This is a genomic window from Rhodococcus sp. 05-2254-6 (assembly GCF_002258565.1).
Lineage (GTDB): Bacteria > Actinomycetota > Actinomycetes > Mycobacteriales > Mycobacteriaceae > Rhodococcoides.
In genome coordinates, this window is sequence record NZ_NOZF01000142.1 from 1 (window position 1) to 55,623 (window position 55,623).

Genomic DNA, 55,623 nt, shown 5'->3' on the forward strand with positions numbered 1-55,623 from the left:
CCACTACCCAGAGGCCCGCTTTCGAGGTCCCGGTGGTATCGAGCAGCCAGCCTGTCATGTAGGGAGCCGCCAGTCCGGCCGATGCGCCGATGGTGTTCACCAGTGCGATGCCTGCTGCGGCTCCAGCCCCGGTAAGGAAGGTGGTCGGCAAATACCAGAAGATCGGCAACGCAGAGAAGATTCCTACCGCGGTAAGCGTAATGAACACCATCGTGAGGAACGGCGAGCTCATGTACATTGCGATCGGAACACTCACTGCAGCAAGGGCAGTCGGGGCAATGAGGTGCCACATGCGCTCTTTGAGGCGGTCGGATCGCCTGGACCACAGGATCATCGCAACGGCGGCGATGAAGAACGGCACCGCGACGATCATTCCGTTCTCGGCGATCGAGAAGGTGGTCTCGAACTGCTCGGCGAAGCCGGCGACGATCGTCGGCAAGAAGAAGCTGATCGCAAACAACCCGTAGCCGATACCGAAATACGTCACGCCTAGCAGCCACACCGTCGGGTTGCGCAGAGACTCGCGAACCGATCCGTGGCCGGACTCGGCCTTCTCGGAGTGTTCGGAGTTCATCCGCTTGTCGAGCCAGGTCCGCTCATCGGCAGTCAGCCACTTGGCTTCCCGAGGACGGTCGGTCAAGTAGAACCATGCTGCTATGCCCAGCAAAACCGTCGGAAGGCCTTCGACGAGGAACATCACCCGCCATCCCTCGAGGCCGAACAGACCGTCCCAGTACTGGATGATCGCTGCGGAAATCGGCGCACCGAATGCACTCGACAGAGGTAGCGCGACCATGAACATACCGACGAGTCGTACGCGTACCGCCCTGGGGAACCAGAACGTCAGGTAGAGCATGATCCCCGGGAAAAAGCCGGCTTCGGCAATACCGAGGGCAACGCGAGCGATGTTCAACCAGGTCGCGTTGGGAACGAATGCCATCAAAGCCGCAATAAGACCCCACGACACCAGGATTCGAGCAATCCAACGACGTGCACCGAACTTGTGCAGAGCCAGGTTGCTCGGTACTTCCAGAAGGATGTACCCGACGAAGAACAAGCCGCTGGCGAGTCCGTACATCGTCTCGGTCAGGCCGAGGTCCTCGCTCATCGTCAACTTTGCGAACGAGATGTTCGTCCGGTCGATGTAGTTCAGGAAATAGGCGAGCCCGAGAAACGGGATCAAGCGCAGTGCGACTTTGCGCATCACACGGTTGGCCATCTCGTTGTCCGGCGTCGCAGCGCCGGGTAAGTGGGTGCGTGACGTCATCTATCGCTCCAGTCTTCGATCCGAGTTCCACCATGTAAGGGGGGCTCACACACCTTGCTCCCCAAGTGACCTGTGTCACGACCGTTTACTGACGAAGCTCGAGCTGTCAGTTTCCTCTCTCTGTCGAATACGTCTCACAGGGGCCTGTGACGGCGAATTGGACGCGAGTACTGTCTGACCGTGACGAGGGACAGCGTGCAAGCGATTGTCGACCGATTCGCCGATGAACTCGGCCGATCGGTCGTCGTCAACGATCCAGAAGTACGAATGCTGTTCGCCAGCCGCCACTTCGGCGACGAGGATCCAGTCCGCATACGCGCCATGCTGAACCGCGACGCAGGCAGTGAGGCCATCGGGTTCCTGCTGTCCAGCGGAATAGGCCAGTGGACCAAGCCCGGCAGGATCGAGGGCTCCGAGAGTCTCGGATTACACGCTCGCGCAGGCGTTCCCGTCCGGTGGCGCGGCGAGACGCTCGGCATGATCCTGGTGATCGATGCAGAGAACACCATCACCGACGCCGATCTGACCCGAATCGCCGAAACAGCTGCCGAGATCGCACCACTTATGGTGGCCACCGATAGCGTCCCACTCGATTCAGGCCGAACGGAGACCCTTCCATCGGCGGTTCTCGGCTCGGATGAGTCAGCCCGAGAGAGCGCCCTGGCCACGTCGAATCTACCGACGGGACCGGTCCGCGTGGTCACGTTGGCCCTGCGTCACGGCAACGACAGCGACCTGACGGTGATCGCGCTCCGACACGCGCTCGCTGCCGGCCGCTCCCGCAGCCGCGGCGATGCCTTGCACACGGTCATCGGCGACGTCGGGCACTTGGTGTATCTCGCCACTGCCGCACGCGACCTCGACACCGTCGTCGCCGAAGCCCGAACAATGGTGCGCGACGCCGCAGACGTGGCCGGCCGCGGTGCGAGTGTGGAAGCAGGGATCGGGGCGCTGGTACCCGCAATGAACGAGGCCTGGCTGTCCGCACGGCAGGCGGGGCTCGCGGCCACCATCGCGCGCCGTTTCGGTGAGGACTCGGTCGTCAGCTGGGAACGTGCCGGGGTCCTAGGCGTGCTGGCCAGGGTCCCGACTCAGGATTTCGATATCACCGCTGTTCCTCGAGAGCTACGCCGCCTCGCGGAGGTGGACCCGTCGGGCCGACTCCTCGACACGTTGCGGGCCTTCCTCGACCACGCCGGATCGGGCCCTGGAGCCGCCGAGGCCCTGTTCATCCACCGAACCACGCTGTACTACCGACTCGACCGCATTCGCGACGCGGTCCACATCGACCTCGACGACGGCACCGTTCGTCTGCACCTGCACCTCGGATTACGCGTCGCCGATGCCATGAAAGCCGAGGGATTCGACCCGTTCCCGTCGCTCAAACAGCGTTGATCGACACGGCCGAATCACGGAGATGCGCCGGCACTCCCTGCGGATAGAGGACCACCTTGCAGGCCTCACCGGACAACATCCCGATGGCCGTCTCCACGTCTTCGAGTTCCATCCGGTGCGAGACCAGACGGGAAAGGTCGACGCTGCCCGACGCCACGAGGCCGGCAAGTTCCGTCCACGAATCCCAGATCCGACGTCCGAAACTGCCGCGCAGGGTCAGTCCCCGACTGATCAACTGCCGAGTTGCGTTCAGCTCGAGAGGCCGGTTGGTCAGTCCGACGCTGACGATGGTTCCCTCACGGCGGACAACTTCGAACCCTGCGGCCAACGCAGCAAGGGCTCCGGAACATTCGAGAACGAGGTCGACGCCTTGCGCCGCGCCGGTCCGTTCCCACACCTGCTCCGCCAGGTGCTCACCCGGTGCCACCAGTGATCCACCCAGTTCCACTGCCATCGCGGCTCGGTGTGAGTTCGGCTCCACCACAAGCACTTCGGCTCCCTTCGCGCGGGCAATTTGCAGCGCGGCAAGACCGATGGGCCCGGCACCACTGACCAGGACGTGCGCGCCGTCCAGGTTCAGTCCGCTCCGTTGCACAGCATGCATTGCGCTTCCTGCGGGTTCGAGCAGGGCCGCAGTCTCGAGTGTCAGCTCGTCCGGAAGACAGAAGCACGTCGACGCCGGGAGCACCACTCGCTCGGCGAATGCGCCATCGATCGTCAGTCCGAGAAGATCCATCCGCAGGCAGTTGTGAGCGTTGCCCCGCGCGCACTGGTAGCAGTCGAAGCACGCGACATGAGTCTCGACAGCCACACGATCCCCCACCCGCAAGGTGGAGACGTCAGGGGCAACCTCGATCACGGTGCCCGCGCATTCGTGCCCGGTGACCACCGGCAATCGCAAGCCGAGGTCCCGGACGGCCGGACCGTACTCGTACGTCTCACGGTCGGTACCGCACACCGACACTGCACCGACTTCGATGCGGACGTGGCCACGCTCGAGGTCTCGTTCGCGATAGTCGGTCACCAGGTCGAAGCCCGGTGCGGGTTCGGTCTTGAGCACTGCGCGCACGTCAGCCCCTCGTTCCTTGTCGATGTGCACTCAGTCTGTTGCGGCAGCCAGCTCCGATCATCGAGCCGAGAGAGGGGAAACGAGTCCCGCTTTCCTCCCGCTGTCGCAACGACTGCGTTCGACAACGAGAGGAATTCTTTGCAAGTCCTCTCGTCCTGCGACGGTGCCACGCAACGCGGCATCCGACGACTATGACAGGGCGTGGGGACGTGATCCGCCTCACGCGACACGACGAGAGGACAGACGTGACCGCACCGCACATCATCGGCTGGGCACACACCCGATTCGGGAAAAGTGAGAGCCCGGACGTCGAGTCGCTGATCGCCGAGGTGTCGGTCAGTGCTCTCGCCGACGCAGGACTCGACGCCGCAGATGTCGACATCATCACCGTCGGCGTGTTCAACAACGGCTTCTCCCGGCAGGGTTTCGAGGGAGCCCTCGTCGGTGCCGGTCAGCCCGATCTGGCTCTCGTTCCTGCTGTGCACGTAGAGAATGCATGCTCCACCGGTAGCGCAGCCCTGTACACCGGTCTCGACTATCTACAGGCAGGCCGCGGCCGCGTCGCACTGATCGTGGGTGCCGAGAAGATGACGGCCACCTCGAACGACGACATCAACGACATCCTGCTCTCCGGTTCGCATCGAGCAACCGAGGCGCACATGGGCAGCTTTGCTGGTGTATTCGCCTCTCTCGCTGACGAATACGCGGATCGCTACGGTGATCCGAGGGAGGCGATGTCCCGTATCGCAGCCAAGAACCACCACAACGGTGTGGACAACCTCTACGCGCATCTACGACGCGATCTCGGGTTCGACTTCTGCGCGACGCCGTCGGACAAGAACCCTGCCGTTGTCGGCAGGCTGCTGCGTACCGACTGTTCCCTGGTGTCCGACGGTGCCGCCGCCCTGGTCGTCGCGCTACCGGAAGTTGCAGCTACTGCACGTCGTTCGGTCCGAATCCTCGGTCGCCATCAAGCCAACGATCACCTCGCCCTTTCCCGACGCGATGACGTGCTCGCGTTCGACGGTGGTGCTCGCGCATTCCGCGGTGCCCTCGCCGCTGCTGGAGTCACTCTCGCGGACCTCGACCTGATCGAGACGCACGACTGCTTCACCATCGCGGAGCTCCTGCAATACGAGGCATTCGGACTCGCCGAGCCCGGTAAGGGCGGCGAGGTGTTGGCCGAGGGCCGAACCGAGGCGGACGGTCCACTCCCGGTCAATCGATCCGGAGGCCTCAAGGCGAAGGGGCATCCGCTCGGGGCTACGGGCGTGTCCCAACATGTCATGGCTGCAATGCAATTGACCGGTGAGGCCGGAGACATGCAGCTGCCGCACGCAGATCGGGCCGCGGTCTTCAACATGGGTGGCGCGGCCGTCGCGAACTATGCCACGGTTCTGGAGGGAGTCCGATGAGCACGCCGAGACGAGCTACGAACCTGGCGGAAATACTGAGGCAAACCGCTCGGCGTCTCCCTGGCGGTACCGCCGTCGTACACGGCACCACGAGGTGGACCTGGCAAGATCTGGATCGCCGTGTCGACGCGTTGGCCGCAGATCTGCAGCGCCGCGGCGTCCAGAAGGGCGATGTCGTCATGCTCGACAGCCCCAACCATCCCGAGCTCATCCAGGCGATGTTCGCAACCTGGCGAGTGGGCGGGGTTCTGGCACCGGTCAATTCCCGCCTACACAATGACGACGTCGTGGTCATTGCCGGAGTGTGCAGGCCCAGCGTGATGATCGCGCATGCATCGACCACCTCGCACGTCGATGCCGTCCAGACCGCGCATGGTCTGCCTGCAGGAGTCCTGTGGATCGACAGCGAGAACGCGGGCTCCGTCGCCGACATCGCATCGATCGCAACGCCCGCGGCCATGGCCACCTGGGCGGGAGATCCGGCCTGGTACTTCTTCACGTCCGGCACCAGTGGCACCCCGAAGGCTGCGATTCTGACGCACGATCAGCTCGGATTCGTCATCAACAATCACCTCGCGGATCTGATGCCGACCACCGACCGCCACGACGTCTCACTTGTTGTCGCGCCGCTGTCCCACGGTGCAGGCGTGCACATGTTGCCGCAGGTTGCGCGCGGGGCCGCGACGGTTCTCCCTTCGTCGGCCAGCCTGCTCCCCGAGGAAGTCTGGAGCCTGGTCGAATCCGAGCGGGTGACCAACATGTTCACCGTCCCGACAATTCTGAAGGTGCTCGTCGACGACGCAGCCGTGGATCGGCACGATCATTCTTCCCTTCAGCATGTGATCTACGCGGGTGCGCCGATGTACACCCCGGATCAGCAACGAGCGCGCGCGGTTCTCGGCGAGGTGCTGGTTCAGTACTACGGTCTCGCCGAGGTGACCGGCAACATCACCGTTCTCCCGAGTTCCGAGCACGGACGGCCGGTACCCGACGGGCTCGCCGCGTCCACGTGCGGTTACCCGCGTACCGGCATGCTGGTCAGCGTGCAGGACGAGACCGGTCACGAGGTTGCAGCCGGCGAGATCGGTGAACTGTGCGTCGCCGGACCCGCTGTCTTCGCCGGCTACCTCGACAACGACGACGCGAACGCAAAGGCGTTCCGGGACGGGTGGTTTCGGACCGGCGACCTCGGCGTCATGGATGCGGACGGATACGTCTACGTGACGGGCCGGTCGTCGGACATGTTCATCTCGGGCGGTTCCAACATCCACCCGCGCGACATCGAGGAGAAGATCCTCACTCACGACGCGATCGACGAGGTCGCGGTACTCGGTGTACCCGACCCGAAATGGGGAGAAGTCGGCGTTGCAGTGTGTGTTCGGACCGCCGGTAAAGAACTGACCGCCGAGGAGCTCACGGCCTGGCTCGGCGATCGCATGGCCCGCTACAAGCTGCCGCGCTACGTTCTGTTCCGCGACTCACTGCCGAAGTCCGGCTACGGCAAGATCGTCAAACGCACCATTCGCGACGAACTCGCCGAGCAGAAGTGGGGCCCGTACTCGGAGAAGCTGGAGACGGCGTCGTGACTACATCTATCGAATTGAAACCCCTTGTGCACCCAGGCCAAAAGGGGCAGCAGCGGCTCGAGTCCGTCGCGACAGGAACCGTCGTCGAGCGGTTGTCGTTGGCCCCCGGACGCCGACTGGTCGACGCGATCGACGAGGCGCTGACCCGCCTGGGTGCGGATTCAGGGCAAGTCGAACTGCTCGGCGGGCCTTTGTCTCGAGTTTCCTACTGCATTCCGGCACTGTGCACCGACGGATCTCGCGCAGCGTGGTACAGCGAAACCTTCGAGGCCGTAGCGCCTGCCACCATCGTCGGAGGGAGCGCCACGGTCGGCCACCGCGAGGGTGAACGGTTCATGCATTGCCACGCAGCATGGTTCGATGCGGACGGCGCGTTGCGCGGCGGTCATCTGTGGCCGGACACCGTCGTCGGTGCCACGCCCGTGGATGCGATTCTGCACGCCTTCGATTCGGTCGCTCTCACCAGTGGCGTGGACGACGAAACCGCGATGCCGGTGTTCACGCCGGCACCGGTAGCTCTGTCTCTCAGCAGTTCTCGCCGTGCGGTCATGACTCGCGTCCGGCCAGGAGTCGAAATCCACGACGCCATCAGGCGCGTCATGATCGACGCAGGAATGCAGACCGCATCGGTTCGCGGCAGCCTCGGTAGCCTCGTCGGCGCCACCCTGATTCGCGGCGACGGCAAGGCTGTCGCCGACGGTCCGGCAACCGAAGTGACCATCGCGGGCCACGCCAAGCTCGAAGGTGACCAGCTCTCCCGGGCACACGTGTCGGTCTGCGCCATCGACCGCCACGGCACCGTGCACACCGGCGAACTCGCCGAGCACGGCAATCTCGTCGCGGTGACATTCGAGCTTTTGGTAGAGGAGATCTCAGGATGACCGGCCGTCTGACAGGCAAGGTTGCGCTGGTGTTCGGTGCCGGTTCCAGTGGAGCGGCGTTGAGCAACGGCCGTGCTGCTGCGTTGGCGTTCGCCCGCGAGGGCGCGACGGTTGCTGCCATCGACCGCAATCACACCGAAGCGCAGTTGACCGCAGCGGAGATCACCGCCGCGGGAGGCACCGCAGTGGCGTTGGTTGCCGATGTCACCGACGAGCAGCAGGTCCAGTCCGTTGTAGCTCAAGCCATCGATGCGTTGGGTCCACCGAACGTGTTGCACAACAACGTCGGAGCTGCGGGCGTCGGGGACATCACCGAGCTCGATCTCGAACAGTGGAACAGGTCGGTGGCCGTCAACATGACCGGAGTCTTCCTCACCTGCAAGCACGTCCTGCCTGCAATGCTCGCGCACGGCGGGGGCTCGATCGTCAACGTCTCCTCTACCGCGAGCATCCGCTACACCGGCTTCAACTACCCGAGTTACAGCGCGACGAAGGGCGCGGTCAATCAGCTGACCGTCGCACTGGCCCTGCAATATGCCGCCCAAGGTGTCAGAGTCAACGCTATTCTTCCCGGTCTGATCGATACTCCCCTGGTGACAAGCCAATTGGTGGACCCGAGCGCTGCAGCCGAGGCCATGGCGGCGCGACACGCCAGCAGTCCGACCGGACAGATGGGCTCACCGTGGGACGTCGCGAATGCTGCAGTGTTCCTGGCTTCCGACGAATCGGCGTACATCAACGGCGTCTGCTTGCCTGTCGACGGCGGATTGGCGGTGCGGGCGCTGTGACCACTACGAAGACAGGTCTCGTGGTGTCTCTCGGATCGAAGCAACCTGTTCTCGCACAGTCGGCTTGGATTGCACCGAACGCATCCGTCGTCGGCGCGGTGACTCTCGAGGACGACACGAGTGTTTGGTACGGAGCCTCGCTGCGTGCAGACGCCGAACCCATCACCATCGGCGTGGGAACCAACATTCAGGACAACTGCATCGTGCACACCGACCCTGGGATGCCGGTTCTCGTTGGCAGAAGCGTGTCCGTCGGTCATGGTGCGATCCTGCACGGCTGCACTGTCGAGGACGGCGTGCTCGTCGGAATGGGTGCGGTGATCATGAGCGGTGCCGTTATCGGTGCCGGGTCGTTGATCGCCGCGGGGGCGGTGGTCACCGAGCACACCGTGATCCCGGCAGGTTCGTTGGTTGCGGGCGTTCCCGGCAAAATCCGGCGCATGCTCGACGCGAATACTGTGGAAGCCAACGGCAGCAACGCCCATCATTACGTAGAACTCGCTCGCGAACATCGAGCAGCTATCGAGGATCTCGCATGAATGCCCCCGCCCAAGCCCCGGCCAACACCGACATTGCGGCTCTGGTCGATGCACTGCCTGCCGACATCGTGGTTGTCGACCCGGATATCGTCGCCGGATACGCCCGCGACCAGTCCCAGTTCACCGACAGCAGGGTCCCGGCAGCGGTACTCATGCCCCGCACCACCGCAGATGTCGTGGCCTGCATGACGGCGGCAAGCAAGTTTTCGATCACAGTTGTCCCGCGCGGAGCAGGGAGCGGACTGAGCGGCGGAGCCAACGCCTCCACGGGTTCCGTTGTGCTGAGCCTGCATCGGATGACCCGGATCCGTGAACTGGATACCGTGAACCGACTCGCTGTAGTCGAACCGGGGGTCATCACCTCCGACCTGCGTACCAGGGCGTCGGAGGCCGGCCTTTTCTATCCGCCGGATCCAGGCAGCGTCACCTTCAGCACCATGGGCGGTAACGTCGCGACCAACGCCGGCGGAATGTGCTGCGTGAAGTACGGCGTCACTGGAGATTTCGTGCTCGGCCTCGAAGTGGTGCTGGCCGATGGGCGGGTCCTACGAACTGGCCGACGCACCGTGAAAGGCGTTGCAGGATATGACCTGACGCATCTGCTCGTCGGCTCGGAAGGCACACTGGCCATCATCACCGAGATCGCCGTTCAGTTGTTGCCCGCGCCTCGTGCCCCACATACTCTTGTCGCCTCCTTCCCCACTCTCGAAGGAGCAGGTTCGGCCGTATCGACAATCGCGTCCACAGGCATCACTCCGTCGATGCTCGAAATCCTCGATCGCACCACCGTGAAGGCTGTCGACGATCTGACCAAGATGGGTATCGGCGACAACACCGCCGCACTGTTGCTGATTCAGAGTGACGACGCTGACGCCGCGGCCGTGATGACTGCACTGGAGTCCATCTGCACCGAGTTCGGGGCCGAAGATGTCGTCATCGGCTCCGATCCTGCCGAGGCCGCGATGCTGCTCGAAGCCCGCCGCCTTGCCCTGCCTGCGCTCGAACGTCTTGGGGACTGGCTACTCGACGATGTCGCCGTGCCCCGCTCGGCCATCACCGATCTGATCACCTCGGTGGAGGGAATTGCTGCGGAACACGATCTGACAATCGGCGTCTTCGGGCATGCGGGTGACGGCAACCTGCACCCCACCATCATCTACGACGCCTCCGACCCAGACAGCAAGGCTGCAGCAGTGTCCGCGTTCGATGCGATCACCCGCCGCGCCCTCGCACTCGGCGGAACCATCACCGGTGAGCACGGCGTGGGCAGGCTGAAGGCCACGTGGCTGACTGTCGAGCATGACGAAGTGTCGATGTCGGTGCAGCGCGCGTTGAAGAAGACGCTCGACCCGCTCGGAATCCTCAACCCCGGCGCGGTTCTCGCAGCCACCTAGTTGTACGGCTTACGCGCAGTTTCCGGGTCGCCGTAGGTGATGGCACGTTCGCGTCGGGTACCGGTGGCCAGGGTTGCGGCCCAGTTGATCAGTGTCCCGACGCGATTGCGGTTGCCGGCCAGGAATGCGATGTGGATGACTCCCCACGACACCCAGCCCACGAAGCCCGACATCTTCAGCGGCCCGGCCTGCACCAGTGCGTGACCGCGGGCGATGTAGGCCGCGGTGCCGAGATCTCGGTACTTGAAATCCATACGCGCAGAGCCGGACAGGTCTGCTGCGATGGCCGCGCCCGCCGCGCGTCCGCCCTGCATCGCAACTTCGGCGACTCCCGCGAGCTTGTTCAGCGACATGATGTCTCCGACGACGAAGACGTTGCGGTGTCCCGGGATCGAGAGATCCGGCTGCACGGCGATGCGTCCGGAGCGATCCTGTTCGACGCCCATCGCGTCGGCGAGTCGTTTCACGAACGGAACGGCTTCGACGCCTGCGGTCCACAGCACGGTGTGGGTGTCGTAGCGAGTGACGGTCTTGGGTTCGGCCTTGGCCGTGACCTCGACGTCGGTGGCCGTGACGTCGGTGACGTGAACTCCGAGATGGGTTTCCACGCCTACCGCGTCGAGGGTGCGTTGCGCTTTCTTCGTCAGGGAATCGGGGAACGATTCGAGGACGCGGTCACCGCCGTGGAAGAGCAGCACCCGCGCTTCCGACGGGTGAATGGTGTCGAACTCCTTCGCCAACGCCCGAGTCGCGAGTTCCCTTATCTGACCGGCCAATTCGACTCCGGTCGGGCCTCCCCCCGCCACGGCGAACGTGAGCCATGGTCGGCGTTCCTCCACGGTGGGCAGAGACTCCGCCATCTCGAAGGCGGAGATCAGCTTTCGCCTGATCGCGAGGGCATCGTCGAGGGTCTTCATCCCCGGTGCCCACTGCACGTATTCGTCGTGGCCGTGATACGCCTGCTGCATTCCGACGGCAACGACGAGGTAGTCGTAGGGCAGCTCGAAGGTCGAGCCGTCGAACCGACTGGCCGTCACCACTCCACCGTCACCCACCGCGGTCACCGAGGTCGCTTCACCCAGCGCCACATACACGTTCTTCTGCTTACGCAGTAGGTGCCGCAGCGGACTGGCGATCGAACCCTCGGACACCAGACCGGTGGCGCATTGATAGAGCAGTGGCTGGAAGACGTGAGAGGTGCCGCGCTCGAGCACGGTGACATCGACGTCCTCGTTACGCAGACGGCGCGCCGCGTGCAGCCCGCCGAATCCTCCGCCGATGACCAATACCCGTGGACGTGCCATGTGAATATTCTCCCTCGGACCGACCGCAGAGAAGGACTCTCCGAGTGGCCAGCCTACTCGAGGACCGCACCCCTGATCAGGAGCGCGGCCCTCGGTGTCGATCCGGGTCAGCCGAGCAGCGCCCGCATGGTGTCGATTTCCTGCTGCTGCGTGGCCACGATCGTGCGAGCCATTTCCTGTGCGTCGGGGTTCGAGCCGTCCGCGATCTCGGTGTTCGCCATCTCGATCGCGCCTTCGTGATGCTCGATCATCATCGTCAGCCACTGGCGGTCGAACTCGGCACCGGTGGCCGCACTCAACGCGTCCATGTCCTCCTGGGCCATCATGCCCATGCCCGAGCTGTGGTCCATTCCGCCCATCTCACCCATGTCGGACGAGGGCGCGGGCTGACCCCATTCGGCAAGCCAGGCGGTCATTCGGTCCATTTCCGGTTGCTGTGCGGCCTCGATCGCCGACGCCAACGCCACGACGTCCGGATTGTCGGTGCGGCCCTGGACCATTGCCGCCATTTCGACCGCCTGCGCATGATGCGGGTACATCATCTGCGCGAACATCACGTCCGCTTCGTTGAATTCTGCCGACGCATCGGACTGGGTCGATGACGCCGACGACGAGTTCGACGAGCCCATCGAATGGCCGTCCATCGACGAGTCGGAGGTGTCGCTGCTGCAGCCTGCGACGAGAAATGCGCTCACGGTGGCAGCAGCCAGCGAAGCGACGAGTGTTGTACGCATGTGAAACTCCTTGAACGAGTGCGAAATACAGGGATGAGTCAATCCGCCGGTGGTCGTACGTTCACCGGGCTCCCTGTCACACTCGCAAGGTCACCGATCTGTCCAGCTCCCAGAGGGTCCACGGCGGAGCACGCTCCGAGATGGAGTCGGTGCGCCCACCGATGCCGTCCGCCGATATCAGCGAGTAGCCGAGGTCGACGCTCGTCGACGGAACCGACAGCGCAGCCCACGACACCGTGGTTCCCGCGCACGGATGCATCATCTGGTGCGCCGCCGGGCAGTCGTGTTCACCGACCGCCACCTGCACGGGCCCCTCATGGTGCATCGCCGACGCCATGGCTGCATGATCGGTGTTCGCCGACGCGGTCGGCGTCGCCGAGTGCATCAGCAGCACCCCGAAGATCGTCAGTGCGATCAGCAATCCGGTCGCCGAGGCGAAGCCCGGGCGACGGCGTCGGATCACTGGATGCATGTCTCCGACGATAGCAAGACATACCCCCTAGGGGTAGCAGGCAGGGACTTCCGCCCCGCACCGAAGGACTTCCGCCTCTGTCGGCGACGAGCCGATCCGAGCCATGCTCGGTGGGTATCTGCACACGTAAGTCAATGGACGGGAATTCGTCATGAATGCATCGAGTCGGGTAGTCGTCGGAGTCGACGGATCTGCCACATCGCTCGACGCGGTCCGCTGGGCAACGCGCGAGGCCGTTCGACGCCACGCTCCGCTCGAGTTGGTCACGTCGTCTCTGTTCGCGCCGGGAACCTACGGGGATGCCATCAGTCTCCGGATCGGTGCATTCTCGGACCCGGACGTCGAGGCCAAGCGTGTGCTGACCGCTGCGGTCGATGTTGCGCACAAGACTGCGGCCGGCAATTCGCTCATTCTCGACACGCGCCTCGAACACGGCTCTGCTGCAAGGAACCTGACGCACTTCGACGTCGCTCCCGCCATGATCGTCGTGGGCTCGAGGGGGCTCGGTGAGTTCACCGGCGGCTTGATCGGGTCGGTCAGTACCGCAGTGGTCACGCATGCGAAATGCCCTGTTGCGGTGGTCAAATCGAACATCGTCAGCGATGGTCCGGTCGTCGTCGGGGTGGATTGCACCGCCAACAGTCAGCCTGCGATCGGATTCGCTCTGAAGGAAGCGTCACTGCGCGGTGTCGACCTCGTCGCCGTACACGCCTGGAGCGACCTCGAACTCGGCAGCGTGTTGACGCGCGACGACGAGGGTCCGTGGATCGATTCCGAACTCGCCGAGAAGACGTCGTTGGCGGAGAGCCTGGCCGGCTGGTCGGAGGACTACCCGGACGTCACCATCCATCGAGTGGTGGTTCAGGACAGGCCTGTTCGTGAGCTGGTCCGAGCGTCGGAGGCAGCGCAGTTGATCGTCGTGGGTAGCCGCGGTCGGGGTGGATTCGCGTCGATGCTTCTCGGTTCCACCTCGCGTGCGGTGTTGCATTCGGTGGATGTTCCCGTCGTCGTCGTTCCCACCGATCGATGAGCGTGGAGTCGATCGAGTCTTCCTACAACTCGGACGAATTGGACGCGGACCTGCGCTATTGGGCTGCGGCGAACTATCTGACGGTGGCGCAGATCTATCTGCAGGACAACGTATTGCTGCGTCGTCCTCTGGAGGTGGCGCACATCAAACCGAGGCTGCTCGGGCACTGGGGCACCAGTCCCGGACTCTCGATGATCTACACCCTCCTCAATCGGGTGATTCGTCGAACCCATTCGGATTGGCTGTACGTCACCGGTCCCGGCCACGGCGGTCCGGCGTTGGTGGCGAACACCTACCTCGAGGGAACCTACAGCGAGATCTACCCGAACATCTCGCTCGACAACGAGGGCGTTCGACGGCTGTGCCGTCAGTTCTCCACTCCTGGGGGCATTCCGAGCCATGTCAGCGTCCAGACTCCGGGCAGCATTCACGAGGGCGGCGAGCTGGGTTACGCCCTCGTCCACGCCGCCGGTGCCGCGTTCGACAATCCGGATCTGATCGTTGCCTGTGTCGTCGGGGACGGTGAGGCCGAAACCGGTCCTCTGTCCGGTTCGTGGAAGATCCCGGCCTTTCTGAACCCGATTCGCGACGGCGCCGTCTTGCCCATCCTGCATCTGAACGACGGAAAGATTTCCGGACCGACGGTTCTCGGACGCAGCACCGATCAATCGGTAGCCGACTATCTGAGCGGCCAGGGGTGGGCACCCCTGTTCGTCGAAGGCGACGACCCACGAGAGGTGTTCCCGGCGCTCCACGCAGCCCTCACGCGAGCTCACGACGCGATCGAGACAATCCAGCACGCCGCCCGCAACGGAGAACCACAGCACGACATCGAGTGGCCCGCCATCGTTCTGCGCACCCCCAAGGGCTGGACCGGGCCGCACGAGGTGGACGGCAAGCTCATCGAGGGCACCCACTGGGCGCACCAGGTACCGCTGTCGGGAGTCCGCGAGAACCCGTCGCATCTGGCGCAGCTCGAGAAGTGGCTGCTGTCCTACGAGCCCCGATCGCTGTTCGACGACGACGGCGCTCCCGTCGACTCGATTCGCGAGCTCGCTCCGTCGGGCACCGAACGTCTCGGTGCCACTCCGTATGCGAACGGAGGACTACTTCTGCAGCCCTTGGTCATTCGCGATCTGGAGAACTATGCGCTCACCGTGGAGTCCCCGGGGCGCACGTCGCACGAGACGACCACCGTGCTCGGGGAGATGATGCGTGATATCTATCTCGACAACGCACAACCCCACGGCGGCGGCAACTTTCGCCTGTTCTGTCCCGACGAGACCGCGAGCAACCGGCTCCAGGCGGTGTTCGAGGTGACCGATCGATGCTGGCAGTTGCCGACCACCGAGTTCGACGACGATCTCGGTCCCGACGGTCGCGTGATGGAGGTGCTCAGCGAGCATCTGTGCGAGGGCTGGCTGGAGGCGTATCTGCTGTCGGGTCGACACGGCCTGTTCGCCAGCTACGAGGCCTTCGCCATGGTGAGCGTGTCGATGCTGATCCAGCACACCAAGTGGCTTCAGCACGCGGCAACACTCGCGTGGCGGGCACCCGTCGCCTCGCTCAACGTGCTGCTCACCAGCACGTGTTGGCGCAACGACCACAACGGATTCAGCCATCAGGGCCCCGGACTGATCGACGCGGTCATTCCTCTGGCATCGGATGTGGTGCGCGTGTGGCTGCCACCGGATTCCAATACGCTGCTCGCGGTTGCCGATCATTGTTTCCGCAGTCGAGGTCACGTCAACGTTCTGGTGGTGGACAAGCAGAGTCACCCGCAGTATCTGACGCTTCCCGAGGCGCGGGCGCATGCAGCGGCAGGTGCGTCCCGCTGGGACTGGGCCGGCACCGAATCGGTCGACGCCGAGGAAGATCCCGAGATCGTTCTGGCGTGTGCAGGCGACGTCCCGACCGAGGAAACCCTCGCTGCCGCAGAGTTGTTGCGGACGTGGACTCCCGAGCTCAGGGTTCGGGTGGTCAACGTCATCGATCTGATGGCGCTGCTCCCCGTCGGCGATCATCCCCACGGATTCTCCGACGAGCAGTTCGCGGACCTGTTCACCACCTCGGTCGATGTGGTCTTCGCGTTCCACGGCTATCCCCGTGCGGTGCACCAACTGGTGCACGGCCGACCGGACGCCCAGCGGTTCCACGTGCGCGGATTCATCGAGCAGGGCACCACGACAACACCGTTCGACATGGTGGTGCTCAACAAGATCAGTCGCTACCATCTCGCCCTCGCGGCACTCGACCGGACAACAACCACGCCGACCGGTGCCGAGGCACTACGGCAACACTGCCAGGACCAACTGGCACGACACGACGCCTACATCCGAGAGCATTTCGAGGACCTCCCCGAGATCCGGCAGTGGCGGTGGTCGTGACTGCCGGACCCGTCGAGCTACCCGCGGGCGATGATCAACGGGCAGTCGACGCGGTGGGCCAGTGAACGAACCGTGGATCCGAGAAGTCTGTCGCTGAAACCGTTGCGTCCGCTCGAACCGACGACCACGGCCTGGGCGCGCGGTGACACCTCGAGGATCTTCTCGACCACGTTGCCGCGCAGCACTTTCTGCTGGACCACGACGTCCGGATACTGTTCGCTCCAGCCGGACAGGCTCTCCGCCAACACGGTTCGGCCGTTCGACACGATCGCATCGGATCTGTCGGTCGCGGACGCGTCGGGCGAGGAGATCGGTTCGTCCGTGGACACATGCACTGCAACCAATTCCGTTCCTCGGAGCGAGGCTTCGTCGAATGCCAACCGAACGGCGTTCTGGTTGTGCGGCGACCCGTCGACGCCGAGGACAACAGGGCCTCCCGACGAATGCAGCTCCACACTTTTCGGCACGATGACCACCGGGCAGTGCGCTTGAACGGCCACCGCGGTGCTCACCGAGCCGAGCAGTTCAGCGAAATAATCGCCGTTGCCGCGCGAGCCCACCACCATCATCGAGGCACTGGAGGACTGCTCCAGCATGGCCTGAATCGTCGGGCCCACAATCGATTCGCTCACGATCTCGAGACCGTCGGGGTCCTTCACCGACCGTCGCGCAACCAGCGAAGCCCAGGCCAGGACCGACTCGGCGGCTTTGTGCTCCTCGGAGCCGATGTGAGACGGCAGCGCGACGAAGCTGGTGTACAGGACCTTGACTTGATAGGCGGACACCAGCTTCACCGGTACCCCACGCAACTCGGCCGCATGAGCGGCCCACCCGACTGCGTCGAGCGACGAGCCGGAGCCGTCGACACCGACGACGATCGGAGACTGCCTCGAGGTACTCATGCGTGCGGGACGACGAGGACGGGGCAATGGGCATGCCGCAGTACGGCGGTCAGTGTTCGTCCCGGCACTCTGTCTCGCTCGTGGCCGACCACCATCAGCTGGGCCGTCTCGGAGACCGCCACGAGTTCCGATCCCGAGTCGGCCTCGGCGTACACCGACGCCACGCGAACGTCTGGGTAGTCCGCGCCGAAGGGTTCGAGCCGAACGTCCATTGCCGATTCGGGGTGTAGCCCGTCACCGGGTCCACTGAGGGCGGACGCGAGAATGGAGGAGACGGCCTGGGTGTGCACCGCCAACACGCTGGCCGACCTGATCGATGCCTCGTGAAACGCCTGAGCGACAACAACATCGGCTTGTGAAATGTCGGCATCACCCAGCGCCGCGACGACCGGTCCGCGGCGTTCGGCGTCGAAGTGCCGGACGATCGCCACGGGGTTGGGCGATGCTTCGACCACGGCTCCGACCATCGATCCGAGTACCCAGGCGGTCACTGCACTGCCGGTCGTGGTCCCCAGTACGAGCAGAGACGCAGATCCCGCTTCGGTCGACATCACCGATTCGGGCCGCCCGTGTGCAACGACCGATTCCACGGCAATCGCCGGATCGATCGATGCGGCCACATGCGCTGCGCGACTCAATGCCGCGCGGGCATAGTCGCCGTCGACATCCGGAGCGCCGTAGACGTTTTCGGGCTCGTCGTGGCCGGCGATCACGTGGATCAAACGAAGCGACGTCCCCCGCCCACGTGCCTCCTGCACGGCGAATCGGACCGCATCGAGCGCGGTCTCCGATCCGTCGATACCGACCACGACGGGTCCGGCGGTGTGTGCACTGTTCATCGGGTTCCTCTCGGTGGTGCGACGATAGGTTCTGCACCTTCACCGAGAACGCTACGAGCGCACACCCACCCGACGCAGCGGCCGGAGGTCACCGAAACAGGTGACGAACGACTGCACCCGTCAGGGCAGCGGTACCGACCAGGTCACATCGGTGCCGCGTCCGGAGGAGCCGGGACCGATGTTCATCGACCCACCGCATTCGACAGCACGGGCACCGAGGTTGGACAGTCCGCTGGCGGTGGTGTCCTCTGGCATCCCGATCCCGTTGTCGGACACGACGATCTGCAACTCGTCGCCCACCGACAAGGTTACGGTCACAGTGTCGCCCTGCGCGTGATGGACGACGTTGCTGACCGTCTCACGAACGACGGCAACGGCATGATCGGCGAGCTTGGTGTCCACAACCGACAGAGGCCCGAACATCCGCACGACGGCACGGATATCGACGTTCTCGGTGAGTTCGAGTACCGCCGCATTGATGCGTTGACGCAATCGCGTGGCCGAGTGGGACGTGCTCTGCAAGTCGAAGATCGTCGTCCGGATGTCCTGCACCGTGTCCTGCAGGTCGTCGATCGTCCTGGACAGTCGCACCCGAATTTCCTCGGACTCGGTGCGCTGCAGAGTGCTCTGTAAAGCCAATCCGGCGGCGAAGATTCGCTGAATCACGTGATCGTGCAGGTCGCGGGCTATTCGGTCCCGGTCCGACAACACCTCGAGTTCGTGCATCCGGCGGCTGGAATTGGCGATCTGCATCACCAATGCAGCTTGATTGGCGAAGTTCGAGACCAGCTCGAGTTGGGAATCGTCGAACGGCCCCCGCCCCTCTGTGCGGAGCACCACCAGGACGCCGCTCACGCCCTCGGCGACGCGGAAGGGTGAAATCAGTGCGGGCCCGAAAGCCGAGCCCAATTCCTTGGCACCGTACTCGAGTCGTTCCTTGCGCAACGGTGTTCGACGTCGAAATGCCGATCCCGAGCTCGAACCCTCGATCGGAATGACTGCTCCGATCATGCGATCGGATCCGAGCCCCTCGCTGACCGTGACGACCAGTTCGGTGACATCCTCGAACGGCTGGTCACCGTCCTCGGGAACCGCGATGAACGCCGCATCGGAACCGGTCAGGTGCAATGCTTTCCGCGCCACCATCTGCAGCACTTCGTCGATGTCCGTCCCGGCGAGCAGCTCGGTGCCGATGTCCCGAGTTGCTTCCATCCAGGCCTGGCGTACCCGTGAGTCCTCGTACAGTCGCGAGTTCTCGATGGCGATGCCGGCCGCGGACGCCAGCGCCTTCGTGACGACCTCGTCGTCCTCGGTGAACTGCTTGCCGTCCTTCTTCTCGGTGAGATAGAGGTTGCCGAATATCTCGTCACGAACCCGAATCGGGACGCCGAGAAAAGTTTTCATCGGCGGGTGGTTCGGCGGAAATCCCACCGACTCCGGGTGCGCCGAGAGATCCTCGAGGCGCAGCACTTTCGGCTGGTCGATCAACAGTCCGAGCACCCCGCGCCCGGTGGGGAGCGGGCCGATGGCCACTCGTGTGTCCTCGTCCATGCCGTGATTGATGAACGCACTCAACCCGTGACCGTCGCCGCGGACGCCGAGTGCGCCGTACCGAGCATCGACGAGGTCGACGGCCGATTCCACGATCGAGCGCAGTGTCACTTCCAGATCGAGGCCGGAGGTGATGACGAGCATGGCGTCGAGCAGCCCGTCGGCCTGGACTCTGGCGTCGGCGATTCGGCCTATCCGGTCCTGAACCTCGGCCAACAGTTCACCGAGTCGCAACTGCGGCAACGAGGACGTGGTCTCCGCGCGGTGGTCATCCATCCCGCGACCCCGGTTGTCCGGCCGACGGAGCGGTATCGGCGAGCTTCGACGCGTACACCGCAGCCTGGGTACGCCGCTCCATCCCGAGCTTGGCCAGCAACCGAGAGACGTAGTTCTTCACCGTCTTCTCGGCCAGGAACATCCTGGCTGCGATCTGCCGGTTGGTGAGGCCTTCTCCCAACAGATCCAGCAGCGTGCGCTCCTGGCTGGTGAGGTGGTCGATAGGTCCTGGGGTCGCCGTTCCGGCTCGCAGTTTGTCCATCAGCGCCGCCGCTGCTCGATTGTCCAGCAGCGACCGACCGGACCCGACGTCCTTGATCGCGCGGGTGAGCTCCATGCCGGTGATGTCCTTGACGACGTAGCCGCTCGCGCCCGCGAGGATGGCGTCGAGCATGGCCTGATCCTCGGTGAACGAGGTCAGCATCATGGTCTTGAGGAGCGGCAGGCGATCGAGGAGTTCGCGGCACAGTTCGATGCCGTTGCCGTCGGGCAGGCGCACGTCGAGCACGGCAACGTCCGGCTGCAGGGCCGGGATTCGGGCCAGCGCCTGAGCGCAACTGCCCGCCTCACCGATGACCTCGAGGTCCGGATCGGAGTCGATCAGGTCGATCAGACCACGCCGCACGATCTCGTGATCGTCCACCAAGAACACCGTGACCACGGCGACACCCCTCACCTGCGTCCACACTGGGCGCCTCGACTTCCGAGCCTACGGGTCGCAGGTACGGCCGGCCCGACCTTTCGTCACCGAATCAATGGACCAAAGTCCTTCGTGTCGGTGTTGTTGTCCTGCCGCGCCCGAGACTGTGCGAGGCGTCTGATGGATGTTCCGACACCACGACCGAGGAGGTCGCACGATGGGTTCACTACCGACCGTCGTCGGAGTCGACGGATCAGCTGCAGCGTTGGATGCAGTGCGCTGGGCAGTTCTCGACGCACACCTACACAGCTCCGATCTGGTTCTCGTCTCGGCGATGCCACTTCCGAAGGCGCTGACGGGGGTGGGGATACTCCCCGAACCCGTTGTCGAGCAATCGAGATCGGAAATCAGAACAATTCTGGACGAGGCCAGGGCGCTGGCGTCCCGCGTGAGCGCGACGGCCGGTCCGATCGGCATCGACACCGTCTCGTCCGAGAATCCTGCCGTTGCCACGTTGCTCGACCTCTCGACCACCGCCCGCATGGTCGTCATCGCCACCCGCGGTCTCGGCGGGGCCGAGCAACGATCACTCGGGTCGATCGGTTTCGCCGTCACCACCCATGCTCGATGCCCGGTCACGGTGGTCCGTGGCTGGTCGGGCGACGGCCTGGACACGACGCATCCGGTGGTCGTCGGGGTGGACGGAACGAGAGCGAGCGCGGCGGCGGTGGCGCTGGCATTCGAGGAGGCCTCCGTGCGGTCGGCTCCGCTCACGGCAGTGCACAGCTGGTCCGACGCGGATCTGACGGTCGGGCTTCCGATTCGGGGTTTGGAATGGCCGGCCAATCGGCCCGCAGCGGCGGATCAACTGACCCGGATGCTCGAGCCGCACACACGTCGTCATCCCACGGTGGCGGTGCGCACCGTGGTGGTCAAGGACCGGCCGGTGCAGGCGCTTCTCGATCATGCACAGGGCGCACAACTTCTGGTGATCGGCAGTCACGGGCGCGGCGGCTACGGAGAGATGATGCTGGGCTCGACCAGCCGGTCGGTGCTGGCGCGTGCGCACTGCCCGGTCACCGTCGTTCCGTCGCCCGGCCGCCGCCTCGCGCGGATCACCGCAACCGCAGTGGCACTGGCAGATCCCGAGTGATCCTGCCCGCGCGCGGACTGTCGTTCGCCCACGAACGAGGGTACAAATGCCCTACGCGAGCGAAGCCCGGGACTGCAGGCTGTAGCCATGAGCGAATCCGACAGCACCCCATCCACCCCGACCACCGACTCTCTCCGGGTTCGCGGTGAGAAGTTGACCGAAACGGTCAAGAAGTTGCTGCACGACGGCAACATTCGGCGAATCGTGGTGAAGAACGATCAGGGGCACACCATCATCGAGATACCGGTGACTGCCGGAGTAGCGGTCGCGATCGTCGCACCCGTCCTCGTCGCGGTCGCTGCGATCGCCGCAGTGCTGGACGACTGCACCATCGAGGTCCACCGCGTCGACGAACACCGTCCCGCCGCCTGAGCGCACCTCTGCTCACTCCGAACGACTCGCCGCCACAGGGGAACGAACACCATGCCTTATCCGATCGACGTACGCGCGCTGAGCAAGAGCTATGGCGACAAGCTCGTCATCGACGATCTGTCGTTCGTTGTCGAACCCGGCACTGTCACAGGATTCCTCGGACCGAACGGGTCCGGTAAGTCCACCACGATGCGGTTGATCGTCGGCTTGGATCGTCCCGACGCCGGCACTGCACTGATCGGCGGCGTCGAGTATGCCCAGTTGAACAAGCCGCTGCTCACCGTGGGAACCCTACTGGACTCCGAGGCCGTCCACCCAGGGCGATCGGCCTACAACCATCTGCTGCATCTGGCTCGTACGCAACGCATTCCAACCTCTCGTATCATCTATGTTCTGGAGCTGGTCGGGCTTCGCGACGTCAGCGGCGAACGTACCGGATCGTTCTCGCTCGGCATGCGGAAGCGACTCGGGATTGCTGCAGCCCTGCTGGGCGACCCGGCGGTGCTCATTCTGGACGAACCGATCAACGGGTTGGACCCGGACGGCATCTACTGGATGCGCAACCTCATGAAGAACCTGGCGGGAGAGGGACGAACCGTCTTCGTCTCCAGCCATCTGATGGGCGAGATGGCGCAGACCGCAGACCATCTCGTGGTCATCGATCACGGCAAGCTGATCGCCGAATGCACTCCCGCAGAGCTGATAGCTCGCAGCAGTCGAGCGTCGGTGCTGGTCTCGTCCTCCGATTCGACGAGTCTCGCCGCATCGATCGCAGCGGCCGGAGGTACCACCGACGTACTCGGCCACGACGGACTCACCGTCCACGATCTCTCGGCACACCGGGTCGGGGAGCTCGCCCAACAGCAGAACATCGCGATCTACCAGCTGACCCCGCAGGAGGCATCGCTGGAAGAAGCGTTCATGACACTCACCCACCTCGACGACGTCGAACACGACCGCCCCCTCGTCACTCACTCTCGCGGACAGGCGACATCATGAGTATCACCGCACAGCGCACCGCAACCAAGCCCCCCGAGCGAGAACATCATCGCGACGATGTCCTCGGACTGGTGACATCGGAGTGGACGAAGCTGATCTCACTGCGCTCGACGATCTGGTCCCTGGCCGCACTGGTGATCGTCACCATCGGCTTCACCGGATTCTTCACCTGGTTCACCGTCGCCTACTGGGACAACGTCGATCCGGTTTCCCAGCTTCAGATCGTCACAGACCCGGCACGCCAGATCCTGGGGGCAGGGTTCCAGCTCGGCCAGTTGGCGGTCTGCGTCCTCGGTGTCCTGGTGGTCACGAGCGAGTACTCGAGCGGCACGATCAGGGCCAGTCTGCTGGCGGTCCCGGCACGGGTGCCGATGCTGGTGGCCAAAACCGGTGTGTTCATGGCCGTCGTGTTCGTCATCGGCGAGATCACGGCATTCCCCACGTTCTTCCTCGGTTCGGCAATCATGGACTCGAAAGCATCTGTGTCGCTGAGCGATCCCGGCGTGCTGCGAGCGGTGATCGGTGCCGGCCTGTACCTTTCGCTGCTCGGCGCCATGGCGGTCGCCGTCGGTGCCATCGTCCGACACACCGCGGGAGCCATCACGGGCATGATCGGATTCGTTCTCGTACTGGCACCGCTCACCCAACTGATCCCCGGCACCGTCGGACGGCACATCCAGGCGTACCTGCCCTCGCAGGCCGGCAGTCTGATCGCCTCACCCCGGCAAGCTCCCTCCGACTTGCTCACTCCCTGGCAGGGTTTCGGAGTCGCAGCGCTGTGGACGGTCTTGCTGCTCGCCCTCGCGGCGTATCTCCTGCGCCGACGCGATGCCTGACGACGACCGTCGCTTCACGAACCATCACCCGAGTTCCGCACTCATGCAAAGGTTCTCATGACAACGTTCGCCGGCCTACCCGCACACATCCTGCTCGTCCATCTCATCGTCGTACTCGCCCCGTTGACCGCTCTGCTGGCCATTGCGGCCGCGTTCTTTCCAGCCGTCCGTCGTCGATTGGTGTGGTTGATTCTCGCGTTCGCGGCCATCACCCTGATCGCCACCCCGATCACCACCGATGCCGGTGAATGGCTCGAGGAACGTGTCGACGAGACCGGTGCCCTGGAAACGCACACCGAGCTCGGCGACACCATGGTCTACTTCGCCGCTGCACTCGCCGTCGTCGCGATCGCCCTAGTCGTGGTTCACCTTCGCGAACGCACCCATCCGGTCACGAGCAAACCCGTAGTCGTTGCGGTTGCTGTGCTGGCTCTGGTGGTCGGAGTGGGAACGATGGTGCAGGTGTACCGAATCGGCGATTCGGGTGCGCGTGCAACCTGGGGAGACACCAGCCTGAGCGAGCAAGGAGAAGACTCGGAATGAACGAACTCGCCGAATCTGCTGGTGGAGCAGGCCTCATCGCGTTCCACGTCCTGGCCTCGATTCCTCTGCGCAAGTGGCGCATGACGTGGGGTGCGACGCCGGCGGAGGTGAACGAAACATTGCCCGGTGACGAGAGCGTGCCACACCCGGCGTGGACATACACCCATGCAATCGATGTCGACACGACGCCTGATCTCGTGTGGCCATGGTTGATTCAGCTCGGTCAGCAACGTGCAGGCTTCTACAGCTATCGCGGACTCGAGAACCTGGTCGGCTGCAACATCACGTCGGTAACGGGGATCGACCCTCGATTCCAGACTCTCGAGGTCGGCGACACCGTGATTCTGCATCCCCAATCACCACCTCTGACAGTGACGCTGGTCGACGACGGCACCGCCTTCGTGCTGCTGGGTGCCGACCCCGACTCGGCCGATCGAGCGCTCTGGTCGTTTCATCTGCGCTCCCTGCCTGGTGGAAGAACTCGACTGATCGAGCGCGGACGGTATTCGCACGCTGCAACATTGAAGAGTCGCCTGGTCTTCGGCCGCTACTTCGTCGAGCCCATAGGATTCGTCATGAGCAGAAAGATGCTGCGCACCATCGCCGCGAATGCTGTGACGGCGCAACACGCCTAACCTTTCGAGAACACCCCGCCCAGTCGGCGGAGATCGTCCAGAATGTCGTTGACCCGGCTCATCAGGGAGATGTGTCCCTCGCCTTCGATCAGGTGGGCATGCGCTCCTGCGACGTTGGCCGCCAACCAACGAGCGTGGGCGAACGGAACCATCGTGTCCAGACTGCCCTGCCATATCGACACCGGCGTCGATATGGCATTCAGGTCGAATCCCCATGGACGCGTGTGGGTCAGGTCGTCGTCACGCCAGCCCACGATGCCTTGACGGCCGGCCGCATTGACCGACGCGGCGAGGTACTCGGTGAGTTCCTCGGTCAGCGCGGCGCGGTCGACCGGTGGAGCCAACGCTCCCAATCCTTCCGCCACCTGGTCCGGGGTGACGCCGAAGAACCCTTTTCGGATATCGAGAAACGACTCCAGGGCCTCGATGCCGGCGAACACGGCCGTGTACTCGTCGATGTTCTCCTCGGCCATTCCGTCGCGAATGTCGCCGTCGTAGTCGGCGGCGGGAGCGATCCCGACGCAGCAGGCGGCAGCGAGGCACCGCCCGGGCAGCACTGCCGCACAGGCCAATGCACGCGGCCCGCCACCCGACCAGCCGATCGTGAGAAATTCGCCGATGCCGAGGTGGTCGAGCACCGCCGCCGTGTCGACGGCGTCATCCGCCACCGTGGCGGTGGTCGCACCGTCCGGACGCGGCGTCGATGCTCCGTACCCCGGCCTCGAGTAGGAAACGACCCGCAATCCCTGCGCAGCAGCGGCCCGTTCGAGGGTTGGGAACGGTACTGCACCCTGCGGTGTGCCATGGTGATAGACAAGTGGAAGCGCATCGGCCGGCCCTGTATCGAGTACTTCGAGGCTGCGGCCGTCCTCGGTCGGGACCAGAACTGTCATTTGTCTTCGCTGTTGCCGCCGGAGGCGTCGGTCAACGTCAATCCGAGCAACTGTTGCACCGTCTCGGTGTTTCCGCGCTCACCGGCACTGTGCAGCAGTACCTGCGCCGCAGGCCCACTCATCAACGGCGGGACGACGAGCAGCGTCACACTGTCACCGTCGCGAGTGCGAACACCGAGTGTGTGGTGTGGCTGAAACCGGTAGCCGTCCAGGTGAATTCTCCGTGCGCCTACGGTGACGCGCCGCGGTGCCTTCTGCCACTCGTCGAGGCGATAGAGCACTCGATCGATCGGACCGAGTCGCCGAGTGAGGGCTGCAACGAGATCGGGTGCCTCGAAGTCGAGGTCGTCACTGATCGAGAGCCAGGCACCGTCGACCTCGCCGGCGGATCTGACCGTCGGGTCCGGTGGGGTCAGTGTCAGTCGTCGATCGCTGTCGGAGGGCAAGGAGTAGCGGGCCTGATCTGTGGCGCTCGATGTTGCTCTTGTCATGACGGGCCCTTCTCTGTGGGGTGTTCTGTAGTCCACTCGCACGCTAGCGAGGCGTCGACCCGGCCCGGAAGGGTACGAAGTACCCAATCGCCAGGGACCGGCGACGGACGACGGAATACCGGGTGGTGCAGATCCATTCGGCTGCTCACCGCGAACACCTTCGGCGACCGGTGAGGGTCCTAAGTCCCTGTTTCCAGGCGCTCCCGCGCGGCAGAGTCGTCGTCAGTGATCCTCACGAGCAACCACCGACAGGACCGACCGGCATGACACTCTCCCTCACATTCGCTTTCGCTGTCACGGCACTGTGTTTGCTTGCAGTGCTGCGGTCCGGGGTTCGTACTCCCGCCTGGGCAAGAGCGCGCGCCGTTGCCGGTCCCGACACGTTGGAAGAGTTGTTCGCCGCCCGGTACGCACGTGGCGATATCGACTTCGCGCAGTACCGCAAGTCCGTGGATCTTCTGACAGCACAACTCCATTGCTGACCGAACGCCGTACCTCGAGAATGAAAGCAGAAGGCATCATGCGAATCCTGATCACGACGGCAAGCCGTCATGGTTCCACCCGCGAGCTCGGGCAGTGGTTGGGCTCGGCGCTGACCGCGAGACTGTCGGACACCGCCATGGCGGCCACGGTCGACGTCCGCGACGCAGCCGATGTCGACAGCATCGCCGAGTACGACGCAGTCGTCATCGGAAGCGGCGTCTACATGGGCCGCTGGCTCGGCGATGCCCGGTCACTGGTCGACCGTGAACAGTCCGAACTCGAGACCAGGCCGGTGTGGCTGTTCTCCAGCGGGCCCATAGGTAGCGGGACACCGCCCACTGCGAAGTCGAAGTGGAGCGAGGCGTCCTGGGCGATCGAACACAAGGTGTTCGGCGGCAAGCTCGATCGATCGACGTTGTCGTTGTTCGAGCGCGCGGTGGTCCGGATGATCAACGCCGGCGACGGAGACGACCGATCACGCGCCGAGGTCGACGAGTGGGCCGGAGACATCATCGGTGTCCTCACAAAACGGCTCTCACCCTCCACCTCCGCCGTCGACAGAAATTCATCACCCGAGAAAGGCCCATCCTCATGACCGACACCGAGCCGACCGGCCGCCCCATCGTGGTGGGAGTCGACGGATCACCTTCGTCGATCCTTGCCCTGCAACGTGCGCAGCAATTGGCCGCCGCCTTGTCGACCACGTTGGAGGCAGTCACTGTCTGGCAGTACCAGCCGTACATGGACACCGGCTATGTCGTCGAGGTCGAGCCCGCGAAGAACGCCGAGACGATTCTCGCCGAGGCTACGGCTGCTGCGTTCGGCACCGACCTCCCCGCAGGCCTGAAACAGGTTGTGAGACAGGGTTCTGCGGCAAAGGTCCTGCTCGAAGCCAGCCACGACGCGGAGATGCTCGTCGTCGGCAGCCGAGGGCACGGCGGATTCGTCGGACTGCTCCTCGGATCTGTCAGCTCGCAGTGCGCCGAACATGCCCACTGCCCGGTGCTCGTCGTTCATGCGAGGGATCATCACTAGCGGGGCCGCCGTGCCCACACCGTCGCACATTGCGACGGTGGCCGTGGCATCGGCGCTGATCAGGGTTCGGGAACTCGAGCGGTCCATCGACTTCTACTGCTCGGTGTTCGAGTTCACCGTCTCTCTGCGAGAATCGGACGCTGCACTGTTGCTGGCGCGGAACGGCTTTCAGATCTATTTGCACGCCGACCCACTGTCTTTGCCACGACCGGTGACAGCTCTGGGGGTCAGCGAAATCATGTGGTCGGCCCAGCGCGCGGAGTCGCTCAACGAGATCGGGGCTCGGCTCCGCAAGCACTACCCGTCCACGTACGCCCACACAGCCGACGGAGTCAGTTACGTCGACGGGTGCGATCCGGACGGCAACAGGGTTCTCGTGGCCTACCCGAGCCCATTGCAGTTGCCTCGCAGCGTCATCGAGCATCGTTTCCGCTGAATCCCGGCGGGGACACTGTGGGTCAGGAACCCTGCGGCGGAAACCATCCGCGTGCGTCACGCAGGGTTCTTCGAGCCACTTCGGCTGTGGGCGTTCCGGATTGCGCTGCCAATCGGTGCAGTTCGGCACGGCCTTCCGCCGCGCTGCGTCCGCCGGCGATGAGCACTCCGATCGCCTGATTCACTTCACTCACCGAAGCGAGCGCGTGAGCGGACCCCTCTTCGCCCGCACCGCGCAGGTGTCGATCGAGAACTGCGGAGTCGCCGCCGAGTCCGAGTGTGAAACTCACATCGGCGGCGAAGTCCACGAGAGCGCCTGCGGTGCCGGACAGATCGGACCTCGACTGCGTAAGTGGTCCGCCCCTCGAATTTCCTGGTGATTTAAGTTGCCCTCGTCGGTCAGTAACGCACCAGCACCAGGATGAAACCCGCAAGGCCAGCCAACGCTCCGACTGCTGTGAAGATCAGGGTCCAGTTGATGTTGGACTGAGGACGAGCATGCACTAGCTGTCGATCTCGATGCTTGTGCGACTCGGTAGCAGCCAACGCTATTCGACCTGCCACGCCGAATACGAAAAACGCGGGGTAGAGGAATATCAACGTGTTGCTCGTTCCCCAGATGCCTAGCGCCGGGATAGCGGCAAGAAGGGGAGCCAGCCACAGCGCGTCAGCAACCTTCCTGAATGTGGCGTACCGCTTGTAGCTAAGGTTGGATCGACCTGGGAGCGACTCCCACAGACGTTGGGTCTCCGTGAGCCTATCGAGGGCCTGGCCTCGGTCAGCAACAATCCTTGGCTCTCCTAGACCCAGCTCCAGGGTGCCTTGCGAACCGTCATCGAATCGACTCCTAATGCTGACGGTTTCGATCCCCGTTGGGTCTGGTACGGGTTCAATCTTGTCGGACTCCGCAATAGTCGTGCTGGTGCCGTCTGCCCACATTACGATCATGAGGATCCAAGTTGCGTCCCTCACCAACGCGCGGCAAACGGACGCGAACTCTGTCGGTAGCAGTCTTCCCATTGACAACTCGACTTTGGTTCGCGCTTGGTCCTTCTGCAACGTGTCTCCCCTGCTTGAGTTGCGGGTCAGATTATCAGCGCATCGCTAAAGCGACCGTATGCCCGACAGCGGGTAGATCGTGAAGTGGTTCGACCTGAAACTGCCCAGTAGGGCTTCCCCTGTGGTGGGGCATGGTCTGCTCTAGCCGTGTCGCGTGTGCCTGTTCTGTCGGTCTGCGTTGGTACTCTGTTGACTCCATGACGCAGGGGAGTTGAACGGGTGCAGAAGGATCTACGGGAGACTGTTAAGCAGCTCCCGATGGGGCGTGTTCTGCCCAGTGAGTTCAAGCGTGTGTTCGAGACAGCCGCGCGGGACTGTAAGCGTTTCCATCTGTCAACGCAATGGAACGACCAGCGCAAGGCGACTATCTGGGACTTGGCTGACCTCGACCCGATTGACGACGCTGGCAATATCAGTTCGGCGTACGCGCGGATTGAGTACGAAGACGGCTCAAAGTTGATTGTTTCCCTTGGCTCTTTCAAGAACACCTTGGAAGCTGACAAAGGTCAGGCCGTTGACCGTCTCACCGAAGTGGAGCAGTACTGGCACACGCTCCCCCAAAGGGCGCGCTACTCCGCGTTGCAGATTCATGGTATGAGGGGCGGGGCACGTTTCCTGGCCTTGTTCCCGCTGTTCTGGATCGCAGCCGTCCACTTTTACGGTGAGTCCTCTGTCGGCAATACGGCGCTCAACCTGGCAATGTCATGCGCGGGCGTGACCGTCTGGCTAGGTTGCAGGTTCAGTGAAACTGCACGGGCAGACAATTCCATCGTTCGATTGCACCGACCTGAAAGCGGGTTGAACACCGCCAACGTAATAGCCGCATGCGGTGCGGTGGCATCAGTTGCTTGCGCAGTCGTTGCAGTACTGGCATACGTGAACCCACCGTCCTAGCTGTTCTGCCCAGTCATTGAGTCGCTGAATGCGTTGAGCTCGGTGAGTGCCGCTGTTTCGATGCTGGCAGTATCGAGTACGAACGGGACTGCCCCGACCTTGAACGTGGACGTGTTGCCGTCTCTTGCCCCGCGTCCCACGATGGTCCCCGCTGTGAGTGCTTGCCCTAGCCAGTTCTTAAAGCGTTGCCGTCCTTGTGAATGCTGTTGTGTGTCCCGGCAGAAAATTGCTGGCCGTGTTCCTTGGCTATTGCCTGGCGTTGTTTTTTCCGCCGTTGGTTGGCCGCGTCTGCCTGGCGTCTGGGTTCGAGTGCGCTGTGCGCTGCTGCCGCGAATGCTTCTGTCATCGTTTGGTCACTCCCGTGGTCGTGGTCTGAATACCTCGATGAGGGTGCGCTTGGTGTCCGCTCCGGCTGCGCAAGCACTACCCGTCCACGTACGCCCACACAGCCGACGGAGTCAGTTACGTCGACGGGTGCGATCCGGACGGCAACAGGGTTCTCGTGGCCTACCCGAGCCCATTGCAGTTGCCTCGCAGCGTCATCGAGCATCGTTTCCGCTGAATCCCGGCGGGGACACTGTGGGTCAGGAACCCTGCGGCGGAAACCATCCGCGTGCGTCACGCAGGGTTCTTCGAGCCACTTCGGCTGTGGGCGTTCCGGATTGCGCTGCCAATCGGTGCAGTTCGGCACGGCCTTCCGCCGCGCTGCGTCCGCCGGCGATGAGCACTCCGATCGCCTGATTCACTTCACTCACCGAAGCGAGCGCGTGAGCGGACCCCTCTTCGCCCGCACCGCGCAGGTGTCGATCGAGAACTGCGGAGTCGCCGCCGAGTCCGAGTGTGAAACTCACATCGGCGGCGAAGTCCACGAGAGCGCCTGCGGTGCCGGACAGAATGAGCAGATACTTCTCGGTCCCGATGCTCAGCGGGTCGGTGAGGGTGAGCCTGAGCGATGATGCCGGCTCGTGGTCGGCACTGTTCCCGGTCGATGCCGACACCTCGAAGTACTCACCGTCGACGATCACGGTGAGGGTTATCGAGACCACGGCCGATACGGCCGCGTCGATATCCGCGGACAGTCGGTCCACCAGTTGTGCGAGGTCGACGGTGGAGCTGTCGAGTGCTGTGGTCAATCGCGCCAGATCGGCGAGCAGACGAGGCTGCAATTTCATCGAGAATCCCGTGCGGCCCGACCGCCTGTTCGATTCTTCCGTGAATCCTGCCACGATGGATCTCCATCGTCCGGTGCAGGCGCGAGGCCAAAGTCGGAGTCCATGCCTCGAGTGCACCCGCATAGTCGACGCTACGCGCTTTTGTCCGGTCTATGTGCGTCGGCGACGCGCGCGTGCCACCTTCATCGCCTCGGCGACCATGGATTGGGCCACCACAGCGATCTTCTTGTGCTCGGTCTGACTGATGTCGCGAAGCTTGTCGTATCCCTCGGCATCACTGCATCCGGTTCTACTGATCAGTATGCCGATGGCCTGATCGATCACGGCCCTACTGCCCAATGCCTTTTCGAGTTGCTCGGTCAGCTGCACTGCACTGTCCAGCGCACGGGCATTCTGAGCCGAGATCGCCGCGGGCACTGCGAACAACTCGCCCAGTTCGGCCGCTCGATCGTCGAAGGCATTCGGCTTGTGCGCGTAGACATTCATCGCACCGAGTACCACCGACTTGGTGATCAACGGCAGCGACAACACGCTGTGCACACCCAGCCGGCCCACCTGAGGTCCGAACTCGGGCCACTGCGGATCGGCGTCGAGCGAACCCGACCGGACGGTGATGCCCTCCTTCGCTGCGGTGATGCACGGACCCTGGCCCAGTCCGTACTGGATGTCGTCGACCACACGGACGAAATCCTCGCTGGCCACGATCGTGGCGGGAAGGTTGGGATGCAGCAACGTCAACCCGGCTCCATCGGCCCCCGGTATGGCACGCACCGCGAATTCCGCGACGTGCGAGAGGGTTTCCGGTAGCGACATCGTGCTCATCGCCAACCGGCCGAGCCCGGCCAGGGCGGCGGCGAAATCGTCGTCGAACTCGTCGGTGACGGGTTGCTCCGGGGCGGGGTTCTCCGCGTGCATCGCTGCTCGATTCGTAGTGAGCACACATGCTGATCGAGCACGTGTCTGCCCTTCCGAACCCTACGGCGTTTCGGACATTACGGGAACATCGACCCGAGATCGGGGCCGTGCGCGCTCAGAACTCGAACACCTGACGAGCGGTGACGCGGCCACCCATGAGGTCGTCGAAGCACTCGTTCACTTCGTCGAGTTTGCGCGAGACGGCAGATACCGTGGTCCGCCCGGCCTCGTGCAATGCGAACACCTCACGCAGGTCCTTTCGGGTACCGACGATCGAACCGAGGACGGAGATTCCGCCGACCACCGTCTCGAAGATCGGAACCGGGAACACACCGTGCGCGGGCATCGACACGCACACCAGCCGTCCGCCGCGTCGCAGGGACCGGAATGCCTGATCGAACACGCTGGGGATGACGGCCAGCACGATGGCGACATCGGCTCCGCCGAGATCTTGGATGGCCTCCACCGGATCGGTCGTCGCCGAGTTGACGGTGTGGTCTGCGCCGAGTTCACGAGCGAGTTCGAGCTTCTCGTCCTCGATGTCCACGGCGGTGACGAATCCTCCGGCGATCTTGGCGTACTGCACTGCCATGTGACCGAGTCCGCCGACGCCGAAGATGGCCACGCGCTGTGCCGGTGTGACGCCACCGACCTTGACTGCCTTGTACGTGGTGACGCCGGCGCAGGTCAGCGGAGCGGCATCGAACGAGGAGATGCCGTCGGGAACGCGGACGACATATTTCGCATGCGCCACAGCGTATTCGGCGTATGCCCCGTCGATCGAGTAGCCACTGTTCTGCTGCTTCTCGCACAGCGTCTCCCAGCCTGATACGCAATGATCGCATTCGCCGCACGCCGAACCGAGCCACGCGATCGCGACCCGCTCGCCGATTCGATCCTTCGACACCTGGGATCCGACCGCTTCGATCACTCCGACGCCTTCGTGCCCGGGAACGAACGGCAGGGTCGGCTTGGCCGGCCAATCCCCCTGCACAGCATGGATATCGGTGTGACAGACCCCGCATGTCTCCATCTTCACCAGCACCTGCTCGGGTGCCGGTTCCGGAATCGGGATGTCCTTGACGACCAGGGGTCCGCCGAACTCGGTGACAACAGCAGCTTTCATCGTGGACTTCCTCCAACTATCGAAACCAATGCCGTTCTCGACCATCGAGCAATGCACACCGTCGATGGTCGGCGCTGCGACACTCGGCATGTAGGGCCGGAAGTCACCGCAGGTTCGGGACGTATCCCGAACCGACAGGTCGGGAGCAGAAAGGCCCGAGGAGCAGGGGCTTTCGTCCCTGGCACTGGTCGCCGACCTCGGCCACACTCGGCAGCATGGATACTGCTGCACACTCCCGATCGAACACCTGCGAGCAATGAACCTGTGGCGAAGACACCCCGGGGTCCGAACCGGTGACGCACTGACCACCGGTGAGCGAGCGGCGGATTACGTCCGAAACGGAATGGGCTCCTGGCCGTTCGTGTTCCTGTTCCTGGGCACCATGGCGCTGTGGGCCGCCTACAACCAGAGCGACGGATTCGACCCTTACCCCTTCATCCTGCTCAACCTGTTCCTGTCGATGATCGCGGGACTACAGGGAGCGATTCTGCTGATCTCGGCAAAACGTGCGGACTCGGTGAGCAGTGAGGTTGCCGTACATACCCTTTCGAACACCGCGCTACTCCAGGACATGATCGAGGCCAATACGGTCTTGACCGAATCGGTGGCGCAGTTGGCAGCCGAGATACACGAGCACGTCTGCCCGTCCGCTCAGCGTCTCGGTACAGGCAGATCTCAGAAGGTCACGAGCCCGGTGTCCCAGCCGTGAGACAGGCGAGTATCTCTCGGGCCCAGTTGCACACGAGCACCCAGTCGCGGAAGTCTCCGGCGACTGCACCGGAGTTGTCGAAGATCTGACGCTCCCCCACCGAAAGTTTGTCGGGATCAAGCCTTCCGGGAAACGTTCGGTGAGCGATGGCATGCAACACCGACACCGCGTGTGCCGCGTCGGAAATGACGTTGACCGGCCGATCGCTCGAGTGCAGCGGTCCACAGGAGAACAGCCAGACGGGTGGATGGTCGGACCTGGACACCCTGTCGACCAGAGCCTTCGCGGCCGGAACCCAGCGATCGGAGTAGACGGCGCTGCCGATGATCACCGCGTCGTAACCGTCCACGCGGGTCACGGATTCCGGGGCTTGGATGTCGACGTCGACGCCCTCGTGCTCGAAGACTCGACCCATTTCCTGGCCCAGACTGTGGGTCGCGCCATGCCGACCCGAGGTGCAGATCAGCAACCTCATACGTCGTCCGACAACAGATACGCGGACTTTCCCGCGGCAACCGTCATCCGCCAACCGCGCAGAGCAATGACGAGACCCAGCACACCGAACGATCCCAGCAGCCAACTCGTCTCACCGGTCACGGCCGCTAGAACCACAATCCAGGCCACGAGGAGCACGCCGGCGATGTGAGCCATCGGGCCCGACCGTCCGCCGCCTGCGAAGGCAGACGCCGCAGCAAGCCCCATCGGTATGCCGACGACCAACACCAGTGAGAGCGCTGTGAGCGTGACAGGCAACGTCCCCTGCACGTAAGGACTCGGATCGATTGCACCCGAGACCAATCCGATCGCGGCACCGAACGCGTTGATCGATGCACCTCCGCAGACTGCGCCGAGCCACGGCCAGCGTCGAGTGCGTTCGGTGGCCACCCGCGTTGTCGATATCATCGGTCCAGCTTGTCCGCAGCGCACCGCATGAACTAGGGCACAAGGTCCCTGCTGCCCAGGGTGATTCAGCGACCGAACAACGACCGCATGCTCGGACGCTCCGAGACGGGTGACGTCGAGCCATCACCGCAGGTGCAGCGGTCGGCCACGGACACCGTGGCCATGACGTCGTCGACATGGTTGCCGCAACCACCCCAGCCGGTCTTGTTGCAGGTGTTGCAGGTGACGGGATAACACATGATTCTCTCCTCTGCGATTCGGTGAAATGTCAGGCCGGAACGTGGGCGTCGGCCCAGGCGTTGTAACCACCCAGCAGATCCGAGACGTCCTCGAATCCCTGTGCACGGAGCAAGGAGGCGGCCACACTCGAACGCCAGCCGCCTGCACAGTGCACCACGATCGGCTTACCCGTCGGAACGTGTTCGAGTCGAGTTCGCAGCTGCGCCAGGGGTATCGGTGTCGCTCCCGGGATCGTGCCGAGGTCACGTTCACCCGGATTGCGGATGTCCACCAGTGTCACTTCGTCCGCTGCGAGCATGGCGTCGAGTTGCTCCACCGTGGTGCGCGGAGCGGTCTCGACCAGTTCGGTCAGCTCCGAGGGAAAGGTTCCGTCTCGGTCCACCACCAGGTAGCCGATCGCGTTGTCCGAGCCGACTCTGGCCAACCGCAGCGCGGCTTCCTGCTCGTCCCCCGGGTACGCGATGAGAACGATCCGTCCGCCGATCTCCGCGACCATGCCGCCGGTCTCGGCGAAGCGACCGTCGAAACCCACGTTGACCGATCCCCGAAGATGGCCGGCAGCGAAGTCGTCCACACTCCGCGCGTCGAGCACTCGGGTGCCGGCAGAAAGCTCGCCTCGCACCTCCTCCGGCGTCAGCGCAGGAATTGTGCGGCTCGGTGACAGCAGTGGGTGCACCTGCTTGTTCATCGCGGCGTCGGCGGAGAAGTACGACGGCGCCGCCGGTTGACCGTCGGTGACCAGCGCAACGAAAGCATCCTCGGTCATCGGCTGCACCGACGGATTGGTCGCCCGCTGCTCGCCGATGGTGGAGGTCAACTCGGTGGACAGGTTCTTGCCACAGGACGAGCCGGCTCCGTGGGCGGGCATGACGACGACCTCGTCGGGCAGCGTCAGCAGTGTGTTGTGCACCGTCCGATACATCGCTCTGGCAAGGTCGGTGGTGGACCCGTCCCCGAGATTGACGAGATCGGGTCGCCCGACATCGCCGATGAACAGGGAGTCTCCGGTGAGCACGGCGGTCGGGGTGGCCCCGGGATGCTCGCGAACCAAGACCGAGATCGACTCCCAGGTGTGACCCGGAGTGGACAAGATCTCGAGTTCGACCTCGCCGAGGGACAGACGTTCCCCGTTGCGCAGTCTTCGAATGGGGTAGTCGGTCTCGGCCGATTCACCGAAGCCGATCCACGCGCCGGTCGCGTCGACCAATTCGAGGTGACCCGAGACGAAGTCTGCGTGAAAGTGGGTGTTGACGACGCCCTCGATCGTGAGGCCGTACTTCGCCGCATCGTCCAGGTACTCGGCAATGTCGCGACGAGGATCGACGACGATCGCGCGTCCGGTGCTCTCGTCGCCGATCAGATACGAAGCGTGGGAAAGGCATTCGAGGTAGTACTGCTCGAGAATCATGATTTCCTCCATCTGACTGTCTCCGGGCGAATTTCGCGGGGCGGTAGACACAGTGTGCAATACCCCCTAGGGTATGTCAAGTACCCCCTTGGGGTATAAAGAGAACAGCAACCATGGGAGTGAACACACGATGACGTTGGCGCTGGCGCTCGGATTCGGTGCGGTGATCGGAATTCTGCTCGGCCTACTCGGTGGAGGCGGATCGATTCTTGCGGTCCCGGTGTTGGTGTTCGCCCTCGGCCTCGGCGTGGAGGAAGCGATCCCCGTCTCGCTGATCGTCGTCGGTACCGCCTCCGCGGTGGGAGTGATACCGAAGCTGCGAGCCCACCGAGTCGAATGGCGGCTGGCGGCCGTGTTCGCTGCGACCGGCATTCCAGCGACGTTCGCCGGCAGTGCACTCGGCCGGTTGCTTCCGGACAGGGTTCTGCTGCTCGGCTTCGCCGCCGTGATGGTTGCCGCAGGAGCGCGGATGCTCGCCGAGCGGGGAGATATCGGAACAGCCTGCAAGACATCGACATCGGGTATCAACTGGAGACGCTGCGCACCACGTTCGATTCCGGCCGGTCTTGCCGTCGGATTCATGACCGGGCTGTTCGGCGTCGGAGGTGGCTTCCTGATCATTCCGGTACTGGTGCTGATGCTCGGCATAGAGATGTCGGTCGCTGTCGGAACCTCGCTGGTCATCATCGTCGCGAACTCCGTCGCAGGTCTGTTCTCACACCTGAGTGGTACGACCATCGACTGGTCGATCACCCTCGCCTTCGCAGGTACCGCGATCGTCGGCTCTCTCGTGGCCGCGCACTTCGGAAGTCGAGTCGATACCGCGCGGCTACAACGTTTGTTCGCCTACCTCGTGTTCGCCGTGGCCGGATACGTCGTCGTCGACGCGGTCTTTCTGAGCTGATTCGGCCTCGTCCGGCCCTATGAGGGCCCTTCGATAACCGGCCGGCCGACGAAAGGCCCTACATCGCACGAGCCGCGCCGGGAACGCTCAGGGGAGGAGCACTCCATCTCCACGAGCGCGAGGTAGCCGATCTTCATGACCATCACCGACGCACCACCGACCACCCAATTGCTGCACGACGAATTGACATCGATTGCCGCGATGCTCGCCGCGAGGTTCCCCGATCTGACGCGCTCAGTCGTCGACGACGCAGTCCGCACCACCTACGACCGCCTGTACGCCACCGCGCGCGTCCACGGCCACCTGTTCCCACTGACGTCCAATCGTGCCCGTGTCGAACTCGAGCGCATGCAAGCGGAACTAGCAATCGACGACGATCTGAAGACCGTCTCGGCGGAGATACGCCGCGCCCTGCCGCCCATGGCAGGCCGGTCATGGTGAACGCAGAGCCGCGACACCGACCCACGGACCACCCGGTCGCTCCCGGCTTCTGGGCGAAGCACGAGTGGGGTGACATCGTCGTCGCGCTCGACGGCACCGTGAAGTCCCGCGACGCCCTGCCCTGGGCAGCGGGCCTGGCCTCTGTCACCGGCGCGCGCATTCGGCTCGTGCACGCACTCACTTCCCGCGAATCGGCCCGGTCGTTGGAGCGACTGCACTGTCGACGCCTTCTCCGATCGGCTCGTCGTGAACTCTTCGGTCTCGACCCCCGCATCGCAATCGATTCGATTCTGACGGACGATCCCATCGCCTCCGTTCTCGGCGCGCTGTCGCACACTGCTGATCTGATCGTCATCGGAGGTCGTGAATCGGGCCCGATCCGAGATGTGCTGTTCGGCCGCAACGCAACTCGCATCGTCGAAGAATCGTCGTGCCCGGTCCTGGTGTGGCGTCCCCAGCACGCGGATCTCACGCCGACCTCTCCGGTTGTCGTCGGCGTCGATCACTCCGACTCGTGTACCCGAGCGATCGAGGCGGCCTTCTGGTTCGCCGATGCACTCGAGGTCCCACTCACCGCGCTGCACGTCGGATCGCCCCACCGTCGGCCTGTCACGAACGACGCTGAGCTGGAACAAATCCGAGCACTCGAATGGCTGGGCGGACGCCTCGACGCTGCCAAGTCCATGCATCCCACAGTCGACGTGCACCTGCATCTGCTCGACGCGTCCGCGGAGCACGAGCTTCGACTCGCATCGGCCACCGCACACCTCCTCGTGGTCGGCAGCCGCGGGCCAGGGCCATGGACGGGTCCGTTCACCGGGTCGGTCGGCCAGTCGCTGGTGCATGCGTCGGGCTGCCCGATTCTCGTGGTGCGTTGAGTCCTCGAACTGCCGACAGCCCCCGGCGCATCGGGACCTTGTGCCCTTACGGATCCACTGCTCGACGCCGGAGACTCGTAGGAAACGAATGCACTTCGGGTGGGAGTAGGTGACGGTCATGTTCTCGGAACTCGCGCACCGGTGGTGGCGATACAGTCCGTGGATCTCCAATCCACTGGTGCGGCTGCCCGACAGGATCGAACGAGCGGCTTTCGCCGTCGGGATCGCGGTGCTTCTACTGCTGGTTCCCGTGGCAGCGACGATCGGTTCGGTGACGTACAGCGACCTGTCGTTGCGGGCGCAACAGCAACGCGCAGAATACGTTCGAGTCGATGCCCGGGTGGTCGACTCCGTCAGGACCGAGCGGTCCGAGACGGACGGTGCCGTGCCCGCCAGCGGTACCGCGACTGTGCAGTGGAGCGCGCCGGACGGCTCCATCCGGTCGGGATCGGCCCAGGTGCCGTCCGCTGTGCAGATCGGTGAGACGACTCCGATCTGGCGCGATGCGGACGGAAACCGCGTACGCGCTCCCGAGACCGCCGCCGGTGCCGTCGTCAACGGAACTGCCACGGCCGTGTTCGTGTGGTTCCTCGGTGCAGTCGTCGTCGGTGGTCTGGTGTATGTCACCACCAGGGCCGGCGAACGTTCACGAATGCGGCAGTGGGACAGGGACTGGCAACACTTTCTACAGGACCGCGACCATCCTTCGCGGTAGTGCCGTCGATCTTGTTCTCCCCCAAATCCATCGAAGGATGTTTCATGCCTGCAGTAGTTGATTGCGACCGAACAGGCCCGGCGGTCGTCGGCACCGCAGAGGTCCACGAAACGCACAGCGCTTATGTGTTTCTACTCGGTGATGTCGCCTACAAGATGAAGAAGCCGATCGAGACGGACTTCCTCGACTTCCGTACCGTCGATTCCCGATGGACCGCATGCGACCGCGAGTTCGTACTGAATTCCCGATTCGCGCCCGATGTATATATCGGTATCGCCGAGCTCACCGATCCTGGCGGCGGGCCCGCCGAACCACTGTTGAAGATGCGACGCCTCCCCGATTCCACCCGGTTGTCCACCCGCGCCGCGGCAGGCGACGATATCGGCACCGTCGTCGACCTCGTCGCACAGACTGTCGCGGTCGCCCATCGGAACAGTCCCCGAAGTACCCGCATCGACGACGAGGGACGACAGAGCGCTCTGGACGAGCGATGGCGCAACAACATTCGTGAGCTGCGCACACTTGCGGTCGGCGTCCTCGACACCGCACTCGTCGACGAACTCGAGTATCTATCTCTGCGCTACGTCGCCGGCCGTGCGGCCCTGTTCGATCACCGGATCTCGCGAGGCCGCATAGTCGACGGACACGGGGACCTTCTCTCGGACGACATCTTCTGCCTACCGGACGGCCCACGAATACTGGACTGTCTCGATTTCGACGACCGACTTCGCTTCCTCGACGGAATCGACGACGTCGCTTGCTTGGCAATGGATCTCGAATTCCAGGGACGCCCCGACGCAGCTCGGCGCTTGGTGGCGTCGTACCTCGAGGCGACCGAGGACGATCCTCCCTGCTCTCTGATCGATCACTACATCGCCTACCGCGCAACGGTTCGCGCCAAGGTCGCCTGCCTTCGCTTTCATCAGGGTCATGCGGCCTCGCAGACCGACGCGCTCGCCCACATGCGACTCGCGCTGGACCACCTGGCGTCCTCGATCACCATCACGTTGGTGGGAGGCCTGCCCGGCACCGGCAAGAGCACGGTGGCGGCCGCACTCGCGGAACGTACCGGGGCGGTGGTGTTGTCGAGCGATGTGGTGCGCAAGGAGAGCGCGGGGCTCGATCCACGGTCTCCGCATCCGTCGGCAGTCGGATGCGGGCTCTACACCCCTGAGAAGACAGCATCCACCTATGCCGAATTGATGCACCGGGCGCGCGAGCAGGTTGGGATGGGCCGTTCGGTCGTCATCGACGCCTCGTGGAACGACGAGAAGTCGCGCGAGCACGCGCTCGAACTGGCCGCCGGCACCCACAGCGATCTTGTCGAGCTCGAATGCCGAACGCCCGAACACATTGCCCTCGAACGTATTGCGACCCGCCCCCGCGGCGCTTCGGACGCGTCGCAGGCCGTGTACGACGCCATGGCCGGTGCCCGACGCCCCTGGCCGAGTGCAACCGTGATCGACACATCCGGGACGCTTACCGACTCGCTTGCCGCTGTGTTCCCTGCATCCGAGGAGACGATGACATGACCGATCTCGACACCGAATTCCGTTCCGCCGGTACGAACTACGAGCTCGCGTTGATGCGTAGCCCGTTGGCTGCGCAATTGCGTGTGGTCGAGTATCGGATGCGGGTGATGATGACCGAGCAGGGGGCGCTGCACCCTCGTGATCTCGTTGCGTCGGCGCTGCCGTCGAGTCGACGCCCGACGCTGAACTCTGCCTGACACCGGCGCGGGCGCATGACCTTCGAGACGCTCGCCCTGTGTGCCGCGGTGGGATTGTTCGGCCCACTGCTGGCGCTTCCACGCGGGCTTCGGATACCCGTCGTCATCGGAGAACTCGTCGCCGGAATTGCACTCGGTTACACAGGCTTCGGCGTTGTCGACCCGAGCGAGCAGACGCTGAGCTTCCTCGCGCAGGTGGGCTTTGCGCTCGTCATGTTCGTGGCCGGCAGTCAGGTTCCGATTCGCGACCCGCGACTGCGCATCGGTCTCGGGGTCGGTGCCGCTCGGGCGGTGGCCGTCGGGCTGCTCGCAACCGCGCTCGGCTGGGCCGTTTCGGCAGCGTTCGCTCCGCCTCATCTCGGTTTGTACGCGGTGTTGATGGCGTCGTCCTCGGCCGCTGTCGTCATGCCGATCGTCGAGTCCACAACCATGACCGCTCCGGGCCTGATGGCCCTCCTGCCGCAGATCGCGCTCGCCGATGCAGTCTGCATCGTCGCGCTGCCCCTCGTGATCGATCCACAGCGGGCCGGTCCGGCCGCATTGGGATCTGCGACGGTTCTGCTCGCTGCCGCGGTGATCTTCGTCGTCCTGCGACACTTCGACATCTCGGGACTGCGCCGGCGCGTGCATCGGGTGTCTGCTCAGCGCAAACTTGCGCTCGAACTGCGACTGAACCTGGTTCTGCTGTTCGGCCTCGCGGCACTCGCCGTCCACACTCACGCCACGGTGATGCTGGCCGGCTTCGGCTTCGGCCTGGCGATTGCCGCCATCGGAGAACCGCGTCGCCTTGCCAAACAACTGTTCGCCATCACCGAAGGATTTCTGGGACCACTGTATTTCGTCTGGCTCGGTGCATCCCTCGATCTGCGTGCCCTCGCCGGTCACCCGAAGATGATCGTGCTGGGGCTCGTCTTGGGCTTCGGTGCCATCGCGGTGCACGGTGCGATGCGCCTGACCGGCCAGCCCACCCGACTCGGGATACTCGCGGCAGCCCAGCTGGGCGTTCCGGTCTCGGCCGTGACGCTCGGCGCGCAGAGCGGCGTCCTGGCTCCCGGTGAAGGCCCTGCGATCGTGCTCGGCGCACTGGTGACCATCGCGGCGGCGGCCGCAGCGTCGCGGGTCGCCGCTCGTCGTCCTGTCTGACCCTGCGGGCCTGCGGCGGCGCAAGGCATTTGGGTGTTTCGAGTTCCGCGTGACGGGGAACATGGGTCCTGGAACGATCGGCACGACGCGAAACGGATCATGACGATGACGGATGACCAGGTCTGGCGCCTCAAGGGTGCGTGCATCGAAGACATGGATGCCTACGACTCGCAACAACTTCCTCGGCACGGACGCAAGCGCGCAGAGAAGGCATGGCGGTTGTGCGCCGACTGCCCGGTGTTGCGCAACTGCGCCGAGCAGACGGCGCGCGATATCGAGTCCGGCCGTATTCCGGTCGGCGTGGTCGTCGCCGGTGCCGCGTATCACGACAATGCGAGCAACGGGCGGCGGACCGACGCCTACCGCACTCTCGAGTTCCTGATTGGACGGCCGCTGTCCAATCCCGCCGCCTGACAGCGCCGAAGCTCTGTAACACCGCGGTCACGGAACACTACGAAGTCGGTAACGTGGGCAACTCTGTTCGACGGTTTTTCGGCGCGTCTTCTCAGGTCTGACCTGCGCCGGAGCAAGTCGCGCAACAATGTCTGCATGACCGCAGCGAACGCAACCGACTTCGGGCTACCGGACGCTATCGGACGGGCGCTCTCGCAGCGAGCACCGATCGAACAGGCCAAGGGAATGTTGATGGCAACGCATCGCATCAGCGCGGATGCGGCGTTCGCGCTACTGGTAGACCGATCGCAGGACTCCAACCGAAAGCTTCGCGACATCGCTCAGGAGTTGGTGGACATGGCTTCGACCGCGCGGTAACTGTTCAGGCAGCCCCGTACGCTGCTTTTTCAACGCACGGGGCCTGAGCAATGGGGCAGTCCGGACTACTTCATCACCTGCTGTGCCGTATGCCCTGCCATGGCTGCCCGAAACATCCCGTCCGGGAACGCGGTCGTCGTTGCGTCAGAAATGCGCGAGAATCGCACGCGCACAACGAACTACTGTCGCACGGTCGTACGACATCACGTAATCGAACTCACGATCGGCGTCGACTTCGCCGCGGTGCAGATCGATCGCTGCGAGCACTCCACAGAAGTGCGGACCCAACACCACCACGTTCCACTCCTCCACCAGCGGATCCGTCGGGTCGAGGGGCGCATGCATGATGCCGCCCTCTTGGACGTAGCCCATGCCAACGCCGTACACGCCGGCGTACGAGATCTGCTCGGCCATCGAGACCCAACGCGCACGGGTGCTCGAGGTGAAGTGCTCTGCTCGCTGAAAAGTACCGAGTACCAACGTTTCCGGACCTGAGACCGCAGCCTGCATCTCGAGCGAGGTACTCATCGCCACCAGTAGACGCTTGGTGCTGCGGGTGGCTGTCTTTCCCGCGGACGCGATGGCGTACGGCGACTCGGCGGCGACAGCAGGTGTGCTCCAGGTCGGGAACGGCGGCATCACCTCCGCGGCGTCCGCGGGGAGCTCCTCGGTGGTCTCGGCCGCCGGATACAGCTCACCCACCCCGTAGGTCGCTCCGAGTCCGAGCGCGCGAGTGCGGTGCAGTGCCGTGTCGACTCCGCTGGCGACCACCACCGCGCCGGTTCGTTCCACCTGAGCCGAGACGGCGTGAGCGGTACGTGCGGTGGCGAGATCGGGACGCCGGGAGACCATCGATCCAGCGAGGATGATCACGTCGGGTTCGATGAGCGGCAGCAGGGTCATCGACTGCGGTCGACGACCGACGTCATCGACGGCCACCACTTTGCCGTCACGCCTGGCCTTGTCGATCGCAGCGAGGGTGCGGGCCGGACTGTCGACGAGTGCCGCCTCGGTGACGACCACGATGTCGCGGCGCAACTGTTCCTCGGTGGCGGAATCGAGTGCAGCAAGGGAGTCGACGTCCATGGAGACGAGCATCGGCAACCGCACCGACTGGTTTACCCGAGCCACTCCCCACGCAAGGGCGTCGAGTTCGCGCTTGGCGTCCATTGCTCTGGCTGCGCGCTTGAGCGCGTCGGCGGATGCGAGCGGACCGTTCTGCGGACCTCGCAGTTGAACTTCGATCGCTGCGAGCGCGCCGTTGTCCAGCCGACAGACCGGGGCGAAATACGGTTGCACCGTCAGCTCTCCCGTGTCCGTGTCGACTGCAGATCCTGCTTCGGCCAGCGCGAACGTCACACCACAGTTTGACACGAAAAAACCACCCCCGTCACGTGGGGGTTGGCTGATCTTCAAACCTGATTCTCGTAGTTTCTTCTCGCTGACTCAATGTTGGACGACGGAGGTATCACGACAGACACCACAACTATCTCGTTTGGATAACTTTGCATAACGCTCCGATAACGGAACTTCCGCTGGGTCGGCCGCGCGGCTCGGAACCCTCCGAGCTCGAAATCGGGCCGAAAACCCATGACGGAGTGGACTTTCGGAACCGAAGCCCACTTTCGTTACCACGGCAAACAACAAACATACCGACCGTATTGTGACTTCTCACAGACTTGAAACGAAGCAATTCCGACATATGGTTCGCACACCTAACGTCCATCCCGGTTGCCGGAGCACCGGCCGCCACCGGCCGCCCGCGTGGGCTCCCGGAGCCGTCCTGGACATGGAGGATCGATCGATGACGCTCAACCCGCCGACCCGCTCTCGTACACTCGCCGCCGTACTCGCCGCCGTTGCCATCACCGGGGCGACAGTCGGTGCCGCCGATGCCGGTGCCGCCACCATCTCTCCGGCCGGAACCGCCTTCACCGCACCCGGCACGATCGTCGTGAGCACGCCCGCCTCGTTCGGAGTTCCCGTGAGCTGTTCCATCACACTCTCCGGCAGCACCAGCGCCGACGGCTCCTCTGCATCGATCACCGACGCGAAGATCACCGGTTCCAACCGCCTGTGCGGCCTGCCGCAGCTGAAGAACCTGCCGTGGACTCTGACCCCCACCAGTGCCACCACCGGTGAGGTCTCCAACGTGGCCTTCTCGCTCGTCGGATACAACTGCGGCCCGGCCACCCTCACCGGTTCGTTCGACAACATGACCAACACCCTCACCTCGACCGACCAGCCCATGTCCGGCAACTGCACGGTCGACAGCCTGTCGGTCCAGCCGAATCCGGCCTTCACACTGTCCTGATCGACATCCTCCGATTACGTTCCAGCACAATCCATTTCCTCGAAGGAGAGCACGTGAAAATCCGCAACAGGACTGTCGTCACAATGGCGGCACTGGCCTCGTCCGTCGCATTGGCGACGATGGTGGCCGCCCCGGCCAACGCTGCCGACACGCTTCCGATCACGTTTCAGGCAGACACGACGACGATCATCGCCAAGACCGGTCAGCCGGTCGTCTTCCCCACCACCGACCTCGTCACGGACGTCGACCTGGTCGGCGGGACGGTGACCGGCACGCTCGCACTGCCGCAGGCATCGGCCGACTTGAAACTCGGCCCTGCAACGTTGGCGAACTTCACCATTTCGATCGTCGATCCGACGCCGGTGTCGGGCACCCTCACCCAGGGCGGTCCCGCGGAGGCACCCACGTTGGATCTCGCCGTCCAGCAGAGCTTCAAGATTCGTATCGACTCGGTGAAGCCTCTGGGTATCGACACCGGGTCCGCGGGGTCGGCGTCGGTCGATCTCATTCCCGCGGGTAGCAATTGCGTCACCGCCGAGACCACTGCCGAACTGACCGGTTCGCTCGACGCGATCGATCTGATCCAGAACAATCAGGCCGATGCCCACGTGAAGGGCACTTACACCATTCCGCAGTTCCAGAACTGCGGCGCGTTCACCTCGGTGCTCAACGGCATCATCGCAGGCCCAGGAAACAGCCTCGATGTGCACCTGACCAACCCGGTGTTCGACGTCGGAACGCAGTCCGCGCTCGCGGCAGAGGTGGCGTAGCAGTTCGTTCACAGCACGATCGACGGCGTCGAGCCGGGTTCCGACACGGACCTCGGCTCGGCGTCGTCACTGCAGTTCGTTCACGTCACCGCTCGACAGCGAATCGCCTCCGTAGAGGGCGACGCGGTCGCCGCCGAGCCTCTTCGCGTGATACATCGCCTCGTCGGCGTGGCCCAGCAGTTCGTTGACAGCGGACTCGACGTCCCCCGTCTCGACCACGGCATGGGCGATGCCCAACGACGCGGTCAACGGTGCCCGGTCGGTGCTGTCACACAGACGAACTCGTAATCGCTCCGATTGTTCGACGACCGTATCGAGGTCGTCGACACACACGGCCGCGAATTCTTCGCCGCCCAGTCGAACCGTGACGGCCGGTGCCGGGAAGACCTCGAGGATGCGATTCGCTGTCGTCCGGATGACCGCGTCTCCATGCTCGTGGCCGTATCTGTCGTTGACCGCTTTGAAGTTGTCGATGTCGATGACCACGGCGACCAGCGACATGTTCGCACCGGATCGAGATTCCAGGTTGCCGATCGCCGCATCGAATCCCCGACGGTTCCGCAGGCCGGTGAGCGGATCGTAGAACGCGCCGGTGGCATCCCGGCGCAACAACATGAGGAAGGAATGCCCGATCAACGGTCCCGCGAACATCACCAGGATCAGCATGACGAAGTAGAGATTGGTCTGTAGACGCTCCGCCGGGTCGTTCACCATTGCCGAGACGTAGAGGGCGACGGCGGTGACGAATGCGAAGCCGTGATGGAACGCAAACAGCTTGGGACCGTGAAACCCCGCGACGTAAGCGCCCATGACCGTGAACAGGGCTGCAATGGGCAGTACCGCGGACGGTCCATCGGTGGTGAGCAGGACAGCCGCGAGCACGACATCGGCGTACAGCACGAACGCGATCGACACGCGCCAGCTCGGCCAGCCGCCGATCAACCAGATCAACCCCACCGGGACCGTCGTGACAACGGTGAACCACAGGGGCAAACGTGCGAGGCTGCTGTCGGCGAATCCCGGAATGCTCAGAGCGATCGCCGCGGCACCGGCGTAGAGCCAACACAGAATTCCGATGAGAACCCTGGTGATGTCCAAGCCTCGTTGTGAACGCGCATACGCAACGTTCCACCCGTAGTCGACGGGAAGCGACCACCACTGACGAAGACCGTTCACCTTGCAGAGCTTTCCTGGTATCCCGACCTGGAGGGCCAAGTCAACCACAGACGAATCACCCGGTCTGCGAACTCGAGAACTTGCCTGCGGGGCACCGATCGGGCGGCGGAGCCGGGCTTCCCTCCCAGCTCCGCCGCGCTCGACCCTACTCGCTATCGAACATATGTTCGAGCTCGCAGAGGAGTGGTTTTCGGTTGTACCACTCATACTGTGCACAATCCGAGAAAGTGACCTACAGTCTGTGACATGCTCCAGAAAAGGGGTTCGAACGGGGTTCGACCGCCAGGTTCCACTGATCCAATTCATTTGGCGCTCTTAGCAATCCTCACGATTGCTGTGATTGCCCTCGTCGTCATCGCGGTCCAACAGGGCCGCCTCTGATCACGCACCTCAGCGTTCACTACCGACTCTGATCGGCGGAATCCCGCGTTCGGCTCACGCTTTTGAACGCTCACGTCCGCGGCAGCGCTCGACCGACTGCATCGATCGAACGTCGACGACGCCGGACCACCTCGATGATCTCGTCGACCACGCGTCGCGTTTCGCCCAACGCCTGTACAGCGGAGTAGCGCAGAACCAGCCACCCCTCAAGTACCAGCCGGTTCTGGCGTCGACGATCGCCGTCGAACGCTCGGCTCGACGTATGGAACTCGCGTCCGTCGATTTCGACGATCACCCGTGCCCGGAAGTCCACGAGGTCGCCGAAATACGGACCTACCCGCGCATTGATCTCCATGAAGAACTGTCGAGCGGACAGTGCCCGAGCCACCACTCGCTCGGCCTCGGATCGGGTACCGAGGCAGCACAGACGCAACTGTCTCCGTACTGCCTTCATGCCGTGCATCCCGCGAGATCGTTCGCATTCGGTCGCGATTCGACGTCGCAGAGCCGGCCGCGCGATTGCCGTGTCGAAGAACCGCTCCAACTCCTCACCCGTCAGGGTTGCAGCGACGTCGACGAACACCTGGGCCAACGTCACCACCGGAAGACCTCGGCACCGGTCCGCCTCGGGGACGCGTCGTCGATGGATCTTCACCCACTCCGGCGCGTGCTGCCGGGTCGAGGGCGGCACTGTCGCCGTAACCTGCGTCGGCTCCTCGTCGATCAACCCCCACACCCACGCAGCGGTCAGATGACTGAGCACAGCGCCGGGCTTCCACAGAGCTACCGCTGTGCACAGGTCGATGTACTCGGGTTTGTTCGTCGCATAGATTCCGGGCAGCACTCGAATCAGCTGCCCGGACGCAGTTCTGCGAGAGATGGTGCTGCGGCTCATCCCCCGAGCCATCAGGTCGACCGCTGTGTGTACCCCCATGCCGATACGGTGAACGATCGACGACGCCTGCGCCAGTGCTGTTTTCGAAACCTGTGGATAGTTCGGGGTTATCCACAGGCAGCCCGCACCTCAGCGTTCACTACCGACTCTGATCGGCGGAATCCCGCGTTCGGCTCACGCTTCTGAACGCTGGCAACCAGCACGGCTACGTCCGCGATGCGTCCACGGCTACAACCACCGCGGCCGCCATGGCCGCAGCCGTACTCGCGGTGGGGTGCACCCCGTCGAAGGTGGCTCCGGGACGTCCGAGCAGCGGCGCAAACCCGGCGACGGGTATGCCGCGCTCGGCGGCCAGTGCTCGAATGTCGTCGTTGAGGTCGTCTGCGCTGACCGTGCGCGACGACGGCACCGTGGCGATCACGACGGTGTCGACGTCGCGTGCGCGGTCCAGGATCGTGCGTAGGTTGTCGATGATCCGGGGTAGCGGAACCGACCGGGCCAGGTCGTTCGTGCCTCCGTTGACGACGAGTATGTCCGGGTTCGCTGCCAGTGCGTCGTCGGTTCGGGCGAGGATCTGCGTCGTCGTCGCGCCGTTGATTCCCAGATTCCCACCGTCGGCTGCGCGAGAATCGTCTCCACACACGAGATACGAATACCACGACGTGTTGCCGTGAATCCCCCAGTCGACGCGTGAATTGCCTTGCGCCATCGAGTCGCCCAGCGTCACCAATCGTGGGCCGGTGTCGTTGACGCTCCACCCGAAGCAGTGTGCGTTGCGGACCGTCAGCGCCGGCTTCTTCAGTGGTCCTGCCACGAGCGCGGCGACCAGAGCCACCCCGAGTGCCCCGGCGATCCACAGTCGAGTTCTTCGCACGCCGGGGATTCTGCCCTACCGGCGATCACGAGCAGTCCGGGAAGTCCACTTCGGTCGGTGCCGGCGCCGATTGCGGCTGAACCGGTGCCTGCGCTTCGCCGGCGACGGTCGGTTCGACGAGGTTGTACTCGATGGTCTTGGTCTGTCCCGGCTCGATGACGACCGGCACGTAGAACACCGGATGGCCCCGTTCGGCAGCGGTCAGCAGAAACAGTGGAGTTCCGTTGATCGTGGCATCGGTCAACGTTGCGCCCCGAGTTGCGTACAGAGCCACCACCGATCGGTTGGTTCCCGGCGGTCCGTCGTATCGGGTGGAGTCGTTCTGCCTGCCGGCGATGTAAGTGGTGTAGTCCTGCAGCGGAGCGTTGTTGGTGATCTCGGCGACGACGCGGGTGGTGCGCGTCGGGCCCTCGCAGGACTGCGCGGAGTAGGTGACCTTGCGCTGCAGGTAGTAGTCGAGCTTGCCGCCCGCACCGTTGTTCACCACCACCGCGGCGTACGGGTCGGGGCTGTCGGGAACTTCGTGGCCGATCTCGGTCGGACCGAGGATCGCTTGAAGTGCCGGGTCCGCACTCCACACGGAGATGTGACCTTCGATGGTGGCCTTGCCGAGTGCTTCGAGCAGCGCACTGGGAGAGCCGATGTTGCCCTGCATCTTCGCGACCACCCGGGCGGCGATGTCCTGCAGGTAGGCCTTGCGCGCGCTGTTGTCGTCCTGGAAGCGGAAGTAGGCGTCGGACTGCGTGATCCGGACGACGTTGGATCCGTCGATCACTTCGCCGTCGCCCATCGTGATGGGTCCGACGGCGTCGAGGATGTAGCCGAGGGCAACCGGGTCGGTGGCCAACGTGCCGTCGAGACGCTCGCCTGTTTCCTGCTCCCACATCGACTGCCAGATCCGACCCGCGTACGGAAAGTGCGGACTGACGTTGCTGTTCTGCCAGTTCTGGGTGGGCTGAAAGCGGCTCTCGTAGAAGTCGAAGAAGTCGGGGCCGAGATCGATGGGGTCGTACGGAATCCGAAGCTCGGCATTGCTGGCCAACGAGTCGACCGCGACCTTCCCGTCCACGGCGCGCACGATGCCGAATCCGCCTATCAATCCGCCTGTTCCGCGGGATTCCGAGAGTGTCTGGAAGGCCAAGAAGTAATTGCGTGGGCCGTCCGCCCCGAGCATCGCCGGAAGAACCTCGGCCGCGATGTTCGTGTTCGTCAGCAGGGACGTCAGCTCGTGCGTCTGATCCTGCAACCGAGTTCGCGCCTCACCGACCCGATCGACGAATGTCGGTTCCTCGATTGCCTCGGCCCGGGCATCGAGTACCTCCGCTGCAGCCGCCGCCCGAGACAGCGCAGGCGACGCGTCGCGCAGGGCGGCGATGTCGATGGAACCGTCGGGCCCACGCAGCCGACTCGGATCGAGGGTGGTGCCCACCTCCACCGAGGGTGTCAGCACATCCACGCTCAGCCCGTTGACGACGTCGGTGATCTGCGAGACGACGTCCAGCGGTTGACCCACGTACGGAATTGCCGCGGCCGCCGTCCAGATCAGCGAATCGGTGGCGTCCTTCGCCTGGGTCGAGGTGCGCACCGCGTCGGACACGGAGGTTCCGGCCTTCTGTGTATCCCCGTTCAGCAGTGCAGTTTTCGCTGCCTGGGCATGCTCGCGGGCCTGATCGAGGGAGGTGTATGCGGCACGCGCGGTGTACGCGAGCCAGGCACCGAGTCCGAGCGCCACGACGACGAACACACCGAAACCGAGCAGGATGCGTCGACCGGTTCGACCGCGAGGGCTGCGGCGTTCAACGTCCGGGTGGTCGTGGTCGAGGCTCATTTTGGGTGCGGATCCCTTTCGCTTCCGGCTGAGAGTACAAACGACGCCCCCTCACCGCGACACGACTTGTTTTTGTACAAATCAGCCAATTTGTCCATCGAGCTGACAAATTCCGTGTAATGTCCAATCCACAGTGATCGGCCTTACACGAGGAGTGACGATGACCGCATCGAATGTCGACGACCAGGCGCAGGCGCCGGTCGCCGAGTGGCACGACCGAAAGCGATACCTCTGGCTGATGGGGTTGATCCCACCCACGGCGGTCTTCCTGGCTACCGGCCTGGTGTGGGCCTTCAACCTGCTCGGCTGGACCGCTGTGTCGCCGGTCTGGTGGTGGATCGGCGCGCTGCTGGTCTACGGACTGCTCCCGATCCTCGATCGCTTCTTCGGTCCCGACGGTGACAACCCACCCGACGAGGTGATGAAGGCGCTGGAGGAGGACAAGTACTACCGCTACTGCACCTACGCCTACATTCCGTTCCAGCTCGCCAGCCTGGTGTTCGCCTGCTACCTGTGGTCGGCGAACAACCTGTCGTGGCTCGGCATCGACGGCGGGCTCGGCCTGATCTCGAAGATCGGCCTGGCCATCAGTATCGGCGTGATGGGCGGCGTCGGTATCAACACCGCACACGAGCTCGGCCACAAGAAGGACAGCCTCGAGCGTTGGTTGTCGAAAATCACTCTGGCACAGACGTTCTACGGCCACTTCTACATCGAGCACAATCGCGGCCACCACGTTCGCGTCGCCACTCCCGAGGATCCGGCGAGCTCGAAGTTCGGCGAGAGCTTCTGGGCCTTCCTGCCTCGAAGCGTGTGGGGCAGCCTGAAGTCGTCCTGGGAGCTGGAGAAGACGCGCATGGAGCGACTGGGCAAGAGCACGTGGAGCATTCAGAACGACGTGCTCAACGCATGGCTGATGTCGGTGGTTCTGTACGGGGTTCTGATCGCGGTGTTCGGTCCGATCGTGTTGCCGTTCCTCGTGATTCAGGCCATCTACGGATTCTCGCTGCTGGAGACGGTCAACTACCTCGAGCACTACGGCCTGCAGCGTCAGAAGAAGGAGAACGGCCGCTACGAGCGCTGCACTCCCGAGCACAGCTGGAACTCCGATCACATCGTGACCAACATCTTTCTGTACCACCTTCAGCGCCACAGCGACCACCACGCCAATCCCACCCGCCGCTACCAGACTCTGCGCAGCATGGACGGGGCACCCAATCTGCCGAGCGGCTACGCGAGCATGATCTCGCTGGCCTACTTCCCACCGGTGTGGCGCAAGGTGATGGACCACCGCGTACTCGACCACTACGACGGTGACATCACGAAGGTCAACATTCAGCCGTCCAAGCGGGAGAAGATCCTCGCCGCGCACGGAGCGAAGTGATGGCCGCCTTCGAGTGCCCGGTGTGCGAGTTCGTCTACGACGAGACCAACGGCGCACCGCGAGAGGGCTTTCCGGCAGGAACACCGTGGTCGGACGTACCCGACGACTGGCCGTGCCCCGACTGCGGTGTCCGCGAGAAAATCGACTTCAGGAGTAAGGCATGAAGCTCTACCGCTGCGTTCAATGTGGATTCGAGTACGACGAGGAGCTGGGCTGGCCCGAGGACGGCATCGAGCCGGGCACGCGCTGGGACGACATTCCCGACGACTGGTCGTGCCCCGACTGCGGCGCGGCCAAGGCCGATTTCGAGATGGTCGAGGTAGAGCGCGGGTGACTACTGGGCAACCCGCCGAGGTCGTGATCGTCGGTACCGGTGCCACCGGGTACACCGCCGCCAAAGTGCTACGGGCCGAGGGCTTCACGGGTTCCATCACGCTGATCGGGAGCGAGCAGGAGGCCACCTACCGTCGTCCAGCGGTTTCCAAGGAGCTGCTGATGGGCACCAAGTCGGTCGATCAGGTCCGGTTGGGTGCAGCCATCGAGGGCGTGGACGTCCGCACGGGCGTCACCGCCGTCGCCGTCACCGACTCGGCCGTCGAGCTCGATCAGGGCGATCCGATCCCGTACGACGCCGTGCTGTTGGCAACGGGTTCTCGGGCTCGGCAACTCGATTTCCCGGGTCACGTGTTCACGCTTCGCAGCGCCACCGATGTCGCACCACTGCATGCCGACATCCTCCGCACCGGATCGCTGTTGGTGATCGGCGGCGGATTGATCGGGTGCGAGGCGGCGGCAGCAGCCCGGTCGCTCGGTGCCGAGGTGACGGTGCTCGAAGCGGCATCGGCTCCGCTGAGCCGGATCGCGCCGCCAAAGATTTCGCAGATGTACCGAGACCTGCACACGGACAACGGGATAACGATGCACACCGACGTCACCGTGACGAGTCTCGACGAGCAGGACGACGGCACCCTCCGTGCCACCGCTCGGGACGGACGCTCGTGGTCGGCCGGCACCGTCCTGGTGTCCGCCGGTTCGGTGCCCAACGTCGAGCTCGGGGCGGACATGGGCCTCGAGACCGCGTCGGGAATCCTGGTCGACGCGGCGATGCGGACATCCAGGCCGAACGTCTACGCGGCGGGCGACGTGGCCGAGGTCCCCAACACGATTCTCGGCGGCACCTATCGGAGTGAGCACTGGAACGGTGCCGTCGATCAGGCGACCCGGGCAGCACGGTCCATACTCGGTCTCGATGTCGGCAGTCTCGACGTGCCGTTGGGCTGGTCGACTCAGCACGGGCTCAACCTGCAGTTCGCGGGATGGACCGGTGCCGAGGACGAGTACGTCGTAGTTCGCGGCTCCATCGAGGAACGCCGCTTCACCGCCTGTGCGCTGCGCGGGGACACGCTCGTCGGGGCCATCGGCGTCGGCTTCCCCAAGGACATCCGACAGATCAGATCCCTCATCGCGAGCGCAGACCCCATCGATCGGGAACTCCTCGGAGAAGATTGGCTGGATCGGCCCCATGCGGTCGTTCGATAGAGTCGTGTTCATGCCCGCAGCCGAACAGACGTCGACCCCCGGTCGATACCGTGAAGCCGCATCCGCTCTCGCGCGCGATACCGCGCTCGACGCCTTGCGAGAGCTGCTGAACGAGCGCAACTGGCGCAACGTCACGATGAGCCACATCGCCAAGGCTGCAGGGCTGAGCAGGCAGAGCCTGTACAACGAGTTCGGTTCGCGGCGTGGCGTCGCGCAGGGGTACGCCATCAGATTGACGGACCTCTTCGTGGCCATGTGCGAGACGGCTCTGTATCAGCACGAGAACGACGCGTCGGCCGCTCTGCGGCAGGGCTTCTCGTCGTTCTTCGAGCTGAGCGGCCTGGATCCGCTCGTCCGGTCGCTGCACAGCGGCGACGCACCGGAAGATCTTCTGCGCCTGATCACCACCGACAGCGAGGTGCTCATCGAGCGGGCGGGTGAGCGTCTGTCCGAGACCTTCCAGCGCGGATGGGTGGGCGCGAGCCCACGACAGGCCGACGTAATCAGCAAAGCCATCGTCCGATTGGCCCTGAGCTACATCCCCGAACCGCCCGAGGACATCGCTGCAGCGGCCGACGATCTGGCGCTGCTGCTGACCCCGTTCGTCGATTCGATCACCGCCAGGCGGTCGGTCGACCACTGACCGACCGTCCGGACCGGCGGTCTCAGATCTCGGCCGGAGCGAGCACGATGTCGAAATCCGCTCTGGCCCAGGTCTTGTCACCGACGTCGCGACCGTCCGGCGTCGGTGTTCCCGACGGCTGCTCGACGAAGTCCTTGATCAGGGACTCCTTGACTCCGAACACGGTGTCGCTGCTCAACAGTTCGTCGCCGCTGACGAAGATGTGCGTCACCAGCGTCCGCATCCCCGGTGCCGAGACCATGAAGTGCAGGTGCGACGCACGCATCGGCGAGCGGCCGGTCGCGGCCAACATCCGGCCGACGGGGCCGTCGTGCGGAATGGGATACGGCGTGGGCGTCAACGCCCAGAATCGATAGTTTCCTTCGTCGTCGCTGTAGAGATGCGCTCGACCGCCGACGCGCGCGTCGTCGTACTGAACGTCGTAGAACCCGTCCTCGTCGGCTTCCCAGATTTCCAGGCGCGCTCCGG

The 55,623-nt window shown here is 64.1% G+C and carries 62 protein-coding genes and 1 pseudogene (1 of these 63 only partly in view); 38 read left to right on the top strand and 25 right to left on the bottom strand.

Going from position 1 to position 55,623, the window contains the following annotated elements:
* Positions 1-1,267, bottom strand: a 1,267-nt coding sequence (locus tag CH256_RS18650; RefSeq protein WP_094670260.1) for an MFS transporter, incomplete at its 3' end; no start/stop codon positions are given.
* A gap of 180 nt (positions 1,268-1,447) precedes the next feature.
* Between CH256_RS18650 and CH256_RS18655 the strand changes: the two genes are divergently transcribed.
* Entirely contained in the window at positions 1,448-2,662 is a 1,215-nt protein-coding gene (locus CH256_RS18655) for a PucR family transcriptional regulator (RefSeq protein ID WP_094670261.1), read from the top strand.
* On the opposite strand, the gene CH256_RS18660 is transcribed toward CH256_RS18655, so the two are convergent.
* Positions 2,649-3,731: an alcohol dehydrogenase catalytic domain-containing protein gene (locus CH256_RS18660; RefSeq protein WP_094670345.1), complete on the bottom strand. Its 1,083-nt coding sequence runs from the start codon at positions 3,729-3,731 to the stop codon at positions 2,649-2,651. The genes CH256_RS18655 and CH256_RS18660 overlap by 14 nt on opposite strands.
* A 245-nt stretch (positions 3,732-3,976) precedes the next feature.
* Between CH256_RS18660 and CH256_RS18665 the strand changes: the two genes are divergently transcribed.
* From CH256_RS18665 to CH256_RS18690, 6 genes are read left to right on the top strand one after another with little or no spacing between them, the layout of a single operon-like run.
* Positions 3,977-5,146 carry a thiolase domain-containing protein gene (locus CH256_RS18665; RefSeq protein WP_094670346.1) on the top strand — a complete coding sequence of 390 codons (1,170 nt, stop codon included), beginning with the start codon at positions 3,977-3,979 and terminating at the stop codon, positions 5,144-5,146.
* Entirely contained in the window at positions 5,143-6,732 is a 1,590-nt protein-coding gene (locus CH256_RS18670; protein WP_094670262.1) for an AMP-binding protein, read from the top strand. The genes CH256_RS18665 and CH256_RS18670 overlap by 4 nt, the downstream gene beginning before the upstream one ends.
* Positions 6,729-7,613, top strand: a complete 885-nt coding sequence (locus tag CH256_RS18675) for a PCC domain-containing protein (RefSeq protein ID WP_094670347.1) — start codon at positions 6,729-6,731, stop codon at positions 7,611-7,613. The genes CH256_RS18670 and CH256_RS18675 overlap by 4 nt, the downstream gene beginning before the upstream one ends.
* Positions 7,610-8,401, top strand: a complete 792-nt coding sequence (locus tag CH256_RS18680) for an SDR family NAD(P)-dependent oxidoreductase (protein WP_094670263.1) — start codon at positions 7,610-7,612, stop codon at positions 8,399-8,401. Before CH256_RS18675 ends, CH256_RS18680 begins: the two co-directional genes overlap by 4 nt.
* Entirely contained in the window at positions 8,398-8,940 is a 543-nt protein-coding gene (locus tag CH256_RS18685; RefSeq protein WP_094670264.1) for a gamma carbonic anhydrase family protein, read from the top strand. The genes CH256_RS18680 and CH256_RS18685 overlap by 4 nt, the downstream gene beginning before the upstream one ends.
* Positions 8,937-10,334 carry an FAD-binding oxidoreductase gene (locus CH256_RS18690; protein WP_094670265.1) on the top strand — a complete coding sequence of 466 codons (1,398 nt, stop codon included), beginning with the start codon at positions 8,937-8,939 and terminating at the stop codon, positions 10,332-10,334. The genes CH256_RS18685 and CH256_RS18690 overlap by 4 nt, the downstream gene beginning before the upstream one ends.
* Here the strand turns inward: CH256_RS18690 and CH256_RS18695 are convergent.
* The 3 genes from CH256_RS18695 to CH256_RS18705 all read right to left on the bottom strand — a co-directional run bounded on the left by CH256_RS18695 (position 10,331) and on the right by CH256_RS18705 (position 12,844).
* Positions 10,331-11,638: an NAD(P)/FAD-dependent oxidoreductase gene (locus CH256_RS18695; protein WP_094670266.1), complete on the bottom strand. Its 1,308-nt coding sequence runs from the start codon at positions 11,636-11,638 to the stop codon at positions 10,331-10,333. The two genes, CH256_RS18690 and CH256_RS18695, sit on opposite strands and share 4 nt — an antisense overlap.
* 107 nt (positions 11,639-11,745) lie before the next feature.
* Positions 11,746-12,372 carry a DUF305 domain-containing protein gene (locus tag CH256_RS18700; protein ID WP_094670267.1) on the bottom strand — a complete coding sequence of 209 codons (627 nt, stop codon included), beginning with the start codon at positions 12,370-12,372 and terminating at the stop codon, positions 11,746-11,748.
* Positions 12,373-12,448: 76 nt separating this feature from the next.
* Positions 12,449-12,844 (bottom strand): DUF6153 family protein, encoded by a 396-nt coding sequence (locus CH256_RS18705; RefSeq protein WP_094670268.1) that lies wholly within the window; start codon positions 12,842-12,844, stop codon positions 12,449-12,451.
* Between the two features lie 151 nt (positions 12,845-12,995).
* Between CH256_RS18705 and CH256_RS18710 the strand changes: the two genes are divergently transcribed.
* Together CH256_RS18710 and CH256_RS18715 are read left to right on the top strand one after the other, a co-directional pair.
* Positions 12,996-13,874: a universal stress protein gene (locus CH256_RS18710; RefSeq protein ID WP_094670269.1), complete on the top strand. Its 879-nt coding sequence runs from the start codon at positions 12,996-12,998 to the stop codon at positions 13,872-13,874.
* The gene (locus CH256_RS18715) at positions 13,871-16,261 is read left to right on the top strand and encodes a phosphoketolase family protein (protein WP_094670270.1); all 2,391 of its coding nucleotides are present in this window, start codon (positions 13,871-13,873) and stop codon (positions 16,259-16,261) included. The genes CH256_RS18710 and CH256_RS18715 overlap by 4 nt, the downstream gene beginning before the upstream one ends.
* Before the next feature lie 17 nt (positions 16,262-16,278).
* On the opposite strand, the gene CH256_RS18720 is transcribed toward CH256_RS18715, so the two are convergent.
* From CH256_RS18720 to CH256_RS18735, 4 genes are all read right to left on the bottom strand, one after another.
* Positions 16,279-17,163, bottom strand: a complete 885-nt coding sequence (locus CH256_RS18720; RefSeq protein WP_094640778.1) for a universal stress protein — start codon at positions 17,161-17,163, stop codon at positions 16,279-16,281.
* A complete protein-coding gene (locus CH256_RS18725) occupies positions 17,160-18,002 on the bottom strand; it encodes a universal stress protein (protein ID WP_094670271.1) in 843 nt (280 codons plus the stop codon). The genes CH256_RS18720 and CH256_RS18725 overlap by 4 nt, the downstream gene beginning before the upstream one ends.
* Positions 18,003-18,122: 120 nt before the next feature.
* Positions 18,123-19,829 carry a sensor histidine kinase gene (locus CH256_RS18730; RefSeq protein ID WP_094670272.1) on the bottom strand — a complete coding sequence of 569 codons (1,707 nt, stop codon included), beginning with the start codon at positions 19,827-19,829 and terminating at the stop codon, positions 18,123-18,125.
* A complete protein-coding gene (locus CH256_RS18735; protein ID WP_068055658.1) occupies positions 19,822-20,490 on the bottom strand; it encodes a response regulator in 669 nt (222 codons plus the stop codon). Before CH256_RS18735 ends, CH256_RS18730 begins: the two co-directional genes overlap by 8 nt.
* 196 nt (positions 20,491-20,686) lie before the next feature.
* On the opposite strand from CH256_RS18735, the gene CH256_RS18740 reads away from it, so the two are divergent.
* The 6 genes from CH256_RS18740 to CH256_RS18765 all read left to right on the top strand — a co-directional run bounded on the left by CH256_RS18740 (position 20,687) and on the right by CH256_RS18765 (position 25,007).
* A complete protein-coding gene (locus CH256_RS18740) occupies positions 20,687-21,622 on the top strand; it encodes a universal stress protein (RefSeq protein ID WP_179272145.1) in 936 nt (311 codons plus the stop codon).
* Between the two features lie 87 nt (positions 21,623-21,709).
* The gene (locus CH256_RS18745) at positions 21,710-21,994 is read left to right on the top strand and encodes a DUF4342 domain-containing protein (RefSeq protein ID WP_094670274.1); all 285 of its coding nucleotides are present in this window, start codon (positions 21,710-21,712) and stop codon (positions 21,992-21,994) included.
* A gap of 51 nt (positions 21,995-22,045) precedes the next feature.
* The gene (locus CH256_RS18750; RefSeq protein ID WP_094670275.1) at positions 22,046-22,993 is read left to right on the top strand and encodes an ABC transporter ATP-binding protein; all 948 of its coding nucleotides are present in this window, start codon (positions 22,046-22,048) and stop codon (positions 22,991-22,993) included.
* Positions 22,990-23,829 (top strand): ABC transporter permease subunit, encoded by an 840-nt coding sequence (locus tag CH256_RS18755; protein ID WP_094670276.1) that lies wholly within the window; start codon positions 22,990-22,992, stop codon positions 23,827-23,829. The genes CH256_RS18750 and CH256_RS18755 overlap by 4 nt, the downstream gene beginning before the upstream one ends.
* Before the next feature lie 57 nt (positions 23,830-23,886).
* Positions 23,887-24,372, top strand: a complete 486-nt coding sequence (locus CH256_RS18760) for a DUF2231 domain-containing protein (RefSeq protein WP_094670277.1) — start codon at positions 23,887-23,889, stop codon at positions 24,370-24,372.
* Complete coding sequence (locus tag CH256_RS18765) at positions 24,369-25,007, top strand: SRPBCC family protein (RefSeq protein ID WP_094670278.1); 639 nt, start codon at positions 24,369-24,371, stop codon at positions 25,005-25,007. Before CH256_RS18760 ends, CH256_RS18765 begins: the two co-directional genes overlap by 4 nt.
* On the opposite strand, the gene CH256_RS18770 is transcribed toward CH256_RS18765, so the two are convergent.
* Entirely contained in the window at positions 25,004-25,900 is an 897-nt protein-coding gene (locus CH256_RS18770) for an alpha/beta fold hydrolase (RefSeq protein ID WP_094670279.1), read from the bottom strand. The genes CH256_RS18765 and CH256_RS18770 overlap by 4 nt on opposite strands.
* The gene (locus tag CH256_RS18775) at positions 25,897-26,391 is read right to left on the bottom strand and encodes a DUF5994 family protein (RefSeq protein WP_143536619.1); all 495 of its coding nucleotides are present in this window, start codon (positions 26,389-26,391) and stop codon (positions 25,897-25,899) included. Before CH256_RS18775 ends, CH256_RS18770 begins: the two co-directional genes overlap by 4 nt.
* Positions 26,392-26,654: 263 nt before the next feature.
* On the opposite strand from CH256_RS18775, the gene CH256_RS18780 reads away from it, so the two are divergent.
* From CH256_RS18780 to CH256_RS18795, 4 genes are read left to right on the top strand one after another with little or no spacing between them, the layout of a single operon-like run.
* On the top strand, positions 26,655-26,873 hold the full coding sequence (locus CH256_RS18780; protein ID WP_094670281.1) for a hypothetical protein: 219 nt from the start codon (positions 26,655-26,657) through the stop codon (positions 26,871-26,873).
* Positions 26,874-26,911: 38 nt separating this feature from the next.
* Positions 26,912-27,469, top strand: a complete 558-nt coding sequence (locus CH256_RS18785) for a flavodoxin domain-containing protein (protein ID WP_094670348.1) — start codon at positions 26,912-26,914, stop codon at positions 27,467-27,469.
* Entirely contained in the window at positions 27,466-27,909 is a 444-nt protein-coding gene (locus CH256_RS18790; RefSeq protein ID WP_094670282.1) for a universal stress protein, read from the top strand. Before CH256_RS18785 ends, CH256_RS18790 begins: the two co-directional genes overlap by 4 nt.
* A gap of 10 nt (positions 27,910-27,919) precedes the next feature.
* Positions 27,920-28,345 carry a VOC family protein gene (locus tag CH256_RS18795; protein WP_256989479.1) on the top strand — a complete coding sequence of 142 codons (426 nt, stop codon included), beginning with the start codon at positions 27,920-27,922 and terminating at the stop codon, positions 28,343-28,345.
* Between the two features lie 22 nt (positions 28,346-28,367).
* Here the strand turns inward: CH256_RS18795 and CH256_RS18800 are convergent, their stop codons facing one another.
* Positions 28,368-28,652: an ANTAR domain-containing protein gene (locus tag CH256_RS18800; RefSeq protein ID WP_094670283.1), complete on the bottom strand. Its 285-nt coding sequence runs from the start codon at positions 28,650-28,652 to the stop codon at positions 28,368-28,370.
* 1,009 nt (positions 28,653-29,661) lie between these two features.
* On the opposite strand from CH256_RS18800, the gene CH256_RS18810 reads away from it, so the two are divergent.
* Positions 29,662-30,297 (top strand): hypothetical protein, encoded by a 636-nt coding sequence (locus tag CH256_RS18810; RefSeq protein WP_143536620.1) that lies wholly within the window; start codon positions 29,662-29,664, stop codon positions 30,295-30,297.
* 433 nt (positions 30,298-30,730) lie between these two features.
* Positions 30,731-30,859 (top strand): annotated as a pseudogene (locus tag CH256_RS28665) (VOC family protein); the annotation flags it as partial.
* A 22-nt stretch (positions 30,860-30,881) separates the two neighbouring features.
* Here CH256_RS28665 and CH256_RS18820 read toward each other — a convergent pair.
* From CH256_RS18820 to adhP, 3 genes are all read right to left on the bottom strand, one after another.
* Positions 30,882-31,469 carry a hypothetical protein gene (locus CH256_RS18820; protein WP_094670286.1) on the bottom strand — a complete coding sequence of 196 codons (588 nt, stop codon included), beginning with the start codon at positions 31,467-31,469 and terminating at the stop codon, positions 30,882-30,884.
* Between the two features lie 150 nt (positions 31,470-31,619).
* Positions 31,620-32,384, bottom strand: coding sequence for a GAF and ANTAR domain-containing protein (locus tag CH256_RS18825; protein ID WP_094670287.1), 765 nt, complete (start codon positions 32,382-32,384; stop codon positions 31,620-31,622).
* A gap of 115 nt (positions 32,385-32,499) precedes the next feature.
* Positions 32,500-33,510, bottom strand: coding sequence for an alcohol dehydrogenase AdhP (gene adhP / locus CH256_RS18830; protein ID WP_094670350.1), 1,011 nt, complete (start codon positions 33,508-33,510; stop codon positions 32,500-32,502).
* A gap of 256 nt (positions 33,511-33,766) precedes the next feature.
* Between adhP and CH256_RS18835 the strand changes: the two genes are divergently transcribed.
* Entirely contained in the window at positions 33,767-34,219 is a 453-nt protein-coding gene (locus tag CH256_RS18835) for a DUF1003 domain-containing protein (protein ID WP_094670288.1), read from the top strand.
* Here CH256_RS18835 and CH256_RS18840 read toward each other — a convergent pair.
* The 4 genes from CH256_RS18840 to CH256_RS18850 form a co-directional block, all read right to left on the bottom strand.
* Positions 34,194-34,694, bottom strand: a complete 501-nt coding sequence (locus CH256_RS18840) for a flavodoxin domain-containing protein (protein WP_094670289.1) — start codon at positions 34,692-34,694, stop codon at positions 34,194-34,196. The two genes, CH256_RS18835 and CH256_RS18840, sit on opposite strands and share 26 nt — an antisense overlap.
* Complete coding sequence (locus tag CH256_RS18845) at positions 34,691-35,122, bottom strand: hypothetical protein (protein ID WP_143536621.1); 432 nt, start codon at positions 35,120-35,122, stop codon at positions 34,691-34,693. The genes CH256_RS18840 and CH256_RS18845 overlap by 4 nt, the downstream gene beginning before the upstream one ends.
* Positions 35,123-35,187: 65 nt before the next feature.
* Positions 35,188-35,361: a hypothetical protein gene (locus CH256_RS28165; RefSeq protein WP_179272146.1), complete on the bottom strand. Its 174-nt coding sequence runs from the start codon at positions 35,359-35,361 to the stop codon at positions 35,188-35,190.
* A 29-nt stretch (positions 35,362-35,390) separates the two neighbouring features.
* Positions 35,391-36,770 (bottom strand): MBL fold metallo-hydrolase, encoded by a 1,380-nt coding sequence (locus CH256_RS18850; protein ID WP_094670351.1) that lies wholly within the window; start codon positions 36,768-36,770, stop codon positions 35,391-35,393.
* A gap of 130 nt (positions 36,771-36,900) precedes the next feature.
* Here CH256_RS18850 and CH256_RS18855 point away from each other — a divergent pair, with 130 nt between their 5' ends.
* The 9 genes from CH256_RS18855 (at position 36,901) to CH256_RS18895 (ending at position 43,351) form a co-directional block, all read left to right on the top strand.
* The gene (locus CH256_RS18855; RefSeq protein WP_068055043.1) at positions 36,901-37,674 is read left to right on the top strand and encodes a sulfite exporter TauE/SafE family protein; all 774 of its coding nucleotides are present in this window, start codon (positions 36,901-36,903) and stop codon (positions 37,672-37,674) included.
* Positions 37,675-37,809: 135 nt separating this feature from the next.
* Entirely contained in the window at positions 37,810-38,115 is a 306-nt protein-coding gene (locus CH256_RS18860; protein ID WP_094670290.1) for a three-helix bundle dimerization domain-containing protein, read from the top strand.
* On the top strand, positions 38,109-38,993 hold the full coding sequence (locus tag CH256_RS18865) for a universal stress protein (protein ID WP_094670291.1): 885 nt from the start codon (positions 38,109-38,111) through the stop codon (positions 38,991-38,993). The genes CH256_RS18860 and CH256_RS18865 overlap by 7 nt, the downstream gene beginning before the upstream one ends.
* 118 nt (positions 38,994-39,111) lie before the next feature.
* Positions 39,112-39,708 carry an Rv1733c family protein gene (locus tag CH256_RS18870; RefSeq protein ID WP_143536622.1) on the top strand — a complete coding sequence of 199 codons (597 nt, stop codon included), beginning with the start codon at positions 39,112-39,114 and terminating at the stop codon, positions 39,706-39,708.
* A gap of 44 nt (positions 39,709-39,752) precedes the next feature.
* Positions 39,753-41,240, top strand: a complete 1,488-nt coding sequence (locus tag CH256_RS18875; RefSeq protein WP_094670293.1) for a bifunctional aminoglycoside phosphotransferase/ATP-binding protein — start codon at positions 39,753-39,755, stop codon at positions 41,238-41,240.
* Positions 41,237-41,437, top strand: coding sequence for a hypothetical protein (locus tag CH256_RS18880; protein ID WP_094670294.1), 201 nt, complete (start codon positions 41,237-41,239; stop codon positions 41,435-41,437). The genes CH256_RS18875 and CH256_RS18880 overlap by 4 nt, the downstream gene beginning before the upstream one ends.
* A 15-nt stretch (positions 41,438-41,452) precedes the next feature.
* Positions 41,453-42,580, top strand: coding sequence for a cation:proton antiporter (locus CH256_RS18885; RefSeq protein ID WP_094670295.1), 1,128 nt, complete (start codon positions 41,453-41,455; stop codon positions 42,578-42,580).
* 105 nt (positions 42,581-42,685) lie between these two features.
* Positions 42,686-42,994 (top strand): WhiB family transcriptional regulator, encoded by a 309-nt coding sequence (locus tag CH256_RS18890; RefSeq protein WP_037193923.1) that lies wholly within the window; start codon positions 42,686-42,688, stop codon positions 42,992-42,994.
* 135 nt (positions 42,995-43,129) lie between these two features.
* Positions 43,130-43,351, top strand: coding sequence for an ANTAR domain-containing protein (locus tag CH256_RS18895; RefSeq protein ID WP_094640758.1), 222 nt, complete (start codon positions 43,130-43,132; stop codon positions 43,349-43,351).
* Between the two features lie 144 nt (positions 43,352-43,495).
* Here the strand turns inward: CH256_RS18895 and CH256_RS18900 are convergent, their stop codons facing one another.
* Entirely contained in the window at positions 43,496-44,725 is a 1,230-nt protein-coding gene (locus CH256_RS18900) for an EAL domain-containing protein (RefSeq protein ID WP_255183127.1), read from the bottom strand.
* A gap of 430 nt (positions 44,726-45,155) precedes the next feature.
* Here CH256_RS18900 and praA point away from each other — a divergent pair, with 430 nt between their 5' ends.
* A complete protein-coding gene (gene praA, locus CH256_RS18905; RefSeq protein WP_094670296.1) occupies positions 45,156-45,665 on the top strand; it encodes an alkane oxidation protein activator PraA in 510 nt (169 codons plus the stop codon).
* A gap of 53 nt (positions 45,666-45,718) precedes the next feature.
* Positions 45,719-46,435, top strand: coding sequence for a hypothetical protein (locus CH256_RS18910; protein ID WP_094640755.1), 717 nt, complete (start codon positions 45,719-45,721; stop codon positions 46,433-46,435).
* 66 nt (positions 46,436-46,501) lie between these two features.
* Here CH256_RS18910 and CH256_RS18915 read toward each other — a convergent pair whose 3' ends face one another.
* The 4 genes from CH256_RS18915 to CH256_RS18930 all read right to left on the bottom strand — a co-directional run bounded on the left by CH256_RS18915 (position 46,502) and on the right by CH256_RS18930 (position 51,589).
* Entirely contained in the window at positions 46,502-47,611 is a 1,110-nt protein-coding gene (locus CH256_RS18915) for a GGDEF domain-containing protein (protein WP_179272147.1), read from the bottom strand.
* Between the two features lie 451 nt (positions 47,612-48,062).
* Positions 48,063-48,926: a DUF559 domain-containing protein gene (locus CH256_RS18920; protein ID WP_094670298.1), complete on the bottom strand. Its 864-nt coding sequence runs from the start codon at positions 48,924-48,926 to the stop codon at positions 48,063-48,065.
* A 166-nt stretch (positions 48,927-49,092) separates the two neighbouring features.
* Positions 49,093-49,761, bottom strand: a complete 669-nt coding sequence (locus CH256_RS18925; RefSeq protein WP_179272148.1) for an SGNH/GDSL hydrolase family protein — start codon at positions 49,759-49,761, stop codon at positions 49,093-49,095.
* Positions 49,762-49,786: 25 nt separating this feature from the next.
* A complete protein-coding gene (locus CH256_RS18930; RefSeq protein ID WP_256989480.1) occupies positions 49,787-51,589 on the bottom strand; it encodes a DUF4012 domain-containing protein in 1,803 nt (600 codons plus the stop codon).
* A 160-nt stretch (positions 51,590-51,749) separates the two neighbouring features.
* Here CH256_RS18930 and CH256_RS18935 point away from each other — a divergent pair, with 160 nt between their 5' ends.
* The 5 genes from CH256_RS18935 to CH256_RS18955 are packed head-to-tail and all read left to right on the top strand — an operon-like array spanning position 51,750 to position 55,155.
* On the top strand, positions 51,750-52,973 hold the full coding sequence (locus CH256_RS18935; protein ID WP_094670353.1) for an alkane 1-monooxygenase: 1,224 nt from the start codon (positions 51,750-51,752) through the stop codon (positions 52,971-52,973).
* Positions 52,973-53,137 carry a rubredoxin gene (locus CH256_RS18940; protein ID WP_068055073.1) on the top strand — a complete coding sequence of 55 codons (165 nt, stop codon included), beginning with the start codon at positions 52,973-52,975 and terminating at the stop codon, positions 53,135-53,137. The genes CH256_RS18935 and CH256_RS18940 overlap by 1 nt, the downstream gene beginning before the upstream one ends.
* Positions 53,134-53,307, top strand: coding sequence for a rubredoxin (locus CH256_RS18945; RefSeq protein WP_027495558.1), 174 nt, complete (start codon positions 53,134-53,136; stop codon positions 53,305-53,307). Before CH256_RS18940 ends, CH256_RS18945 begins: the two co-directional genes overlap by 4 nt.
* The gene (locus tag CH256_RS18950) at positions 53,304-54,512 is read left to right on the top strand and encodes an NAD(P)/FAD-dependent oxidoreductase (RefSeq protein ID WP_094670300.1); all 1,209 of its coding nucleotides are present in this window, start codon (positions 53,304-53,306) and stop codon (positions 54,510-54,512) included. The genes CH256_RS18945 and CH256_RS18950 overlap by 4 nt, the downstream gene beginning before the upstream one ends.
* Before the next feature lie 10 nt (positions 54,513-54,522).
* Positions 54,523-55,155 (top strand): TetR/AcrR family transcriptional regulator, encoded by a 633-nt coding sequence (locus CH256_RS18955; protein WP_094670354.1) that lies wholly within the window; start codon positions 54,523-54,525, stop codon positions 55,153-55,155.
* 22 nt (positions 55,156-55,177) lie between these two features.
* Here the strand turns inward: CH256_RS18955 and CH256_RS18960 are convergent, their stop codons facing one another.
* Positions 55,178-55,623, bottom strand: partial view of a dioxygenase family protein gene (locus tag CH256_RS18960; protein WP_068055079.1) — the 3' end only. The gene runs 451 nt beyond the window's last position; 446 of the gene's 897 nt are visible here — the last part of the coding sequence; its start codon lies beyond the right edge, outside the window — the gene reads right to left on this strand; the stop codon is at positions 55,178-55,180.

Bases quoted from the DNA above. Each gene is read 5' to 3' on its own strand.
- CH256_RS18920 (WP_094670298.1), bottom strand. From the start codon at position 48,926: ATGGGGGTACACACAGCGGTCGACCTGATGGCTCGGGGGATGAGCCGC.
- CH256_RS18890 (WP_037193923.1), top strand. From the start codon at position 42,686: ATGACGGATGACCAGGTCTGGCGCCTCAAGGGTGCGTGCATCGAAGAC.
- CH256_RS18895 (WP_094640758.1), top strand. From the start codon at position 43,130: ATGACCGCAGCGAACGCAACCGACTTCGGGCTACCGGACGCTATCGGA.
- CH256_RS18740 (WP_179272145.1), top strand. From the start codon at position 20,687: ATGGGTTCACTACCGACCGTCGTCGGAGTCGACGGATCAGCTGCAGCG.
- CH256_RS18955 (WP_094670354.1), top strand. From the start codon at position 54,523: ATGCCCGCAGCCGAACAGACGTCGACCCCCGGTCGATACCGTGAAGCC.
- CH256_RS18715 (WP_094670270.1), top strand. From the start codon at position 13,871: ATGAGCGTGGAGTCGATCGAGTCTTCCTACAACTCGGACGAATTGGAC.
- CH256_RS18880 (WP_094670294.1), top strand. From the start codon at position 41,237: ATGACCGATCTCGACACCGAATTCCGTTCCGCCGGTACGAACTACGAG.
- CH256_RS18720 (WP_094640778.1), bottom strand. From the start codon at position 17,163: ATGAGTACCTCGAGGCAGTCTCCGATCGTCGTCGGTGTCGACGGCTCC.
- CH256_RS18865 (WP_094670291.1), top strand. From the start codon at position 38,109: ATGGTGAACGCAGAGCCGCGACACCGACCCACGGACCACCCGGTCGCT.
- CH256_RS18765 (WP_094670278.1), top strand. From the start codon at position 24,369: ATGAACGAACTCGCCGAATCTGCTGGTGGAGCAGGCCTCATCGCGTTC.
- CH256_RS18855 (WP_068055043.1), top strand. From the start codon at position 36,901: ATGACGTTGGCGCTGGCGCTCGGATTCGGTGCGGTGATCGGAATTCTG.
- CH256_RS28165 (WP_179272146.1), bottom strand. From the start codon at position 35,361: ATGTGTTATCCCGTCACCTGCAACACCTGCAACAAGACCGGCTGGGGT.
- CH256_RS18860 (WP_094670290.1), top strand. From the start codon at position 37,810: ATGACCATCACCGACGCACCACCGACCACCCAATTGCTGCACGACGAA.
- CH256_RS18930 (WP_256989480.1), bottom strand. From the start codon at position 51,589: ATGAGCCTCGACCACGACCACCCGGACGTTGAACGCCGCAGCCCTCGC.
- CH256_RS18885 (WP_094670295.1), top strand. From the start codon at position 41,453: ATGACCTTCGAGACGCTCGCCCTGTGTGCCGCGGTGGGATTGTTCGGC.
- CH256_RS18770 (WP_094670279.1), bottom strand. From the start codon at position 25,900: ATGACAGTTCTGGTCCCGACCGAGGACGGCCGCAGCCTCGAAGTACTC.
- CH256_RS18850 (WP_094670351.1), bottom strand. From the start codon at position 36,770: ATGATTCTCGAGCAGTACTACCTCGAATGCCTTTCCCACGCTTCGTAT.
- CH256_RS18725 (WP_094670271.1), bottom strand. From the start codon at position 18,002: ATGAACAGTGCACACACCGCCGGACCCGTCGTGGTCGGTATCGACGGA.
- CH256_RS18835 (WP_094670288.1), top strand. From the start codon at position 33,767: ATGAACCTGTGGCGAAGACACCCCGGGGTCCGAACCGGTGACGCACTG.
- CH256_RS18670 (WP_094670262.1), top strand. From the start codon at position 5,143: ATGAGCACGCCGAGACGAGCTACGAACCTGGCGGAAATACTGAGGCAA.
- CH256_RS18790 (WP_094670282.1), top strand. From the start codon at position 27,466: ATGACCGACACCGAGCCGACCGGCCGCCCCATCGTGGTGGGAGTCGAC.
- CH256_RS18700 (WP_094670267.1), bottom strand. From the start codon at position 12,372: ATGCGTACAACACTCGTCGCTTCGCTGGCTGCTGCCACCGTGAGCGCA.
- CH256_RS18745 (WP_094670274.1), top strand. From the start codon at position 21,710: ATGAGCGAATCCGACAGCACCCCATCCACCCCGACCACCGACTCTCTC.
- CH256_RS18875 (WP_094670293.1), top strand. From the start codon at position 39,753: ATGCCTGCAGTAGTTGATTGCGACCGAACAGGCCCGGCGGTCGTCGGC.
- adhP (WP_094670350.1), bottom strand. From the start codon at position 33,510: ATGAAAGCTGCTGTTGTCACCGAGTTCGGCGGACCCCTGGTCGTCAAG.
- CH256_RS18845 (WP_143536621.1), bottom strand. From the start codon at position 35,122: ATGATATCGACAACGCGGGTGGCCACCGAACGCACTCGACGCTGGCCG.
- CH256_RS18695 (WP_094670266.1), bottom strand. From the start codon at position 11,638: ATGGCACGTCCACGGGTATTGGTCATCGGCGGAGGATTCGGCGGGCTG.
- CH256_RS18825 (WP_094670287.1), bottom strand. From the start codon at position 32,384: ATGCACGCGGAGAACCCCGCCCCGGAGCAACCCGTCACCGACGAGTTC.
- CH256_RS18870 (WP_143536622.1), top strand. From the start codon at position 39,112: ATGTTCTCGGAACTCGCGCACCGGTGGTGGCGATACAGTCCGTGGATC.
- CH256_RS18775 (WP_143536619.1), bottom strand. From the start codon at position 26,391: ATGACAAGAGCAACATCGAGCGCCACAGATCAGGCCCGCTACTCCTTG.
- CH256_RS18840 (WP_094670289.1), bottom strand. From the start codon at position 34,694: ATGAGGTTGCTGATCTGCACCTCGGGTCGGCATGGCGCGACCCACAGT.
- CH256_RS18940 (WP_068055073.1), top strand. From the start codon at position 52,973: ATGGCCGCCTTCGAGTGCCCGGTGTGCGAGTTCGTCTACGACGAGACC.
- CH256_RS18945 (WP_027495558.1), top strand. From the start codon at position 53,134: ATGAAGCTCTACCGCTGCGTTCAATGTGGATTCGAGTACGACGAGGAG.
- praA (WP_094670296.1), top strand. From the start codon at position 45,156: ATGACGCTCAACCCGCCGACCCGCTCTCGTACACTCGCCGCCGTACTC.
- CH256_RS18810 (WP_143536620.1), top strand. From the start codon at position 29,662: ATGGGGCGTGTTCTGCCCAGTGAGTTCAAGCGTGTGTTCGAGACAGCC.
- CH256_RS18750 (WP_094670275.1), top strand. From the start codon at position 22,046: ATGCCTTATCCGATCGACGTACGCGCGCTGAGCAAGAGCTATGGCGAC.
- CH256_RS18820 (WP_094670286.1), bottom strand. From the start codon at position 31,469: ATGAAATTGCAGCCTCGTCTGCTCGCCGATCTGGCGCGATTGACCACA.
- CH256_RS18705 (WP_094670268.1), bottom strand. From the start codon at position 12,844: ATGCATCCAGTGATCCGACGCCGTCGCCCGGGCTTCGCCTCGGCGACC.
- CH256_RS18785 (WP_094670348.1), top strand. From the start codon at position 26,912: ATGCGAATCCTGATCACGACGGCAAGCCGTCATGGTTCCACCCGCGAG.
- CH256_RS18730 (WP_094670272.1), bottom strand. From the start codon at position 19,829: ATGGATGACCACCGCGCGGAGACCACGTCCTCGTTGCCGCAGTTGCGA.
- CH256_RS18760 (WP_094670277.1), top strand. From the start codon at position 23,887: ATGACAACGTTCGCCGGCCTACCCGCACACATCCTGCTCGTCCATCTC.
- CH256_RS18690 (WP_094670265.1), top strand. From the start codon at position 8,937: ATGAATGCCCCCGCCCAAGCCCCGGCCAACACCGACATTGCGGCTCTG.
- CH256_RS18935 (WP_094670353.1), top strand. From the start codon at position 51,750: ATGACCGCATCGAATGTCGACGACCAGGCGCAGGCGCCGGTCGCCGAG.
- CH256_RS18680 (WP_094670263.1), top strand. From the start codon at position 7,610: ATGACCGGCCGTCTGACAGGCAAGGTTGCGCTGGTGTTCGGTGCCGGT.
- CH256_RS18710 (WP_094670269.1), top strand. From the start codon at position 12,996: ATGAATGCATCGAGTCGGGTAGTCGTCGGAGTCGACGGATCTGCCACA.
- CH256_RS18780 (WP_094670281.1), top strand. From the start codon at position 26,655: ATGACACTCTCCCTCACATTCGCTTTCGCTGTCACGGCACTGTGTTTG.
- CH256_RS18755 (WP_094670276.1), top strand. From the start codon at position 22,990: ATGAGTATCACCGCACAGCGCACCGCAACCAAGCCCCCCGAGCGAGAA.